Origin of the sequence: Lactobacillus sp. Sy-1 (genome assembly GCF_019303535.1) — a bacterium.
Classification (GTDB): Bacteria; Bacillota; Bacilli; order Lactobacillales; family Lactobacillaceae; genus Nicoliella.
Genome location: NZ_JACCIU010000001.1, coordinates 1,499,462 through 1,557,132, shown reverse-complemented (window position 1 = coordinate 1,557,132; position 57,671 = coordinate 1,499,462). Strand labels below are relative to the sequence as shown.

At 41.2% G+C, this 57,671-nt stretch carries 60 protein-coding genes, 1 other RNA gene and 1 other annotated feature (2 of these 62 running past the window's edge); of the genes, 53 read left to right on the top strand and 8 right to left on the bottom strand.

Annotation, left to right across the window (positions count from 1 at the left end):
* Window positions 1-1,210, top strand: the 3' portion of a protein-coding gene (locus HZL42_RS06620) for a catalase (RefSeq protein WP_219282794.1). Its footprint begins 242 nt before the window's first position; the window shows 1,210 of its 1,452 coding nt (coding positions 243-1,452); its start codon lies beyond the left edge, outside the window; it ends in the stop codon at window positions 1,208-1,210.
* A 50-nt stretch (window positions 1,211-1,260) separates the two neighbouring features.
* On the opposite strand, the gene HZL42_RS06615 is transcribed toward HZL42_RS06620, so the two are convergent.
* Window positions 1,261-2,382, bottom strand: coding sequence for an LCP family protein (locus HZL42_RS06615; protein WP_219282793.1), 1,122 nt, complete (start codon window positions 2,380-2,382; stop codon window positions 1,261-1,263).
* A 210-nt stretch (window positions 2,383-2,592) separates the two neighbouring features.
* On the opposite strand from HZL42_RS06615, the gene HZL42_RS06610 reads away from it, so the two are divergent.
* From HZL42_RS06610 to HZL42_RS06600, 3 genes are read left to right on the top strand one after another with little or no spacing between them, the layout of a single operon-like run.
* Window positions 2,593-3,558 carry an AEC family transporter gene (locus tag HZL42_RS06610; RefSeq protein ID WP_219282792.1) on the top strand — a complete coding sequence of 322 codons (966 nt, stop codon included), beginning with the start codon at window positions 2,593-2,595 and terminating at the stop codon, window positions 3,556-3,558.
* A gap of 34 nt (window positions 3,559-3,592) precedes the next feature.
* On the top strand, window positions 3,593-4,555 hold the full coding sequence (locus tag HZL42_RS06605; protein WP_219282791.1) for a DMT family transporter: 963 nt from the start codon (window positions 3,593-3,595) through the stop codon (window positions 4,553-4,555).
* 23 nt (window positions 4,556-4,578) lie between these two features.
* Entirely contained in the window at window positions 4,579-5,247 is a 669-nt protein-coding gene (locus tag HZL42_RS06600; RefSeq protein WP_219282880.1) for a 2,3-diphosphoglycerate-dependent phosphoglycerate mutase, read from the top strand.
* A gap of 128 nt (window positions 5,248-5,375) precedes the next feature.
* Here HZL42_RS06600 and HZL42_RS06595 read toward each other — a convergent pair whose 3' ends face one another.
* Window positions 5,376-6,710: an aminopeptidase C gene (locus HZL42_RS06595; protein WP_219282790.1), complete on the bottom strand. Its 1,335-nt coding sequence runs from the start codon at window positions 6,708-6,710 to the stop codon at window positions 5,376-5,378.
* A gap of 105 nt (window positions 6,711-6,815) precedes the next feature.
* Complete coding sequence (rpiA, locus tag HZL42_RS06590) at window positions 6,816-7,496, bottom strand: ribose-5-phosphate isomerase RpiA (protein WP_219282789.1); 681 nt, start codon at window positions 7,494-7,496, stop codon at window positions 6,816-6,818.
* Window positions 7,497-7,773: 277 nt separating this feature from the next.
* Here rpiA and HZL42_RS06585 point away from each other — a divergent pair, with 277 nt between their 5' ends.
* The 16 genes from HZL42_RS06585 to mprF all read left to right on the top strand — a co-directional run bounded on the left by HZL42_RS06585 (window position 7,774) and on the right by mprF (window position 21,484).
* Entirely contained in the window at window positions 7,774-8,313 is a 540-nt protein-coding gene (locus HZL42_RS06585; RefSeq protein WP_219282788.1) for a dUTP diphosphatase, read from the top strand.
* A gap of 14 nt (window positions 8,314-8,327) precedes the next feature.
* Window positions 8,328-9,722, top strand: a complete 1,395-nt coding sequence (gene radA / locus HZL42_RS06580) for a DNA repair protein RadA (RefSeq protein WP_219282787.1) — start codon at window positions 8,328-8,330, stop codon at window positions 9,720-9,722.
* A gap of 76 nt (window positions 9,723-9,798) precedes the next feature.
* Window positions 9,799-11,286, top strand: a complete 1,488-nt coding sequence (gene gltX, locus HZL42_RS06575; RefSeq protein WP_219282786.1) for a glutamate--tRNA ligase — start codon at window positions 9,799-9,801, stop codon at window positions 11,284-11,286.
* Window positions 11,287-11,406: 120 nt separating this feature from the next.
* Window positions 11,407-12,816, top strand: coding sequence for a cysteine--tRNA ligase (cysS, locus tag HZL42_RS06570; RefSeq protein WP_219282785.1), 1,410 nt, complete (start codon window positions 11,407-11,409; stop codon window positions 12,814-12,816).
* Window positions 12,816-13,235, top strand: a complete 420-nt coding sequence (locus HZL42_RS06565; protein ID WP_219282784.1) for a Mini-ribonuclease 3 — start codon at window positions 12,816-12,818, stop codon at window positions 13,233-13,235. The genes cysS and HZL42_RS06565 overlap by 1 nt, the downstream gene beginning before the upstream one ends.
* On the top strand, window positions 13,225-13,977 hold the full coding sequence (rlmB, locus tag HZL42_RS06560) for a 23S rRNA (guanosine(2251)-2'-O)-methyltransferase RlmB (RefSeq protein ID WP_219282783.1): 753 nt from the start codon (window positions 13,225-13,227) through the stop codon (window positions 13,975-13,977). The genes HZL42_RS06565 and rlmB overlap by 11 nt, the downstream gene beginning before the upstream one ends.
* Window positions 13,978-13,997: 20 nt before the next feature.
* Entirely contained in the window at window positions 13,998-14,522 is a 525-nt protein-coding gene (locus HZL42_RS06555; RefSeq protein WP_219282782.1) for an NYN domain-containing protein, read from the top strand.
* A gap of 128 nt (window positions 14,523-14,650) precedes the next feature.
* The gene (locus tag HZL42_RS06550; RefSeq protein ID WP_219282781.1) at window positions 14,651-15,244 is read left to right on the top strand and encodes a sigma-70 family RNA polymerase sigma factor; all 594 of its coding nucleotides are present in this window, start codon (window positions 14,651-14,653) and stop codon (window positions 15,242-15,244) included.
* Between the two features lie 62 nt (window positions 15,245-15,306).
* On the top strand, window positions 15,307-15,456 hold the full coding sequence (rpmG, locus tag HZL42_RS06545) for a 50S ribosomal protein L33 (protein ID WP_219282780.1): 150 nt from the start codon (window positions 15,307-15,309) through the stop codon (window positions 15,454-15,456).
* Between the two features lie 12 nt (window positions 15,457-15,468).
* On the top strand, window positions 15,469-15,642 hold the full coding sequence (secE, locus tag HZL42_RS06540) for a preprotein translocase subunit SecE (RefSeq protein WP_219282779.1): 174 nt from the start codon (window positions 15,469-15,471) through the stop codon (window positions 15,640-15,642).
* A 127-nt stretch (window positions 15,643-15,769) separates the two neighbouring features.
* Window positions 15,770-16,318, top strand: coding sequence for a transcription termination/antitermination protein NusG (gene nusG / locus HZL42_RS06535; RefSeq protein WP_219282778.1), 549 nt, complete (start codon window positions 15,770-15,772; stop codon window positions 16,316-16,318).
* Window positions 16,319-16,439: 121 nt separating this feature from the next.
* Window positions 16,440-16,862: a 50S ribosomal protein L11 gene (gene rplK / locus HZL42_RS06530; protein WP_219282777.1), complete on the top strand. Its 423-nt coding sequence runs from the start codon at window positions 16,440-16,442 to the stop codon at window positions 16,860-16,862.
* Between the two features lie 102 nt (window positions 16,863-16,964).
* Complete coding sequence (rplA, locus tag HZL42_RS06525) at window positions 16,965-17,657, top strand: 50S ribosomal protein L1 (protein ID WP_219282776.1); 693 nt, start codon at window positions 16,965-16,967, stop codon at window positions 17,655-17,657.
* 67 nt (window positions 17,658-17,724) lie between these two features.
* Window positions 17,725-17,835 (top strand) — a sequence feature (ribosomal protein L10 leader region).
* 28 nt (window positions 17,836-17,863) lie between these two features.
* On the top strand, window positions 17,864-18,370 hold the full coding sequence (rplJ, locus tag HZL42_RS06520; protein ID WP_219282775.1) for a 50S ribosomal protein L10: 507 nt from the start codon (window positions 17,864-17,866) through the stop codon (window positions 18,368-18,370).
* A gap of 34 nt (window positions 18,371-18,404) precedes the next feature.
* On the top strand, window positions 18,405-18,770 hold the full coding sequence (rplL, locus tag HZL42_RS06515; protein WP_219282774.1) for a 50S ribosomal protein L7/L12: 366 nt from the start codon (window positions 18,405-18,407) through the stop codon (window positions 18,768-18,770).
* A 95-nt stretch (window positions 18,771-18,865) separates the two neighbouring features.
* Window positions 18,866-21,484, top strand: coding sequence for a bifunctional lysylphosphatidylglycerol flippase/synthetase MprF (gene mprF / locus HZL42_RS06510; RefSeq protein WP_219282773.1), 2,619 nt, complete (start codon window positions 18,866-18,868; stop codon window positions 21,482-21,484).
* 83 nt (window positions 21,485-21,567) lie between these two features.
* Here mprF and nrdF read toward each other — a convergent pair whose 3' ends face one another.
* The 3 genes from nrdF to HZL42_RS06495 all read right to left on the bottom strand — a co-directional run bounded on the left by nrdF (window position 21,568) and on the right by HZL42_RS06495 (window position 25,122).
* The gene (gene nrdF, locus HZL42_RS06505; protein WP_219282772.1) at window positions 21,568-22,536 is read right to left on the bottom strand and encodes a class 1b ribonucleoside-diphosphate reductase subunit beta; all 969 of its coding nucleotides are present in this window, start codon (window positions 22,534-22,536) and stop codon (window positions 21,568-21,570) included.
* 95 nt (window positions 22,537-22,631) lie between these two features.
* Entirely contained in the window at window positions 22,632-24,797 is a 2,166-nt protein-coding gene (nrdE, locus tag HZL42_RS06500; RefSeq protein ID WP_219282771.1) for a class 1b ribonucleoside-diphosphate reductase subunit alpha, read from the bottom strand.
* An 88-nt stretch (window positions 24,798-24,885) separates the two neighbouring features.
* Window positions 24,886-25,122, bottom strand: a complete 237-nt coding sequence (locus tag HZL42_RS06495; protein WP_219282770.1) for a redoxin NrdH — start codon at window positions 25,120-25,122, stop codon at window positions 24,886-24,888.
* Window positions 25,123-25,359: 237 nt separating this feature from the next.
* Between HZL42_RS06495 and HZL42_RS06490 the strand changes: the two genes are divergently transcribed.
* From HZL42_RS06490 to tsaD, 16 genes are all read left to right on the top strand, one after another.
* Complete coding sequence (locus HZL42_RS06490) at window positions 25,360-25,965, top strand: class I SAM-dependent methyltransferase (protein ID WP_219282769.1); 606 nt, start codon at window positions 25,360-25,362, stop codon at window positions 25,963-25,965.
* A 15-nt stretch (window positions 25,966-25,980) separates the two neighbouring features.
* Window positions 25,981-26,475: a nucleoside deaminase gene (locus tag HZL42_RS06485; protein ID WP_219282768.1), complete on the top strand. Its 495-nt coding sequence runs from the start codon at window positions 25,981-25,983 to the stop codon at window positions 26,473-26,475.
* A 28-nt stretch (window positions 26,476-26,503) separates the two neighbouring features.
* Window positions 26,504-26,590: signal recognition particle sRNA small type (gene ffs, locus HZL42_RS06480), an RNA gene on the top strand.
* A gap of 140 nt (window positions 26,591-26,730) precedes the next feature.
* Window positions 26,731-28,554, top strand: a complete 1,824-nt coding sequence (gene dnaX / locus HZL42_RS06475) for a DNA polymerase III subunit gamma/tau (RefSeq protein WP_219282767.1) — start codon at window positions 26,731-26,733, stop codon at window positions 28,552-28,554.
* A 19-nt stretch (window positions 28,555-28,573) separates the two neighbouring features.
* Window positions 28,574-28,885: a YbaB/EbfC family nucleoid-associated protein gene (locus tag HZL42_RS06470; protein WP_219282766.1), complete on the top strand. Its 312-nt coding sequence runs from the start codon at window positions 28,574-28,576 to the stop codon at window positions 28,883-28,885.
* A gap of 18 nt (window positions 28,886-28,903) precedes the next feature.
* Complete coding sequence (gene recR / locus HZL42_RS06465) at window positions 28,904-29,503, top strand: recombination mediator RecR (protein ID WP_219282765.1); 600 nt, start codon at window positions 28,904-28,906, stop codon at window positions 29,501-29,503.
* 13 nt (window positions 29,504-29,516) lie between these two features.
* Window positions 29,517-29,765, top strand: a complete 249-nt coding sequence (locus HZL42_RS06460; protein ID WP_219282764.1) for a YaaL family protein — start codon at window positions 29,517-29,519, stop codon at window positions 29,763-29,765.
* A 102-nt stretch (window positions 29,766-29,867) separates the two neighbouring features.
* Window positions 29,868-30,512 carry a dTMP kinase gene (gene tmk, locus HZL42_RS06455; protein WP_219282763.1) on the top strand — a complete coding sequence of 215 codons (645 nt, stop codon included), beginning with the start codon at window positions 29,868-29,870 and terminating at the stop codon, window positions 30,510-30,512.
* On the top strand, window positions 30,512-30,838 hold the full coding sequence (locus HZL42_RS06450) for a cyclic-di-AMP receptor (protein WP_219282762.1): 327 nt from the start codon (window positions 30,512-30,514) through the stop codon (window positions 30,836-30,838). The genes tmk and HZL42_RS06450 overlap by 1 nt, the downstream gene beginning before the upstream one ends.
* Window positions 30,838-31,857, top strand: coding sequence for a DNA polymerase III subunit delta' (holB, locus tag HZL42_RS06445; protein WP_219282761.1), 1,020 nt, complete (start codon window positions 30,838-30,840; stop codon window positions 31,855-31,857). Before HZL42_RS06450 ends, holB begins: the two co-directional genes overlap by 1 nt.
* A gap of 25 nt (window positions 31,858-31,882) precedes the next feature.
* A complete protein-coding gene (locus HZL42_RS06440) occupies window positions 31,883-32,227 on the top strand; it encodes a DNA replication initiation control protein YabA (protein ID WP_219282760.1) in 345 nt (114 codons plus the stop codon).
* A 17-nt stretch (window positions 32,228-32,244) separates the two neighbouring features.
* Window positions 32,245-33,132, top strand: a complete 888-nt coding sequence (gene rsmI, locus HZL42_RS06435) for a 16S rRNA (cytidine(1402)-2'-O)-methyltransferase (protein WP_219282759.1) — start codon at window positions 32,245-32,247, stop codon at window positions 33,130-33,132.
* A gap of 6 nt (window positions 33,133-33,138) precedes the next feature.
* Window positions 33,139-33,891, top strand: a complete 753-nt coding sequence (locus tag HZL42_RS06430) for an acyl-ACP thioesterase domain-containing protein (RefSeq protein ID WP_219282879.1) — start codon at window positions 33,139-33,141, stop codon at window positions 33,889-33,891.
* Window positions 33,892-33,973: 82 nt separating this feature from the next.
* Window positions 33,974-34,687, top strand: a complete 714-nt coding sequence (tsaB, locus tag HZL42_RS06425; protein ID WP_219282758.1) for a tRNA (adenosine(37)-N6)-threonylcarbamoyltransferase complex dimerization subunit type 1 TsaB — start codon at window positions 33,974-33,976, stop codon at window positions 34,685-34,687.
* Complete coding sequence (gene rimI, locus HZL42_RS06420; RefSeq protein WP_219282757.1) at window positions 34,671-35,270, top strand: ribosomal protein S18-alanine N-acetyltransferase; 600 nt, start codon at window positions 34,671-34,673, stop codon at window positions 35,268-35,270. Before tsaB ends, rimI begins: the two co-directional genes overlap by 17 nt.
* A gap of 9 nt (window positions 35,271-35,279) precedes the next feature.
* Window positions 35,280-36,317 (top strand): tRNA (adenosine(37)-N6)-threonylcarbamoyltransferase complex transferase subunit TsaD, encoded by a 1,038-nt coding sequence (gene tsaD, locus HZL42_RS06415; protein ID WP_219282756.1) that lies wholly within the window; start codon window positions 35,280-35,282, stop codon window positions 36,315-36,317.
* A 52-nt stretch (window positions 36,318-36,369) separates the two neighbouring features.
* Here the strand turns inward: tsaD and HZL42_RS06410 are convergent, their stop codons facing one another.
* Window positions 36,370-38,286: an ATP-binding cassette domain-containing protein gene (locus tag HZL42_RS06410; RefSeq protein ID WP_370629302.1), complete on the bottom strand. Its 1,917-nt coding sequence runs from the start codon at window positions 38,284-38,286 to the stop codon at window positions 36,370-36,372.
* Window positions 38,287-38,503: 217 nt separating this feature from the next.
* Between HZL42_RS06410 and HZL42_RS06405 the strand changes: the two genes are divergently transcribed.
* The 5 genes from HZL42_RS06405 (at window position 38,504) to HZL42_RS06385 (ending at window position 44,552) form a co-directional block, all read left to right on the top strand.
* A complete protein-coding gene (locus HZL42_RS06405; protein WP_219282754.1) occupies window positions 38,504-39,136 on the top strand; it encodes a redox-sensing transcriptional repressor Rex in 633 nt (210 codons plus the stop codon).
* 228 nt (window positions 39,137-39,364) lie between these two features.
* Window positions 39,365-39,649 carry a co-chaperone GroES gene (groES, locus tag HZL42_RS06400; RefSeq protein ID WP_219282753.1) on the top strand — a complete coding sequence of 95 codons (285 nt, stop codon included), beginning with the start codon at window positions 39,365-39,367 and terminating at the stop codon, window positions 39,647-39,649.
* Between the two features lie 68 nt (window positions 39,650-39,717).
* The gene (gene groL / locus HZL42_RS06395; protein WP_219282752.1) at window positions 39,718-41,340 is read left to right on the top strand and encodes a chaperonin GroEL; all 1,623 of its coding nucleotides are present in this window, start codon (window positions 39,718-39,720) and stop codon (window positions 41,338-41,340) included.
* Window positions 41,341-41,502: 162 nt separating this feature from the next.
* Window positions 41,503-43,338, top strand: coding sequence for an APC family permease (locus HZL42_RS06390; RefSeq protein ID WP_219282751.1), 1,836 nt, complete (start codon window positions 41,503-41,505; stop codon window positions 43,336-43,338).
* Between the two features lie 155 nt (window positions 43,339-43,493).
* Complete coding sequence (locus HZL42_RS06385; protein WP_370629301.1) at window positions 43,494-44,552, top strand: glycosyltransferase family 4 protein; 1,059 nt, start codon at window positions 43,494-43,496, stop codon at window positions 44,550-44,552.
* A gap of 21 nt (window positions 44,553-44,573) precedes the next feature.
* Here HZL42_RS06385 and HZL42_RS06380 read toward each other — a convergent pair whose 3' ends face one another.
* Window positions 44,574-45,257, bottom strand: a complete 684-nt coding sequence (locus HZL42_RS06380) for a YigZ family protein (protein WP_219282749.1) — start codon at window positions 45,255-45,257, stop codon at window positions 44,574-44,576.
* Between the two features lie 52 nt (window positions 45,258-45,309).
* On the opposite strand from HZL42_RS06380, the gene HZL42_RS06375 reads away from it, so the two are divergent.
* The 12 genes from HZL42_RS06375 to trxB all read left to right on the top strand — a co-directional run.
* The gene (locus HZL42_RS06375; protein WP_219282748.1) at window positions 45,310-46,650 is read left to right on the top strand and encodes a helicase-related protein; all 1,341 of its coding nucleotides are present in this window, start codon (window positions 45,310-45,312) and stop codon (window positions 46,648-46,650) included.
* Window positions 46,651-46,912: 262 nt separating this feature from the next.
* Window positions 46,913-47,326: a ComF family protein gene (locus HZL42_RS06370; RefSeq protein ID WP_219282747.1), complete on the top strand. Its 414-nt coding sequence runs from the start codon at window positions 46,913-46,915 to the stop codon at window positions 47,324-47,326.
* Window positions 47,327-47,468: 142 nt separating this feature from the next.
* On the top strand, window positions 47,469-49,832 hold the full coding sequence (secA, locus tag HZL42_RS06365; protein ID WP_219282746.1) for a preprotein translocase subunit SecA: 2,364 nt from the start codon (window positions 47,469-47,471) through the stop codon (window positions 49,830-49,832).
* A 73-nt stretch (window positions 49,833-49,905) separates the two neighbouring features.
* Window positions 49,906-51,022, top strand: a protein-coding gene (gene prfB / locus HZL42_RS06360) for a peptide chain release factor 2 (protein ID WP_219282745.1) whose coding sequence is annotated in 2 segments (ribosomal slippage) — window positions 49,906-49,965 and window positions 49,967-51,022 — 1,116 coding nt in all. Because the reading frame shifts where the segments join, the coding sequence is not laid out codon by codon here.
* 22 nt (window positions 51,023-51,044) lie between these two features.
* On the top strand, window positions 51,045-52,235 hold the full coding sequence (locus tag HZL42_RS06355; protein WP_219282744.1) for a PDZ domain-containing protein: 1,191 nt from the start codon (window positions 51,045-51,047) through the stop codon (window positions 52,233-52,235).
* 94 nt (window positions 52,236-52,329) lie between these two features.
* Window positions 52,330-52,659, top strand: a complete 330-nt coding sequence (locus tag HZL42_RS06350) for a PspC domain-containing protein (RefSeq protein WP_219282743.1) — start codon at window positions 52,330-52,332, stop codon at window positions 52,657-52,659.
* A gap of 5 nt (window positions 52,660-52,664) precedes the next feature.
* Window positions 52,665-53,030: a phage holin family protein gene (locus tag HZL42_RS06345; protein WP_219282742.1), complete on the top strand. Its 366-nt coding sequence runs from the start codon at window positions 52,665-52,667 to the stop codon at window positions 53,028-53,030.
* Window positions 53,031-53,099: 69 nt separating this feature from the next.
* Window positions 53,100-54,116, top strand: coding sequence for an HPr(Ser) kinase/phosphatase (gene hprK / locus HZL42_RS06340; protein ID WP_219282741.1), 1,017 nt, complete (start codon window positions 53,100-53,102; stop codon window positions 54,114-54,116).
* Between the two features lie 13 nt (window positions 54,117-54,129).
* Window positions 54,130-54,960: a prolipoprotein diacylglyceryl transferase gene (gene lgt / locus HZL42_RS06335; protein ID WP_219282878.1), complete on the top strand. Its 831-nt coding sequence runs from the start codon at window positions 54,130-54,132 to the stop codon at window positions 54,958-54,960.
* A 16-nt stretch (window positions 54,961-54,976) separates the two neighbouring features.
* The gene (locus HZL42_RS06330) at window positions 54,977-55,993 is read left to right on the top strand and encodes an NAD(P)H-dependent glycerol-3-phosphate dehydrogenase (protein WP_219282740.1); all 1,017 of its coding nucleotides are present in this window, start codon (window positions 54,977-54,979) and stop codon (window positions 55,991-55,993) included.
* Window positions 55,994-56,031: 38 nt separating this feature from the next.
* The gene (galU, locus tag HZL42_RS06325; protein WP_219282739.1) at window positions 56,032-56,922 is read left to right on the top strand and encodes a UTP--glucose-1-phosphate uridylyltransferase GalU; all 891 of its coding nucleotides are present in this window, start codon (window positions 56,032-56,034) and stop codon (window positions 56,920-56,922) included.
* An 86-nt stretch (window positions 56,923-57,008) separates the two neighbouring features.
* Window positions 57,009-57,671: the 5' portion of a thioredoxin-disulfide reductase gene (gene trxB, locus HZL42_RS06320; protein WP_219282738.1), read on the top strand. 255 nt of this gene lie beyond the right edge of the window; only the first 663 of its 918 coding nucleotides appear in the window; its start codon is at window positions 57,009-57,011; its stop codon lies beyond the right edge, outside the window.

Here is a 57,671-nt window from a genome sequence, read left to right as displayed (position 1 = left end):
ACCAGGCAAGGAAACCCCAATGATTATTCGGTTTTCACAAGTGGCTGGTGAATCTGGTTACCCTGATACTGAACGGGACGTTCGGGGATTTGCATTAAAATTCTACACGAATGATGGAAATTACGATGTGGTAGGAAATAATACGCCAGTGTTCTTCGTTAACGATCCATTGAAGTTTCCAGACTTTATTCACTCTCAAAAGCGGGAACCAGACACCCACTTAAGAAGCCAAGATATGCAATGGGACTTCTGGGCGCACTCTCCTGAATCAGTTCACCAGGTTACCTACTTAATGGGTGATCGTGGGAATCCAGCTAGTTATCGCGAGATGAATGGTTATGGTAGCCACACTTATAAATGGGTGAACGCTAAGGGCGAAGCATTTTGGGTTAAATATCACTTTATGAGCGAACAAGGGGTAAAAAACATGTCCAACGAAACTGCAGCGAAAACAGCTTCCAAGGATACCGATTTCTTACTCCATGACCTCTACGATGCAATTGATAAGGGTGACTACCCTAAGTGGAAGGTAATGGTTCAAATCATTCCTTACGAAGAAGGGTTGAACTACAAGAAGGATATCTTTGATGTTACCAAAGTAGTAAACCATGCTGACTACCCACTTCAAGAAGTTGGGGAATTCACTTTAAATGAAAACCCAACGAACTACTTCGATGATGTTGAAGAAGCTGCCTTTTCACCTGCTAACTTAGTCCCTGGAATCGAAGCATCACCAGATAAACTACTGCAAGGCCGTTTATTTGCATATAAGGATGCAGAACGATACAGATTAGGGGCTAACTATGAACAACTACCAATTAATCGCCCTAAGAATGGCCGTCCTAAAAACTATGAACGGGATGGATTCATGGCTCAAGGTCAAGACAACGCCGTTAACTATGAACCAAATGGTGAAGGGGGCCCAGTTGAAGATCCCCATGCTAACATTAAGCCATTTAAGGTTGAAGGGGATGCTGGCAACTACAAGACCTATGATGTAGATTACTATTCAGATGCCGGAGCACTTTATCGGGTAATGACACCTGAAGAACAAGACCGTTTGGTTGATACAATTAAGGGGACCCTTGGAACCGTTAAAAGCCATGAAAATAAAGTCTTAGAAACCCGTCAGTTTTATAATGCTGATCATGAATATGGTCAACGAGTTGCTGAAGCGTTAGGCTTAGATATGGATGAAATTACCAAATAATTATTGATAAATAAAATACCGACCAGGGAAATTACCCTGATCGGTATTTTTTAATATCCAGTTGTGGTTGAACTAGAATTATATGTTTGTGAAGTAGTACCGTCTGTACTAGTCGACGTCCCATCCGTAGTCGTTCCCGTGCCGCTTCCATCATCATCGGTTGAACTTTGCGTTGATGATAAACTAGAAATTGAGCTTAGGTTTAAGTTTTTCCGGATGTAGTTTGAAACCCGTAATAGTTCGTTTTCGGGAGCTACTTGGTAATCAATTCCGTCAATAGTAGCATCCTCACCCTGGAGGGTATCTGATTTAATGTGGTGGGTTGCATCCCCGTAACGGGCCCGCATTGATACCATGTCGTTAAATGTAATGTCGGTTTTGAGGTTTCCATTAAGTGATTCTAGAATTTCCTTGTAACGAGGTAATGAAGAAATTTTCATTGCTTTAAGCACTAGCTTTTGAAGAACTTCTCGTTGCCGCTTTTGGCGACCGTAATCACCAGTTGGATCTTCGTGCCGCATTCTGGAATAATCAAGTGCTTGCTTACCATTTAAGGTCACTTTTTGGCCCTTCACCACGTTAGCATTACCATATTTAAACGTTAGTGGCGGGTTCACTTCGACTCCTCCAACTGCATTGACCATTTTTTCTAGACCGCCCATATTAATGATGGCGTAAAAATCAATTGGAACGTTTAGAAGGTTTTGAACCGTTTGAACGGCGGTTGATGGACCCCCAATCGTATAAGCGGCGTTAATCTTTTCGTATGGTTGGGAGTCACCAGGAACGGTAACCTTGGTATCACGAGGGATACTTGTGATTGAAATGTTTTCCTTCTTCGGGTTAACTGTAACAACCATCATCGTATCGGTCCGACCCATGTCATCACGACCCAATGCCCCGGTATCAGTCCCTAACAGGAGGACTGAGAAGGGTTTATCCTTATTAATTACTGAAGATACATTCCGTAGCTTGTGGGTGTCACCAGCTTCGAAAGTCTTATCAAAAGTTTTCTGAGCGCTATTATAAGCGTTATATAGGTAAATTAGCCCAGCTGTTAAGATAATCAATAAGATAATGATAAACGTCCATAATTTTTTATGAGTCCGTTTTTTAAAATGGGTTCGCTCCTCACGCCGTTTATAATCATTATTTTCGTTTGAATTGTTCATATTTTACTTACCCCATTATATATTTTGGTTTCGATTTTAAACAATATGTTTGCATTATAAGAAAAATCGAGTTGAATCACAACCGAGATTGCCATATTTAACATCAATTTAATATTTAACATTCAAGCAGGATAAAAAATATTAGCTAATTTTATGCTATAATTCAAATTATAATTCTAACTTACATTTAAAGATTGGATGTGGTTTTATTTGGCAGTTTTTGAGAATAGTATTTCTGGAATCGTTGTGATTCTACTAATGATTTTGTTGGGATTCTTCCTAGCAAAGCGGGGTTGGTTTGATGATAAATCAACTAAGCTTATTGCTAAGATTGTTACCCAGGTTGCCTTACCAGCTTACATGATCAGTACAATTACTAGTAAGTTTACGGCCAAAACCCTTTTACATACGTTACCGGACTTGAGATTTCCAGTAATCTCAATGTTAATTTTATTTGGAATTTCAGTGGCGGTTGCAAGGGCGTTACGGATTGCTAAGTACCACCGGGGCCTTTTTGAATCAATGTTTTTTAATTCCAACACTGTTTTCGTTGGGCTCCCAGTTAACCTAGCGTTATTTGGGGACCGAAGCCTGCCATACGTGCTAGTTTACTACATGGCTAACACGACGTTCTTTTGGACGCTTGGGGTCTATTTAATTCAACGGGATGGGGACGCTGATAGTAAATTTAATTTAAAGCAAACCCTAAGGAAAGTTTTCTCGCCACCATTGCTTGGCTTTATTGTTGCTGTAATTATGGTTTTATTGGACATTCCGAAAATTCAAATTGTTCACCCCATTTTGAAATCATTCTTAGAGAGTTGTGACTACGTCGGTGGCCTAACTACGCCACTATCGATGCTCTTTATTGGAATCGCTGTTTCAAAGGTCAGCATTCAAGACGTTAAGTTTAACCGGCTTAACTGGGGAATTTTATTAGGTCGGTTCATTATGGCTCCCTTGCTAATGACATTGCTTGTAACGTTTACTTCGATGCCCATTTTAATGAAGCAGGTGTTTATTTTACAATCAGCAATGCCAGTAATGACGAATGCACCGGTAGTTTCTAAACTATACAATGCCGATGATAAGTACGCATCGTTAATGGTAACTGAAACAACGTTGTTGAGCTTAATTGTGATTCCAATTTTAATGACGTTGGTCCAAAAGTTTTAGATTAATCAATATTAGATAAGGAAGCGACTTTGTTTTGCGAAAGACTCTTTTGTATGTTTTAATTTCAACTTTCATGTTTAGTTCGATGGAAATTGCGCTAAAGAGTGTGCAGGGTGTTTTTTCACCAATTCAGTTAAATTTGATTCGATTTTTTATTGGGGGGTTAGTGTTACTCCCGATTGCAATCAAGCATAATCATGATAATGATCAGCAGTTTACCAAGAAGGATTTTTTAGTATTTGCATTAACTGGTTTTCTATGTGTGATCGTAAGTATGACACTTTATCAACTGGCAATTGAGCATGATGAAGCAGCAACGGTTGCCGTATTATTCAGTTGTAATCCGGTATTTGCATTGTTATTTGCGTTTATAATTTTACGAGAACGAATTGGTCGCTTGAATTTGATTTCAATGCTATTATCAATAGTGGGATTATTAGTAATTGTTAACCCCACTAAACTTACGAATCCGTTGGGAATTTCACTAGCGGTGGGCTCTGCAGTTACCTTCGGGCTCTATAGTATCGTATCACGCTGGTCTTCAGTGGTAAGTGGGTTTGATGGACTAACAATGACTTGTTACACGTTTATTGCTGGCTCGATTGAATTGTTTGGGTTAACTTTAATTTCTAAAATTCCATTCGTTTCAAACGGTCTAAAAGCTGCTAGTTTCACAAGACCGTTTGCTGATATTCCAGTGCTACAGAATGTTAGTCCCCATTATTTTTGGATTTTACTATTTATTTGTGTTTGTGTTACCGGAGGCGGATTTGCATTTTACTTTTTAGCCATGGATCGTGGTGGAGTTTCAATGGCGTCACTGGTCTTCTTCATCAAGCCAGGGCTTGCCCCCATCTTAGCGTTATTGATATTACATGAAACGCTGTCCATTAACACAATCATTGGGATTATCATTATTTTGATTAGCTCGGTCATTACCTTTATGGGTAACCAGACTAAAACGAATCGTTCTGAAATGAAGGATGCTATTGAATAACTAACATGGAAAGTGTGGGATTAATGGTGCTTTTAACTTTAATGCGGCATGGGGAAAGTTTAGCCAATGCTAATAATGTTTTTACCGGATGGAATGACGTTCCATTGACCGATAATGGAATTGCTCAAGCCCATGTTGCTGGTCAGAAGATTAGAGCAACTGGGACTTTGTTCAGTGATGTTCACACTTCCTTTTTAATTCGAGCAATTGACACCACCAATATTGTTTTAGATGAGATTGAACAAGCGTTTATTGATGAACACAAGTCATGGCGGCTAAATGAACGGCACTATGGAGCCCTTCGGGGGCAAAATAAGCAGGCTGTTAAGCAACGGGTAGGGGAAGCCCAGTTTGTGCAGTGGCGGCGTAGCTTTGATGCGGTCCCACCACTCTTAAAACAGCGGGACCATGATTACCGTTACGAACGACTAGGGGTGTTAGAACCGCTAGGAGAGAGTCTCAAAATGGCGTATGAACGCATTATGCCTTACTGGGTGGATTCGATTGCGCCCCGATTGTTGGATAACCATAACCAACTGGTGATTGCCCATGGGAGTACACTACGAGCGTTAATTAAGTATCTAGAAAGAATTGACGATCAATCGATTGATAAGGTTGAGGTTCTCAATGGGGCCCCGATTCAATATGAATTGGATGGGCAACTGAACATTGTTAATAAACAAATCCTATAGATAATAAGGGTCACCTACCAGTTTAACTGGCGGGTGGCCCTTTTACCTGTAAATAAAAACTAGGCGGAGCTAACCGAGCAAGTCTCGATTATTTCCGCCTAGCAGGAAAACGATTTTAATTTCAGTTATTAAGCAAGAGTTCCCATTGGATCCCATGGATCTAAGACGATTGGGTCTTTTTCTTGGGCCTTCTTTAATTCATCTGAAAGGTATTTCTTATTGATAACAACTTGGTAAGCGAACTTTCTGAACCATGATTCACTCATTACGAAGTAACCATCAGTTCCAACTTTCTTACCCCAACTGTTTTCAACCTTCCACTTAGTTGGCTTGCCGTCAACTAAATCCACTCCGGTAATAACCATTGCATGGTCCATTACACTTTCACCGTAGTCTAATTGTTCAGCCTTAGTTAAGCTAAGGTCGGTATCAAATAGTTCGGCTCTGGAGTAAAGCTTGTCGTCCATGATTCCTTGTTGACGGTCGGAAGCTTGGCCAACATCACTACCAAACCAAACAGTTTCACCATTCTTAAGTTGCTTAACAGCTAGTTTTTCAAAGTCATCGATTGAAAGGTTTAAATGCTTAACTTGTCTTCCACCAACAACGTTTCCTAACAATTCAACAGTGTATGTTTGCTTGTAAGGCTTGTCGTCAGTAGGGGAGTTAATGATTGAAACGTAGTCTTCCAAATCAAGCTTGATGTATTTTTCGTAGAATTTCTTAGGAGTAAGGTCCTTAGCGATATGGTAGTTGTTATCCTTATCCCGGTATTCAAAATCAAACTTCTTAACTGGTTCACCTAAGGCGTATACTAATACGCGGTAGATTTCGTTAAGCATTTGATCCTTCTTTTCGGCAATTTTATCTTTTGCGGCACCGTCGTTAACGAGGTTTCTCAAAATCATTGCATCTCTTCTAAGCTTTAAGTTTAAAACGCTGTTTAGATCAGCAGAGTTATTACTGTTAAAGGTTTCAGACATTGCTGATTGAGGAACAACCCCGTATTTTTCAACTAAGGCACAAAGCATATCCCATTGGCCACCATCTTGTTGTGGAGCGGCAAGTAAGAAGGATACTTTTCTAGAAGTCCGTTTCTTATCAGCGGTGTTTAGAATGTTTTCTAAGAAGAAGTTTGACTTTTCAAACTTGTCCCAGAAGTTAATGTAGTTTTGGGATAGCTCAAAATTACCCTTTAGGTTGAATTCATTTGCAACCTTGTGACGAAGAGTATTTAAGGCAGCGAACGTCCAACAACGACCACTGCGCTTTTGGTTAGCAACGTCGCCGGTTTCTAGTTCAATTGAGAAAACGGGCTTGTTGGCAACTTCTGAACTGTAGTTAGCGCTGACTGCATTAACCCCTTGGTGTGAAACAGCACGTTCAATAACCTTTGCATCTTTACGTTTTTCTAAATCAGATTGATAGTTTTTGATATCATCTGAATGGATACTTTTACTCATTCGATTCACTCCCTAATTTAATATCAAGCAATATCCATATTGTACAACAAAAAAATGATAAATAAAAAACAAAACCACGCAGCTTTGCTTTTTATTTATCATTTCTTATCTAGCTTGAATCGTTTGGGGACCATCTGGGTGGCCGACAATAATTGTATTTACTAGGTCTAAGAACAATCCATGTTCAACAACCCCGGTCATATCCTTTAGGTTTCTAGCCAGCTTATGAGGATCACCAATTTTACCCAGTCCGAGGTCAATAATATAGTTTTTTGAATGGGTTAAGATAAACCGATTCCCATCCATTCTAAACTTGGGGTTATAGCCGCGCTTTTTAAACTTTTTGAATAGTTGTTGACTTCCATATGGAATTACCTCAACTGGAAGTGGGAATGAACCAAGCTGTTTGGTTAACTTGGATTCATCAACGATCCAAATGTTTTTCCGGGAGTTAATTGCCACGATTTTTTCCCTAAGATGGGCAATGCCACCACCCTTGATTCCCTGGTAGTTTGCATCGATTTGGTCAGCGCCATCAATGGTTAGGTCAATGTGATCAACTTGGTCAATATCCTTAATGATAATGCCCAATTGAGTTGCTCGTTTAGCGGTTCGATTTGAGGTAGGAACTCCAATGATGTTTAGGTGTTCGTTTTTAACACGTTCCCCTAACGCCTCGACCAGATACTTTACAGTTGAACCAGTTCCTAACCCAACGGTCATCCCATCTTCAACGTATTTCACAGCTTCAATCCCAACTATTTTTTTTAAATCGTCTTGGTTCATCTCGTCTGCCCCTCTAGAATTTAATAAGTGCACTGTCAACTTCAAGAACTATATTAATCAATCGATTAAATTCCAACACATTTATTCGTTAACAATAATTGTCTCAAAAAATCATTCAATAAGCAATTTAAGATTTAACATTTATTGATAATTGCCTAAAACTTTTAGCAAAATCTAATTAATTTGAATTATTTTACGTAAATGATTGGTGGGTACTGATTTAAAAATCAGATGATAGTATAATCTGGTTATTAATTCTAATTAGGGACGTGAAATGATGAATCGTGGATTTCAAATTGTAACCAAATATAAGAATCAGGGGCTAAGTTTACCATTTCGGGCTACCAAACAAGCTGCTGGGTATGACTTTGCCAGCGCTGAGGATTTTACGCTGCCATCGATTTGGAAACTCAACTTCTTAAAGGTATTGTGGGCCATCCGGCATTCACAAGCGGTTAGTGATGAACAGTTGGATGATGCTAAGCAGATTTTGAAGCCATACTTAGTACCCACTGGAATCAAGGCCTATATGAATGATAATGAAGTGTTAATCATTGCTAACCGTTCCAGCAATCCGCTTAAGCGGGGAATGTACCTCCCAAATGGGATTGGGGTTATTGATGCCGATTACTATGATAATCCTAATAATGAGGGAGAAATTTTTGTTCAAATGATTAATTTTGGCCTGGTTGATCGTAAAATCAAAAAGGGTGAACGAATCGCCCAGGGAATCTTTATGCCATTCTTAGTGGCTGATAGTGATGACCAAAGTCAAGCTCAGCAACGGGCTGGTGGCTTTGGATCATCTGGTAAATAGGAAGGGATGTTTATGTGGCAAAGGTAAAGACCCAATACGTTTGTGATAACTGCGGCTACATTTCACCGCGCTTTTTAGGTCGGTGCCCGAATTGCGGGAGGTGGAATACGTTAGTGGAAGAGATTGTAAAGCCACAATCAGGGACTACTAGCAGTGCTAAAAAAATTTCGCCAAGCCGGACTGATTTTGACGGTAGTGCCACTAAGCCAGAGTTAGTTGGTCAGATCAAGTCCCACACTGAAATGCGGGTTAAGACTAACTCAGAAGAATTTAATCGTGTTTTAGGGGGCGGCATCGTTCCGGGTTCGCTAATTTTAATTGGTGGGGACCCTGGGATTGGTAAATCAACGTTGTTATTGCAAATTTCAGGCGAACTGAGCAGCACTGGCCATAAGATGCTCTACGTTTCTGGTGAAGAAAGTGCTAATCAGATTAAGCTAAGAGCCGATCGATTGGGCGTAGCTAGTGACCAGCTCTACATTTATCCAGAAACTGATATGGATGCAATTCGGCATTCGATTGAGGAGTTAAAACCAGCTGCGGTTGTGATTGATTCGGTCCAAACGGTTGAAGAACCAGCAATTCAGTCCGCAATTGGTTCGGTGGCTCAGGTGCGCGGCATTACGTCCGACTTAATGAACATTGCTAAGTCCAAGGGAATTACGATCTTTGTTGTCGGCCACGTTACCAAGGGCGGAGCCTTAGCGGGACCGAAGACTTTGGAACACATGGTAGATACGGTGCTTTACTTTGAAGGTGACATGCACCATTCCTACCGGTTATTGCGGGCGGTAAAGAATCGGTTTGGATCAACCAATGAGTTAGGCGTTTTTGAAATGCGTGAAGGTGGTTTAAAGGAAGTTCGGAATCCATCCGAGATTTTTCTAGAGGAACGGTTGCGGGATGCCACTGGATCGGCCATCGTGGTTTCGATGGAGGGGACTCGGCCCATCCTAGTTGAAATTCAGGCACTAATTACCCCGTCCATCTTCGGCAACGCCCAGCGAACGGCATCGGGGCTGGATCGCAATCGGGTGTCGTTAATCATGGCGGTCCTGGAAAAACGGGCTGGATTGATGTTACAAAATCAAGATGCTTACTTGAAAGCTGCTGGTGGTGTAAAATTAAATGAACCAGCCATTGATTTAGCAATGGCAGTGAGCATTGCCTCTAGTTACAAGGATCTCGGGACCGAGCCATCCGAATGCTACATTGGTGAAATTGGATTGACCGGTGAAATTAGACGGGTCACTAGGATTGAACAGCGGGTGGCAGAAGCCCAGAAGTTAGGATTCAAACGGGTGCTAGTGCCTAAAAATAACCTTAGTGGATGGACACCTCCCACTGGGATTCAGGTAGTTGGGGTAGCAACTCTCCGCGAGGCCCTTTCGGTGGCCCTGCAAAAATAAGGGTGAGTAATAGTCAGGCAAAAAGTTAAGAATATGTTATAATTAATAACGATTTTAGTAAAAGAGGGGAATAGAATTGGCTAAGAATTCGATTCGAGTTAGATACGCACCAAGTCCTACTGGACACTTACACATTGGAAATGCTAGAACTGCAATTTTCAATTATCTTTTTGCCCGTCATAATAAGGGTAAGTTCATTATCAGAATTGAAGATACTGATACAAAACGAAACGTTGCTGACGGGGAAATTAGTCAGTTAGATAATTTAAAGTGGTTAGGGTTAGATTGGGATGAAGGTCCTGATAAGCCTGGTGACTTCGGACCATACCGTCAATCAGAACGGCGTTCCATTTACGAACCACTAATTCAAAAATTATTGGATGAAGGCAAGGCCTATGAATCATACCGGACGGAAGAAGAATTAGCTGCTGACCGGGAAGAACAAAAGGCCCGTGGTGTGATGCCCCACTACGAATATGAATTTGAGGGCATGACCGAAGATGAAAAGAACCAAAAGATTGCTGACGCTAAGGCTAAGGGTCTCAAGCCAGTAATTCGGTTTAAGGTGCCAAAGAACCACGACTACAAGTGGGACGATATGGTTAAGGGACCGTTATCATTTAATTCCGACAGTATTGGTGGGGACTTCGTAATTGCTAAGCGGGACGGAATGCCAACCTACAACTTTGCCGTTGTAGTGGATGACCACTTAATGGAAATCAGCCACGTCTTTAGAGGGGATGACCACGTTTCAAACACCCCTAAGCAATTAATGATTTACGATGCTTTTGGTTGGGATGCACCTAAGTTCGGCCACATGAGTTTAATTACCAGCGCTGATTCCGGTAAGAAGTTAAGTAAGCGGGATGAATCCATCATCCAATTTATTGAACAATACCGTGACTTGGGATACCTTCCTGATGCAATGTTTAACTTCATTACCCTATTGGGTTGGTCTCCAGTGGGAGAAGATGAAATCTTCTCCAAACAACAATTCATTAAGATGTACGACTACACGCGGTTGAGTAAGTCACCCGCTAAGTTTGATAACAAAAAGTTGGAATGGATCAATAACCAATACGTTAAATCAAGCGACGAAGATGTTGTGATGGATCTAGCACTGCGCCAATTAATTGCAAAGGGCAACATTCCTGCCAATCCAGATGCTAAGACGGTGGAATGGGCTCGAAAGTTAATTAATGTCTACAAACAACAAATGAGTTACATGGCTCAAATCAACGAAATGGCTGATGTCTTTTTCCACGAACCAGATCAAGTATCTGGAGACGCGCTTGAAGAAATTAGTAACGATACCGCTCCAGTGGTATTAGAGGAATTTGCTAAGCGGGCCAAGGAATTAGATATCTTTGACAAGGTTGAAATTCTAAAAACAATCAAGGCGGTTCAAAAGGACACTAAGATTAAGGGTCGGAAGCTATGGATGCCAATCCGAATTGCCGTTACCCATGAAATGAGTGGTCCTGAATTACCAGAATCAATTGAATTAATTGGTCGGGACAAGGCACTTGAACACATTGAACAAACATTAAAGCAAATTAATTAATTAAAAAAGGGTTTCATTAACGGTAAATTATCGTTAACGAACCCTTTTTTATTGTTAATTATTGATTAGTTTATGCTAAAATGAAAATACTATTAAATATGTTAGATTGGGGTGTAGGGTGTGTTAAAAATTTACAATACATTAACTCAAGCAAAAGAAACATTTGAACCAATTCATCCAGGAGTAGTGAATATGTACGTCTGTGGACCCACCGTCTATAACTACATCCACATTGGTAACGCACGCAGTGTCGTTGCCTTTGATACAATTCGGCGTTACCTAGAATACTGTGGCTATCAAGTAAATTACGTTTCTAATTTTACCGATGTTGACGATAAGATGATTAACGTTGCCAAAAAAGAGGGGATTACGGTTCCTGAGCTAGCTGATAAGTTCATTGCTGCTTTTATGGAGGATACCAGGGCATTAAACGTTGAACCAGCAACTAAGCATCCCCGTGCAACCGAAAACATTCCAGAAATTATTGAATTCGTTAAGGCCCTAGTCGATAAGGGTTATGCATACGTTGTTGATGGGAACGTTTACTATCGAGCTCGGAAGTTTAAAAGCTATGGACTATTGGCTCACGAAAGTATTGATGAATTAGAGGCTGGTGCTAGCCAACACGTTAGTGACGAAGAGACCGCCCAAAAGGAAGATCCAATTGATTTTGCCCTTTGGAAGATCCAAAAAGGTGATGAAATTGCATGGGACTCACCATGGGGAAAGGGACGTCCGGGTTGGCATATTGAATGTTCAGTAATGTCCACTAAGTACCTGGGTGAAACAATCGATATCCATGGTGGTGGAATTGATTTGGAATTTCCCCACCACGAAAATGAACGAGCCCAAAGTCAAGCTAAGACTGGCAAGCAGTTTGTTAACTACTGGATGCACAATGGGTTTGTAACCGTTGGTGATGATAACGAAAAGATGAGTAAGTCATTAGGGAATTTCGTTACCGTTCATGACTTAGTTAAGACTACTGATCCCAAGGTAGTGCGTTTCTTGATGTCAACAACTCAATACCGGCGGCCAATTAATTACAACCCAACGAACTTAAATACGGCGGCTGCTAATCTAAAGAAGATTCAAACGGCGTATACAAACCTAACCTACCGTTTGAAGGATGCTGATGAATATAATGATCCTAAGGTTGATCAAGAAATTAGACAAATTCAAGCCGACTTTCAAGATGCGATGGACGATGATTTCAACGCTCAAAATGGAATTGACAAGGTCTATGAACTTGCTAAGCTGGGGAACGTTTATTCAGAACGACCATTAGTCTTTAAGGATACCGTCAAGTTAATTTTACAACGTCTCCGTCAGTTAGCCGGAATCTTTGGAATTCAATTTGAAGTGGCTAAATTAGACGATCAAAAGGTCGAAGCATTAATTCAAGAACGAAATCAAGCGCGTAAGGATCGTAACTTTGAACGGAGCGATCAAATTAGAGAAGAACTCAAAGCGCAGGGAATTGTGCTAGAAGATACAGCACAGGGAACCCGATTTAGAAGGGAATCATAATGACAGATAATAACGTCGATTATAATCAATTAAATGGAATTGTACTTGCTTATCTAGGGGACTCCGTTTATGAGGTTTATATTCGCAAGCACCTCCTAACACTAGGGATTACTAAACCGAATCGCCTTCAAAAAGTGGCAACAAAGTACGTTTCTGCAAAGGCCCAGGCAGCGTTGATTAATCTAATGGAAGCCGATGGAATCCTTTCTGATGAAGAACAGGCCGTGTTTAAGCGAGGCCGGAATGCGAAAAGCTACACCCATGCCAAAAACACTAGTGTTGTTACCTATCGAATTTCAACTGGATTTGAAGCGTTAATGGGCTACCTATCATTAAGTAACCAGTTGGATCGACTGAATTACTTAGCGAATTGGTGTATAGAACAGGTTGATAACGGGAGAATTGTTCATGAAAAGTAATGATGATTTTGTAATTGGTCGCCACCCTGCAGTTGCGGCATTAAGAAGTAAGCAGGAAATTAACAAGGTGTTTCTTCAAGATGGCATTAAAAAAACAGATTCAGTTGTTAGCGAAATTATTAAACTGGCTAAGGGTCGTCATCTGATCGTCTCAATGGTGCCAAAGGCCAAGCTGGATTTACTTTCAGATCACCAGAACCACCAAGGAGTGATTCTAGCAATTGCTTCTTATAAATACGCAACAATTGACGATTTGTTTGAAAATGCAGCTAAAAAGGGAACGGATCCGTTTTTTGTGATTTTGGATAGTATTGAGGATCCTCATAATCTGGGCTCAATTATGAGAACTGCTGACGCTGCTGGGGTTTCTGGAATTATCATTCCAAAGCACCGGGCGGTTGGCTTAACTTCAACGGTTGCCAAAACATCTGCTGGAGCAATCGAACGGGTTCCAGTGGCACGGGTAACTAATTTAGTACAAACTGTAAATGAATTGAAGGACCGCAACGTTTGGATTTTTGGAACCGATGTTAATGGCACAGACTATCGGAAGTGGAATGGAAATGGCGCGGTTGCTTTGATTATTGGAAACGAGGGAAAGGGAATTGCACCCCTTTTGAAGAAACAGGTTGATGAAATGTTGACCATTCCAATGGTTGGGCAATTGCAAAGTTTAAACGCCAGTGTAGCTGCTGGACTACTAATGTATCAATGTTTTAACTCCAGAAATCCATTATCATAAAGTAATGGAGTTGAATGTATATGAAAGAGGAGTTGTTATTGGTTGATGCTTATAATGTTATTGGGAGTTGGCCAGAATTAAACGAACTGAAGTTGGATAATCGATTACCAGAAGCACGTGATGAATTATTACGAATTTTATCAGAATACAAGAAGTATCGAAAAATTAATATGGTAATAATTTTTGATGCGATGTACGTGCCGGGAATGGCCAAAAAAGATAAGCATTATAACCTAGATGTGGTTTGGACCAGTAAGGATGAAACCGCAGATAGCTATATTGAATCCTTAGCCCGTAAAAAGCAATCCCGATTTACACAGGTAATTGTAGTAACCAGTGATCAAGCTGAACAGTGGACTGTCTTTTCAGCTGGGGCGTTAAGACTATCATCTCGCGACTTGTTACAAGATGTGAAGCGGGCAAAAAAGGAAATCACGCGCCATGTTCATAGTTATAAGAACCTCGGTAGTGGTCGCAATTCACCGTTTTCAGACCAGCAGTTAAACAAACTGGCACGGCTTCGGGATCACCTTTCTGGTAAATAATGGGATTAAGTAAATATTAATCTATTAATATTTTAAAATTGGTCCATTTGTTAAGAATAAACGTTCGCTTGTTGACAACCAACCTTTTTGCTAAATTGATCTTAAGTTTAGAAAAGGAGTTGTCCGAAGTGACTATTAATCACGAAATGATTACCCAAGAAACGAATTTAATTCGTGCGATTCAATCCGGGGATGAGAGCGCTATTGCGGTTCTTTTTAAGAAGTATACCCCCGTTGTTAATAAGATTTGGCGTCAGTATTTCATTAATGGAATGGAACGGGAAGATTGGCACCAAGAGGCAATGATTGTGTTAATAAGAATTATTGAACAATACGATTGTGATCGAGGGGTCAGCTTCGGAAGCTTCTATCGACAGGCCTTAAAAAATCGCTTTTTTGATTTGATTCGGCGTAAAAATGCTAAAAAACGCTTACCCGATAGTGCAGTTAGTTCATTCGATGCGTTTGAGAATTTCTATTCCGATACTGTAATGGATTTGAGTGCTGTTTGTCCTGAAAAAATCATCTTGCAAAACGAGCAAATTGAGGTGGTTTTAGGGCGGCTATCGATTCTAGAGCGCGGAATTTTACTGGAAATGTTTAAAACCACTACGATTCGTGAAATTGCAATTAAATATAATTGTTCAGAAAGTAAAATTGTAAATGCGTTTGAACGTTGCAAGCGCAAATTTAACCAATACCGCGACGAAATGAATGGTTAGCGATGTTTGACTAGCAAAGTTTAACATGCTAATATTTAAATGATTACGTAGGGGGTATTCCTATGTCAAAAAACAAATTAGTATTAGCATGTTCAGTGTGTGGGGCTCGGAACTACGTTACCGATGATAACCCAAACCGAACTGAAAGATTAGAAGTTAAGAAATTCTGCAAGCATTGCGGAAAGCATACTTTGCATCGAGAGACACGCTAGTAGGAGGATCTTATGCGATTCATTAATTTTTTAAAGAGCGTTGTACAAGAAATGAAAATTGTTGTTTGGCCTAATGCTAAACAAACCCGGGAAGATACTTCAACTGTTTTAGGGGTTGCGGTTCTTTTCTCGATTTTCTTTGCGGTTGTTGATAGTTTAGTTCAGATACTATTAAAACTCTTATAAAATATGAAAAACCTACAATGTGAGGTTTTTTTATTTTGGAATTTTTTTGCATAATTAAGTCTGATTAGTTATTATGATATAATATTCTTGATATATTGTCGGATTAAAGATAAAGGAGCAATCTGGAATGGTAGAATCAGCAGAAAAGCAATGGTATGTTCTACATACTTACTCTGGTTATGAAAACCGTGTTAAAGCTAACATTGAATCACGTAAGGAATCAATGGGGATGTCTAATTATATTTTTAGAGTTGTCGTTCCCGAACAAGAAGAACACGAAGTTAAAAATGGAAAAGATAAGATTAAAATGGATAAGACGTTCCCTGGATACGTTTTAATTCAAATGGTTATGACTGACGAATCTTGGTACGTTGTTCGAAACACTCCAGGAGTAACTGGTTTTATCGGTTCTCACGGACAAGGGAGTAAGCCTACGCCACTACTTCCAGAAGAAGTAGAATTAATCTTAAGCCGCTTGGATCAAGCTCCTGAAACCAAGGAAATTGATGCTAAGGTTGGGGATACCGTTACGATTATTGATGGTGCTTTTTCAGGATTATCTGGAAAAATCATTGAAATTGATAATGAAAAAGCCAAGCTCAAGGTTGATATTGATATGTTTGGTCGAGAAACTAGTGCTGAATTAGACTTTAATCAAGTTAAACCAATTGAATAAAAGTTTGAAACAGAATTAGTTTTGTGTTATATTTACTTTTGTATGTTTTTGCATATGTTGAAAGTGGGAGGAGAAATTTCTATCTCCATTTACCACACACGGACTTAAGGAGGTATGTCTCGTGGCTAAAAAAGTAGCTAATGTAGTTAAATTACAAATTCCTGCGGGTAAAGCAACACCCGCTCCTCCAGTTGGACCTGCTTTAGGTCAAGCTGGAATTAACATCATGGGATTCACTAAGGACTTTAATGCCCGTACCGCTGATCAAGCTGGTACTATCATCCCAGTTGTTATTACTGTTTTCGATGACCGTTCATTTGAATTCATCACTAAGACTCCACCAGCTTCTGTATTATTAAAGAAGGCTGCTGGAATTCAAAAGGGTTCTGGTGAACCTAACACTAACAAGGTAGCAGAAGTTACCAAGGATCAAGTGAAGGAAATCGCCGAAACTAAGATGAAAGATCTTAACGCAGCTGATGTAGAAGCCGCAATGCGTATGGTCGAAGGTACTGCACGCAGTATGGGGATCACTGTTAAGTAATTTCATTCATACTGTGGGTAGGCCCCGATACTCTAATCAATGTTAGGGTGTCAAGTGGGAGGTTTATCCGTTATAACCACAATTGCAAGGAGGAAAATACACATGGCTCGTAATAGAGGTAAAAAATACCAAGATGCACTTAAGCAAGTAGACCGCGAAAAGGCTTACTCTGTTGAAGATGCAGTTAACTTGGTTAAGAAAATTGATTTTGCAAACTTTGACGCAAGTGTCGAAGTTGCATTTAACTTAAATGTTGATACTAAGCAAGCTGACCAACAATTGCGTGGTGCTACTGTGCTACCAAATGGTACTGGTAAGGATCAAACGGTTGTTGTATTTGCTAAGGGTGACAAGGCTGCTGCTGCTAAGGAAGCTGGCGCTGACTTTGTTGGTGATGCTGATTTAGCTGAAAAGATTCAAGACGGTTGGTTAGACTTTGACGTCGCAATCGCTACTCCTGATATGATGGCTCAAGTTGGTCGTCTTGGTCGGGTTCTTGGACCTAAAGGTTTAATGCCAAACCCTAAGACTGGTACTGTTACGATGGACGTTGCTAAGGCTGTTAATGATGCCAAAGCAGGTCAAGTTACTTACCGTACTGACCGTGACGGAAACGTTGCTGTTTTAGTTGGTAAAGTATCATTCGATGCTGACAAGCTAGTTGGTAACTTAAAAGAAATTGAGAACATTATTGCTAAGAACCGCCCTGCTTCAGTGCGTGGAACTTACATTAAGAACATTTCAATCGCTTCAACATTTGGCCCTGGGGTTAAGGTTGACGTTGAATCATTCTAGATTATTAATTTAGGATCAAAATAAAAAATCCTCATATTGACTGCGATTATCACTTGTGGTATAGTTAGTCTGTTATATAAATCTACCTAAGACTCAGGTGGCATTTGCCTTAAACATCCTGCCGAGGAATTCGATTCTCTCTATGTCTGGGTAGGCGTGGGGATTTTTTTATTTAAATCCCAAAAAACTTTGGGAGGTGAAAATGGATGCGTAAAGATGTTTTAGCTGCTAAGGAAGAATTAGTAGCAGAATTTACAAAGAAATTGCAAGATGCTAACTCTGCGATCGTTGTTAACTATCGTGGGTTAGACGTTGCTGACGTTACCGATTTACGTAAGCAATTACGTGATGCTGACGTTTCATTTAACGTTATTAAAAACAACGTTATCAGCCGTGCTGCTGAAAAGGCAGGTTATGACGAATTAAAGGATATCTTTAAGGGACCTACTGCAGTTGCCTTCTCTAACGAAGATCCAATTGCTCCCGCAAAGATTTTGAAGAACTTTGCTGACAATAATGACGCACTTGTTATCAAGGGTGGTATGATTGAAAAGAAGGTTGCTTCATTAGATGAAATTAATGAATTCGCTTCATTACCAAGTCGTGACGAATTACTTGCTACTCTTGCTAACGTATTGCAAGCTCCTATTCGGAACGTTGCTTACGGTGTTAAGGCAATTGCTGACAGTAAAGACGACGATAGTGCCGCTTAAAAATTAAAATTTATCCAAAATGGAGGAAAATAAAATGGCTTTTGATAAAGAAAATATTATTGCTCAACTTAAAGATGCTTCAATTACTGACTTAAACGACTTAGTTAAGTCAATCGAAGATGAATTTGGTGTTTCAGCTGCTGCTCCAGTTGCAGCTGCTGGTGCTGCTGGTGGCGCTGGTGCCGCTAAGGATTCATTCGACGTTGAATTAACTTCAGCTGGTAGTGCTAAGATCAAGGTTATCAAGGCAGTTCGTGAAATCACTGGTGCTGGCTTGAAGGACGCTAAGGACATGGTTGATGGCGCTCCTGCAGTTGTTAAGGAAGGCGCTTCAGAAGAAGAAGCTAACAAGCTCAAGGAACAACTTGAAGCTGCTGGTGCTACTGTTACCCTTAAGTAATTTTAGTATTAAGCTTAAAGCGTGTGGCATTTATGATGCCATGCGCTTTTTTGCTTTTTTGTTGGAATGAAATTTAGATATGGAGGGCACTTCCGTTGAAATCTTTATATCAAGGAACCAAAGACTTCTTTTTTAAGCACCTAAAGGTTATCCGGATTCTATTTATTTTCTCAGTTTTGATTTTTTCAATTCGTGAATTTGGTAAAATTATTTCTGAAGTTAACGGTAGTCAAGTCAAGGCTAGTTTTGAAAGTCAGTCGCCCGTAGCATTGATCATTATGCTAGTGTTGGGATTAGTCGCAGTGCTACCCATGTTAATTTATGATTTCACGATTGTAAAATTCCTACCTGGAAAGTTTAATCCATTCTACATTCTAAAAACAGGTTGGATTACGAATTCATTTACCAACATTTTAGGGCTAGGTGGTTTAATTGGGGCTAGTCTGCGAGCAAACTTCTATAATGAAAATGCCAAACCAAAGGAAATTTTATATGCAATTTCTAAGATTGCCCTATTCCTATTAGCTGGACTTTCCACTTATTGTTGGATCTCGTTAATCATGATATTTGGGTTCGATATGGATGGAATCTTATCGAATTACTGGCCCTTCCTATTTGCTGGTGCTTTGTACTTTCCAATTGTTTTCATTATTACACGGGTAAATAACTCCGCCTTTTTTGAAGATTTAACCCTAAGGCGAGAAGTAACCCTGATCTTAGGATCTTGCTTAGAGTGGGGGAGCTGTGCCGGATTATTCATCATTATCGGTTCTTTAATGCACGTGGATGTTAATATGGCATCTGTATTCCCGCTATTTATTATTGCTAATGTAATGGGAGTAATTGGAATGACCCCCGGTGGACTAGGTGGGTTTGACTTAACCATTACCACCGGATTGATTCTATTAGGGGTTGATAAGCCGCAAACGTTAGTATGGCTAGCACTATACAGAATCTTCTATTATGTAATTCCGTTTATTATCGCACTGATTCTTTTTATTCATGATTACGGAAAACGCATCAATGAATTTTTAGATGATATTCCAAAAACGGTTTTCCAAAGAACCGCACAATTATTAATGACGTGTTTCCTTTACTTTTCAGGAATTATGTTGTTACTTTCGATTACGTTGCCGAACGTGGTACTAGTAAATAGTTTTTACCTCTCATTTGAGCCGTATACATTTTACTTCCTAAACCAACTCTCCACGATTATCGTTGCTTTTATCCTAATCGGATTGGCCCGTGGTTATGGATCACGGGTTTACCGCGCTTTTTGGCCAACGTTAGTGGTATTACTAATTGCAATCTGTAATACCCTTTGGAAGGAAAGTTTTCCAGTTAACATGTCGATTCTATCGATTGTCTTATTGCTATTACTATGGGCTTCCAAGGGTTCGCTATACCGCTCCCGTTTATCATATTCATGGGGTCAAAGAATCATGGATGTAATTATCTTTACATTCACGTTCACTGCTTATACGTTTCTTGGGGTATACAATCGATTCCATCATAACTTCCGGCACGGTCCGTTTAAGGGCTTCTTCCAACAGCCCAATGCATACCTATTCCCATCGCAACAGGTTTGGTTTGCTGGTTTCTTAGGGCTGCTAGCTGCTTCGTTGATTCTAGTAATTATCTATCGTTACTTCTCAACGAAGGAGAATGACTGGTTAGACCAGCCATTTAATGCTGAACGGATTCGAAGCATCATTGATGAGTTTGGGGGCAACGAAGTTAGCCACCTGGCATTTGTTCGTGATAAACAAATTTACTTTTATTCTGAAGATGATCAAGACCAAGTCTTCTTCATGTTCAAACGAAAAGCAAATAAACTAGTAATCATGGGTGAACCAGTGGGAAATAAGACTAAGTTTTCTAACGCAATCGATCAGTTCATGATTGATGCCGATAAGATTGGTCTTTCACTGGTATTCTATGAAGTTGGTGAGAAGTTCACCATGATTCTGCATGAAAAGGGATTTGACTTCACCAAGGCCGGTGAAGAGGGAATGGTTGAACTCAGCAAGTTTACGCTAGTTGGGAAAAAGCACCGTGGTGAACGGGCGTTAATGCATAAATTTGAACGGGATGGGTATGAATTTTCAATTGTGAACCCACCTTTCGATGATCAATTTATGGATGAATTAAAAACCATCTCTGATCAATGGCTAAATGGTAATTCTGAAAAGGGCTTTTCACTTGGTTACTTTGATCCATATTACTTAAACCAGGCCCCAATTGCGATTATGAAGAATAAAGACGGGCGGGTGGTAGCATTTGCTAACATTATGCCGACTGGTGAACATGAAGTGACATCAATTGATTTGATGCGTTCTAGTGATGATGCACCTTCCGGAATCATGGATGGAATCTTCATTAACCTTTTCCAATATTCACTGGAAAATAAGTACCAATACTTTAATTTAGGAATGGCACCACTTTCAAATGTGGGCCGCTCACGATTTAGTTTTATTGACGAAAAGATTGCAAACTTAGTTTATAAGTATGGCCAATCTTTCTATAGTTTCCAAGGGTTAAGATCCTATAAGGAAAAATACGTTAACGTTTGGGTTCCCCGTTACATTGTTTATCGGCGAAAGAGTTCGCTGATCTTTACAATGCTTCAAATTCTGTTACTAGTTAACGAACGGGTGGGCGATGAACGGCCCCGGGGACCATTTAAGATTATTTCACAGTTCTCATCTAAATAAACCAAAACGACGGAGTTAAATTTTAATTCCGCCGTTTTTTTATGCAATAAAAAAATGCTCCCCAGAGGGAACACTTTTAGCAACTATTTTTTAGGCCGCCCAATGTTATAATCATCATTATTCATTGCTTCTACTTGTCCTAAGCGGTATCCATTTCCAACTTGGGAGAAGAAGTCATGGTTAGCAGTTGAAGTGGAAATTCCATTCATTACGATTGGATTAACGTCATCTGCAGTATCTGGGAACATTGGATCTTGTCCCAGGTTCATGAGGGCTTTATTAGCATTGTAACGGGTGAATGTAAGGACTTCATCAGACCAACCAACTTGGTCGTAAAGAACGTGAACATACTTTTCTTCGTTTGCGTATAGCTCATAAAGAAAATCGTACATCCAGCTCTTGATAGATTCCTTTTCAGCATCAGGAAGTTGGTTAAATGCTAATTGGAACTTGTAACCAATGTAGGTACCGTGAACTGATTCATCCCGTAAAATTAACTTGATAATTTCAGCCACGTTCGGTAACTTGTTATTACCAAGGTACCAAAGGGGAGTGAAGAATCCAGAATAGAATAGGAACGTTTCGAGAAACACGCTTGAAACCTTTTTCTTTAGTGGATGGCTATCATCATGGTAAAGGGTGTAAATCTGCTTCGTCTTATTTTGCAAGAATTCTTCACTGTCACTCCATTCAAAGATCTCCTTAATTTCTTCATTGGTGTTTAAAGTGGAAAAAATGGATGAGTAACTTTTCGCATGAACTGATTCCATAAATTGAATGTTATTCAAAACTGCGGTTTCGTGAGGGGTCCGAACGTCCTGGCGTAGGGCGGCCATTCCGTCTTGGGACTGCAATGTATCTAGTAGTGTAAGCCCACCAAAAACGTGGCTAACGACCCACTTATGATCTTCATCTAGACTTCGCCAGTCATGAAGATCATTTGAAAGGGGGATTCTGGTGTCTAACCAAAATTGTTCGGTTAGTTTTTCCCAGGTCGCCTTATCGATTTCATCGTTAATGGCGTTCCAATTAATTGCTTTATAATTTTCCATGAAGCTCTCCTATCAATTTAAGAATATTTTCAGATTGTAAACTATTAATAATATAACTAATAAATAGTAATTAAACAACCATCTATTAAATAATCTTAAATAACACAGCTTTCACATTGACTAGCACCAACTTCTTGTTGGTCGTCAGTGAAGGTTCTAACGTAGTATAGCGACTTGATACCCTTGTAGTAGGCGTAGTTTCTCAAGATGTTTAGGTCCCGAGTAGACATTTTATCGGTCCGGCCGTTCTTCCATTCGTATAGTCCTTCTGGAATGGTGGAACGCATGAATAGGGTTAAACTCATGCTTTGATCGATATGTTCTTGGGCCGCTGCATATACGTCGATTACTTTACGCATGTCAATGTCATAAGCTGATTTGTAGTACTTAATCGTATCGTTGGAAAGGTATGGTGCAGGATAGTAAATCTTACCAATTTTTGATTCATACCGTTCTTCGATTCTACTGATAATTGGGTGTAAACTGGCGGTCGTATCATTAATGTATGAAATCGAACCATTTGGAGCAACCGCTAGTCTGTTTTGGTGGTAAAGGCCATCCTTCATGATGGCGGCTTTTAGTGCTGCCCAGTCATCAGTTCCTGGAACAAAGATTCCATCAAACAGGTTCTTTACCTTATCGGATTTTGGTCCCCAATCCTTTGTAACGTACTTATCAAAGTAAGTCCCGTCAGCGTACTTACTCTTTTCAAAGTTATGGAATGTGTGGTTGCGTTCCTTTGCAATTTGGTTAGAAACCTTTAGGGTCCAGTAGTTTAAGAGCATAAAGTAAACGCTGGTAAATTCAATTGATTCGGGAGCACCGTATTCAATGTGGTTCTTAGCTAGGAAGCTGTGGAGTCCCATAGCTCCTAATCCAATCGTATGGGCAAGCTTATTACCGTTTTGAATTGAAGGGACTACGTCAATGTCTGAATGGTCGGTAACGAATGTTAATGCTCTTACCATTGCTTCGATGGACTTACCAAAGTCTGGGCTTTCCATCATGTTGACCATGTTAGTGGAACCTAAGTTACATGAAATGTCGGTTCCTAGTTTAACGTATTCCTGCTTGTTGTTAACGGTGGATGGTTCTTGCACCTGCATAATTTCTGAACAGAGGTTACTCATAACGATCTTACCGTCAATTGGGTTAGCCCGGTTGGCAGTGTCGATGTTAATAATGTATGGGTAACCGGATTCTTGTTGGAGCTTACTGATTTCAGTTTCTAACTCCCGAGCCTTGATCTTAGTCTTCTTGATTTCAGGATTATTAACCATATTGTCATATTCCTTAGAAAGGTCAACGTATGAGAATGGTTCACCATAAATTCTTTCAACGTCGTATGGACTGAATAGGTACATATCTTCGTCGTTGCGAACTAGTTCATAGAACTTATCAGGAACCGTTACCCCTAGTGAAAGGGTCTTAACCCGAATTTTTTCATCTGCATTTTCCTTTTTAGCGGATAGAAATGAGATAATGTCGGGATGGAAAACACTTAAATAAACCACTCCGGCACCTTGTCTTTGGCCTAATTGGTTGGAGTATGAAAAACTATCTTCCAAGAGTTTCATAACTGGAACCACTCCACTAGCGGCCCCTTCAATATGCTTGATTGGGTCACCAGCAGCTCTAAGGTTGGAAAGGTTAATTCCCACTCCACCACCGATTCTAGAGAGTTGGAGGGCGGAATTAATGGTTCTTCCGATGGTATTCATGTCATCGGTGGTTTGAATTAGGAAACAAGAAACCAATTCACCACGCCGCTTCCGCCCGGCATTCAAGAAGCTAGGGGTGGCTGGTTGGTAACGTTGATTGATAATTTCGTTAGCAAGGCTCATTGCTAGTTCTTCATTTCCGTCAGCAAAGTAAAGGGCGTTTACGGCTGCGCGATCAATGAAGTTTTCTAAGTAGTATTCATTATCGTCAGTCTTGAGAGCGTATTGGGCATAGAATTTATATGCAGCCATAAAGGTCTTGAAATGAAAATCTTGGGCTTTTAAGTAGTCGTATAGCTTTTCAATAAAGCTGAAGTGATACTTCTTAATAAAGCCTTCTTCAATGTAATCATTGTCAATTAGATATTGGTAACGCTCCTTTAGTGAAGCAAATTGCTTAGTGTTGGGTTGGACGTTTTCCGATAGAAAGGCAGCCAGTGCCTCCTTATCCTTATCTAATTGTATTTGGCCATTTACAGGGATGTTAATTTCATTATTTAAATCGTAGTAAGTAACATCCTTTAAATTTGATAGTCCCATTATTTCTCCACTCTTCCTCTCAAAGTTTGCTAAAATAAAAGTGGCGAAGTCTTTACAGACATCGCCATTGTAGTAGAATTATTTAAGCTTATGCTAGCACTGATAATTTGTTTAATTGATCAGGTCTAAAACCGCTAAAGGCATCAATTCCATCCGCCTTAACAACAGGCATTGCCATAAATCCTTCTGATTTTAATGTGTCAATGTATTCTGGTTGCTCATTAATGTTAATTTCATTAAACTCAATATCGTGTTCTTGTAAGAATCGTTTTGTCATCTTGCATTGCATGCAGTTATTTTTTGAGTATAGGGTAATTTGTGCCATAAGCGTGACCTCCAACAGATAATTTTGATTTCGATATATCAATTAAGCACTTGCTTAATTGATAATTAACATGATTTAATTCTACACGCTTAGAAAATAAATTCAATGAAAAATACCACACATAGTGTTTGTTAATTCGTGTAACACTATATGTGGTATCATGATAATGTGTGAAACAATTTTTTTAATGGCATTTTAACTTGCAAATCGATTAAAAGATAGAAACGGATGATAAAAATGACTGAATATTATTATACACCAAATCCCGACGTGAAACACCAAGAACAGAGTTGGAATTTTGATTTACTCGGGAATCAATTTACATTCACTACCGATAACGGAGTGTTTTCTAAGCGAACCGTAGACTATGGTTCACGGGTCCTGATTAGTAACGTGGCAATTAGCGAGCTTCCTGCTGGACCAGTCCTAGATTTAGGGTGTGGTTATGGCCCCATTGGCCTAGCGTTAGCTAAAAAACATCCGGACCGTCAGTTTACGATGGTTGATGTAAATAATTTGGCCCTGCATTTGGCTGATTTAAACGCCCGTCAAAACCACGTGGATAACGTAACGATCCAAAATTCAGACGGTTATCAATCCATTACAGATCATTTTGCAGCAATCATTACCAATCCGCCAGTTCGCGCTGGTAAGGAGGTAGTTGATAACATGATTACTGGCGCGTATGAGCACTTAATTGATTTAGGGCGACTGACCGTCGTGCTACAAAAAAAGCAGGGGGCGCCTTCCGCAAAGAAGTTAATGACGACCACCTTTGGCAACTGTAAAGTTTTAAAGCGTGATAAGGGCTACTACATCTTGGAAAGTACAAAAAGGGCATAGTAAAGGAGCGTTCAAATGGATAGTCAACAAATTGATGATGGAATGCGCCAGGCGCTATTTCAGGCTCAGATTGCCTATCGCATCCACGAAGTTCCCATAGGAGCGGTCGTGATTCAAAACGGCAGGGTAATTGGGACCGGCTACAACCTCCGGGAGCTATCGGAAGACGCAACTGGCCACGCTGAGATATTTGCGATTCAAGAGGCTTGTCGAGCGATTGGCAGCTGGCGGTTAGAAGATTGCGATCTCTATGTCACCGTTGAACCGTGCCTAATGTGTGCTGGGGCGATTCTAAATGCCCGGATTAAAAACCTTTATTATGGATCGGTCAATCAAAAGGGAGGGGTCGTTAATAGCCTCTACCAAGTATTAAATGATCAACGATTTAACCACCAGGTAAACGTAACGGGTGGGGTGTTGGCTGCTGAATCCAAACAGATAATGCAGTCCTTCTTTAAAGCGGCACGCCGCCGTAAGAAATTAGCGCGTCGGTCTGGACAAGCTAAGTAAAATAAGTTAAGATAGTATCTGCCGTTAGGCCTTGAAGCAAGGATGTGCTAACGAACCGTGTCAGATCCGGAAGGAAGCAGCACTAAGTTTCCTACGTTCTGTGCTTCTCGTACATAGAATACAATCTCTTAGTCTTTATTAGGCTAGGAGCTTTTTTATTTTTAACTGTCGTTGATGATAGAAATTAGGGTGGTTTCCATCTATAATTAATACTAGTTGATTTTTGAGTGCAATCGTTATTAGGAGGAAGAGCAGATGAGCTATCAAGCATTGTACCGGGTTTGGCGGCCCCAAAAGTTTGCGGACTTAGTTGGCCAGCCGGTTATTACTGAAACGTTAAAGAACACCATTATTACCGATCAAATTAGCCATGCGTACCTCTTTGCTGGTCCCCGGGGGACCGGGAAGACATCTGCTGCTAAAATCTTTGCGAAGGCGGTTAACTGTCCAAATGTAAAAGATGGGGAACCGTGTAATGAATGCAAAATCTGTCAGGCGATTACTAACGGGACTTTAAACGACGTAATTGAAATTGATGCTGCTTCTAATAATGGGGTGGATGAAATTCGAGACATCCGGGATAAGGCCAAGTATGCTCCAACGGAAGCAACCTATAAGGTGTACATTATTGATGAAGTGCACATGCTCTCGACAGGAGCGTTTAACGCCCTCCTAAAGACATTGGAAGAACCACCAGCAAACGTTATTTTTATTTTAGCAACGACTGAGCCCCACAAGTTACCAGCGACCATTATTTCACGAACCCAGCGGTTTGATTTTAGACGCATTCAACCCAGAGACATTTTAGAACGCATGGAGTACATTCTAAACCAAAAGGACGTGCAGTACGATGACCGGGCGTTACGGGTAATTGCGAAGGCGGCTGAAGGGGGAATGCGGGATGCTTTGAGCATTCTGGATCAGACGATGTCGTATGGTGATGACGTTGTTACCTATGAAAATGCACTGCAAGTTACGGGGAGTGTTACGACTTCGTTACTATTTGAGTACGTCAGTCAGGTCTTTAATCAGGATGTGAAGGCTGCATTGGTCTCCGTTCGCAAAATTATGGATGCAGGGAAAGACGCTAGTCAATTTATCGAGGATTTAATTAGTTACTACCAAAACATCTTATTGTATAAACAAGCACCGGAAATGGTACTAGAACAAGAATTAGGGATTGTTGATGACCAGTTCAAACAGTTATCAACCGATGCTAATGCTGATGTAATCTATCAAATCATCGAAACCCTAAATAATATCCAACAACAAATGCGTTATACACTCCATCCGGATGTTTATTTGGAGGTACTAACGGTTAAAATTGCAACGATTGGGAACCACCAGGGAATTAGTGAGGGTGCTGATAGTCAGGTGATTCAGAACTTGGCGAGTCAAATTGACGATCTAAAGCAACAAATTAACTCCCTTAAGCAGGGGCGGGCTCAATCGGTCCAATCCACTCCGGTTGCCGAACGACCATCGGATGTAAAACCAGCTTCACCAGTAAGCAGACCGGCTGCTAAACAAGCCCAGCCAACGAACCGTTCGGAACGGGTCAACCTCAGCAAGATTTACCCGATCTTGGATCACGCCACTAGAAAGGACCTCAACCGCATTCAAGGAGCTTGGGATGAGCTGGTCCAAAATTTAGATGTTGTTCACAGATCTTTAATGAATATTACGAAACCAGTTGCTGCCAGCGATAGTGGGGTTGTGGTATCATTTAGTTACAACATTTTTTACCAAAAGGCAATTAATGACCGTGAGTTGATTGATGCTGTTGGCAATGGATTAGACCGCATTATTGGCTACACCCCGGACCTGACGTTCGTGCCAGAGGAGCAGTGGCAAAAGATTCGCAATGACTATCTGATTCATAAACGGACGCACCGTCAATCAGATAGTGATCAAAACACCGCGCCCCAAAGTGCTGACCAAGGTCCCAAGACTGACCATGGTGATACACCAGATTCGATGGCTGACGACCACGCGGTAGCTAAAAGTGCCGCTCCAGAGGTTGTGACTAAGGCCACTGAATTATTTGGAAATGATATTGTAGATGTTAAAAACGATTAGATAAAGGAAGTTGATAATAATGATGAACGGAATGAACATGAACAAGATGCTTAAGCAAGTTAAAAAGATGCAAAAACAAATGGGCGAAGAACAAGCCGAATTAAACAAGCAAGAATTTATGGGTGCCGCTCCAGATGACATGGTCAAGGTTACCTTTACTGGTGATCGTAAGATGGTTGACATGCAAATTAACCACGAAGTAATCGACCCAGAAGATCCAGACATGCTATCGGATTTAGTTTTAGCTGCCGTTAACGACGCCCTTGCTAAGATTGATGAAGCTACTCAAAGCACCCTTGGTAAGTACACCAATGGGATGCCAGGAATGTAAAATAAAGAAGGAATTTAAATGCAGTACCCAGAACCAATTGCAAAGTTGATCGATAGCTATATGCACCTACCAGGAATTGGCCGGAAAACAGCCGTTAGATTGGCTTACTTTACGGTGAATATGGATAAGAACGATATTGCTAACTTTGCTGAAGCGTTGACCGAAACTAAGGATAAGCTACGTTATTGCTCGATCTGTGGGAACTTAACTGATGAAGACCCGTGTGAAATATGCCAAGACCCCACTAGGAATCAGTCAGAAATTTTGGTGGTTGAACAGCCGAAGGACATTATGGTAATGGAACGAATGAAGGATTATCACGGTCTATACCACGTACTGGGGGGTGTTTTATCCCCAATGGATGGGAAGGGCCCGGATGAATTAAACGTTCGTTCATTAATTAAACGGTTGCAGGCTAATGAAGCGGTTAATGAAGTTATCATTGCCACTAATGCGACGCCGGAAGGAGAAGCCACTGCGATGTATCTATCCAAGTTAATTAAGCCGGCTGGCATTAAGGTAACTAGGCTGGCACATGGCTTATCTGTCGGTAGTGATATTGAATATGCTGATGAAATGACTTTATTTAAAGCCGTTCAAGGTCGAACTGAGATTTAGGAGCGAAGGATTTATGTTTGGTAGAAAGACGAATGCCCAAAAGAATAAGGCCCTCTACGATCAGGAACTACTAGATTCCATCGATGATGCCAAGTCCGAATGGGACCGAGCACAAGAAACACAAAATGCAATTTCGGAAGTGGACGGCGAGATTATTGCTCAAACCCAACTTGCCCGTTGCAAGTATCTATATTTATATCGAGAAGCTAGATTCCGGAAGGTGCACAACAATCGGATTCAGTCATCGGTTTTTGACTATTAATGGGATTTTAAAATCATGATGGTGGTTTTAAATCCCTTTTATTTTGCGAATAAACTTTGAATACAGTACAATTATAGTAGAAAATAAAAAGGATATTTACCAATGAATAAAAATTTTATTACGTTTGAGGGCTCTGATGGAGCTGGAAAGACCACTGTATTAAAGCGGGTTTTTGAAACATTGAATGGTTCATTAGAAACGCCAGTGATCCTCACTCGTGAACCTGGAGGGAACCGCATTTCTGAAATGATTAGAAATGTGATTTTAGACCGTAATAATGAGGAAATGGATCCTAAAACAGAGGCGCTTTTATATGCTGCTGCTAGGCGTCAGCACCTAGTGGAGACCGTTTTACCAGCCCTCAATGCTGGAAAATTGGTGCTGAGTGATCGGTATTTAGATAGTTCAATTGCCTATCAGGGTGGTGGCCGTCAAATCGGTTACCAAGCGGTTTATGACATGAATCAATTTGCGACTGCTGGTTTGATGCCGGGCCTTACAATTTACTTTGACGTGCCAGTTGAAGTGGGATTGGAACGGATTGCTAAGCACAGAAGCGTTGATGAAGTGGACCGATTGGACGTCGAAACCAAGGCGTTTCATAATCGGGTCCATGCTGCTTACCAGCAATTAGTCCATGATAATCCGGATCGGATTGTAAGCGTTGATGCAACTAAGTCGATTGATGAAGTTTGCACAAAGGTACTAACAATTTTAGATGATTACCTAAATAGGAGTGTTAAATAATGAAATTATTGATTGCAGTTATTCAGGATAAGGATACTAGTGAATTACAAGATGCGTTTATTAAGAACAACATTCGAGCAACTAAGTTATCAACTACCGGTGGGTTTTTGAAGTCTGGAAACACCACTTACATGATTGGAATTGATGACGAAAAGGTGCAAAAGACCCTTGATATTATCAAGAATATTTCCCGGACGCGAAAGAAGTACATGACCCCACCAGTTAATTTGGATGGTGGTGCTAATGAAGGTTCATATCCAGTTAAGATTCAAGTCGGTGGTGCAACCGTCATGATCTTACCAATGGATGCATTCCATCAATTCTAATGCCAAAGTTAGTTGCGAACCCCGTTATTCATGATGCAGATGCTAAGCAACCACAATTAGTTGACCATTTTGCCCACGTGATTAGCAATCATGATCTGACCCACGCCTACCTGTTTAGTGGGGAGCCCGGTGCGGGTAAGCTCGCGGTTGCACTTCAGGTAACCATGGCGTTATTTTGTGTTAATCCGCATGCCGGAAAGCCTTGTGGCCAATGCAATGAGTGTGTGCGAATTGCGAATCGGCAACATCCAGACGTGGTGATTGTCGAACCAGATGGTGCTAGCATTAAAATTGACCAGGTTCGAATGTTAAAGGCTGAATTTTCGAAGAGTGCAGTGGAGGGCAATCAAAAGGCATTCATCATTGATGGGGCTGACTTGATGACTACTGAAGCTGCAAATAGCCTGTTAAAATTCATTGAGGAACCGGTTGGAAACGTGGTTTCGTTCCTGCTAACGAGTAATAAGACGCAGGTGCTCCCAACCATTGTTTCCAGAACTCAGTTAGTTGAATTTCCTGCGCTTGCACCAGCGATTTTTGCAAAGGAATTAGCTGCAAATGGAATTGAACAATCCTACTTTAATCTGATTATGAAAATGACGAATAACATTGATACCGTTAAGGAATGGTTTGAAAATGATTGGTTTGTGAAGCTACAAACTGCAGTTAGTCAATGGTTTATTGAATTGAATAAGCGGACCCCAATCGCATTTACGATGGTGCAAACTGATATTATGCCATTGGTTAACAATCAAGCTGCTAAGCGGGTTGTCCTCGATATGTTGATTGAAGTCTGGCGGGATGTTTTGGATGTTAAATTCAACGCAGTTGATGATCACGAGCTAAACTTCCCCCAAATCACGAACCAGATTCACCAGATTGCATTTCAGATTCCAAAATTAAAATTACTCAATATAATTGAATTGATGCTTAAGAATAATAGTGATTTAGCGGCCAACATCAACTTCCAAAGCCTATTGGAAGCATCAACGCTAATGGCACTTGATGAGTTGGAATAAACAATTAATAAGGGTGAAATTAACATTGAATAATAAAGAATTATATACTGGTTTTAAAAATATGGAGTCACAGACGAAGTTAATGTTGACCCGTTTTTCTGAACTTCGTGAGGCAATGAACGAGGTTTTAGAGAAAAATTCAGAACTAGAAATTGAAAACCAACATTTAAGAGAACTTTTGGAATCCCGCTCAAAGGAAGATCACAATCCAAAAACGCAGCCCCAAAAGACCCAAAAGCATAGTGAATCCCGCAAAACATTAGAAAAACTATTTAATGCTGGATTTCATGTTTGTAACCAATTTTATGGGAAACCCCGTGAAAATGGTGAAGGGTGCATGTTCTGTGATGAAATTATCAATCGAAAATAAGAAAGTTAGGGATTAAATTGCAAGTTCAACACAGTTTTGCTAAGCATGACACCGGAACCCTGTATTTAGTTCCGACGCCAATTGGCAATTTAGAAGATATGACATTTAGAGCGGTGAAGGTACTTCGTGAAGTGGACTTAATTGCTGCCGAAGACACCCGGAACACCCAAAAGTTATTGAACCATTTTGAAATTGATACTAAGGAAATTAGCTTTCATGAGCATAATACCCAGGAACGGATTCCAGAACTAATTCAAAAGTTGCAATCAGGATTAACGATTGCCCAAGCTAGTGATGCGGGGATGCCGTCCATCAGCGATCCTGGGCACGAACTAGTGGTTGCATGTATTGAGGCCAACATTCCGGTGGTTCCCCTCCCAGGAGCGAATGCGGGACTAACCGGGTTGATTGCGTCTGGTTTAGCCCCCCAACCGTTTTATTTTTACGGATTTTTGGATCGGAAGCCTAGCGAACAAATGGCTGAATTAGCTGAATTAAATCGCCATCAAGAAACCATTATTCTATATGAAGCGCCCCATCGGTTGAAAAAAACGCTTAAGAACATGGTGAAAGCGTTTGGTGAAAATCGGAAAGCGGTTTTATGTCGCGAAATTACAAAACGATACGAAGACTTCCACCGGGGAACCCTAGCCGAGCTTTTGAACTGGGCTGAGACGAACCGGATTTTAGGTGAATTTGTAATTATCGTGGAGGGCAACGCTCATTTTGAACCTGAAAACGATGCTAACGATGAACTGGCGGGGCTGACCATTCCTGAACAAGTCGAGTACTTCATTGGCCAAGGTGATAAACCAAATGCTGCAATTAAACAGGTTGCAAAGCTGCATAAAATAAAGAAACAAGTAGTCTATAACCTCTATCATCACATTGAAAAGGAGGATTGATGACCTATCACAGATAAATATAGTGAGCGCCATCGGGTCACCTATTACGAAACGGATAACCAAAATCGGGTTACGATTCCAATGTTGATCAATATGGCAATCATGGTTTCTCAAGATCAAAATAATGCCCTTGCATTAACCGACGAGTTTATTTTATCGTTCGGAGTGACCTGGGTGGTGATTCAATACGACCTCGATATTGACCACCTTCCAAAGACTGATGAACACATTACGCTCCAGACTCAATCCACTTCATATAATAAATTCTTCGCATTTCGTGAATTTTGGATTTTAGATGAAGCCGGCCGGCAATGTGCATACATTAAGAGCTTATGGGTGGCAATGAACGTAGAACAACGGCGACTGGCACCCATTCCCCACGAAATTGTTGATCCGTACCAATCTAAAGCGGTGAAAATGACGCCGCACTTAAAGAGGCCCAAAAAGATTGATACGGTAACCACCAGTCATCAATACCGAACGCGGTATAGCGATATTGATACTAATATCCACGTTAATAATACTCGGTATTTAGATTGGATGATTGATTTATTACCATACGAATTTTTGGTTAGTCACTTTCCGGCCCACATTAATCTAAAGTATGATAACGAAGTCCGTTACGGAACGATGATTGAAAGTAACTACGAACGAACGACCGTTGATGATCAAATTGTTACGAAACATGAAATTCATAACAACGGAAAGATAGCGGCAGTTGCTAATTTTACGTGGCAGAATGATAGCGAGGTAGATTAAAATCTAGTTCGCTTTTTTTATTATCATTAGATGGTATATAATTGAGTTCATAAACATTAATGACAAATAGGGAGATTATTATATGAAGGTTTTAGCATTAGATGCTTCCAATCGCCCCCTAAGCATTGCCGTCTTAGAGGATCGACAAATTCTAGCAACCACGACCACGACGACCCACCAAAAACACGCGCAGTTTCTGCTCCCCATTATTGATGGGCTGATGAAGGACTGTGGACTGAAACCAGCTGATTTAGACCGGGTGGTAGTCGCATATGGTCCCGGTTCATACACTGGAATCCGAATTGCAACGGCGACGGCGAAGGTCCTAGCTTTTACGCTGGGCATTCAGTTAGTGGGCGTTTCAAGTTTACAAACCCTCGCATTAAACTTCACCCGCGAAAGGCAATTAATTAGCCCAATGTTCGATGCGCGGAATCAAAATTTATTTGCGGGATTATACCGAATTAAGGATGGGAAACCAACGGTTGTCATTCCTGATCAACACGTTGAACTATCCCGGTGGTTGACCAAACTCGCAAGCTATAAGGATGAATCGATTATTGGGGTGGGGGATGCTGACCACTTTCCAGACCAGCTCCCCGCTAACTTTACAATGGCTGAAAACTTGAATAAGTTGCCCCAAGCAGCTAATCTCGGGTTATTTGGGCAAACCTTACCTGCCGTTCAAGACATTGATTCATTCGTTCCCAACTACCTAAGATTGACCAAAGCAGAAGCCGACTGGCAAAAATTACACCCGGAAGAGGATTCAAGTTCATATGTTGAAAAAGTTTAAGAGATGGTACCGCAATTTATTTTTGAAGAGTGATCAGGTATTTCGTGAGCAGCAAATTGCGGTTAAAAATCACATTATTGAAATTAAAGATGTTAAATACTTTATTGGGAAGGCCATGGTTACTGATATTCCAGAACTACTAAAGATTGAAAAATCAGTTTATGATGGGAAAACGCCTTGGAACTATACCGCCATGCTGCGTGAACTTAAGCGGGACCAAGATCGGCTATATTTAGTAATTAGGTATCAAGATCAACTAGTGGCGTTTATTGGTTGTGCCATGTTTGAAAAAAATAAGGAGTGCCATATCACCAATTTAGCGGTGCAAAAGGAATTTCAACACCGGGGATTGGCGTACTACCTGTTGACCGTTATTATTAAAAAGGCCCGGCGAATTGAATATTCTAAGATCACCCTAGAGGTACGGAGCAGTAATTATAGTGCGCAACACCTTTACTCAGACTTAGGGTTTAAACGAACTGGAATCAAGAATAACTACTATGTAGACAACCAAGAAGATGCAATCGACATGACACTAGACATTAGTGAAATCGATGATAGCCCAAATAACTACGGATTATAAAGCGGGGGAATGATTTTGAAACGAAATTTAATGATGGCGTTTGAATCCAGCTGTGATGAAACCAGTGTGGCAATTATTGAAAATGGCGCAAAGATTCTTTCCAACGTTGTGGCAACTCAAATTAAAAGCCATAAACGGTTTGGCGGCGTGGTGCCAGAAGTGGCCAGCCGGCACCATATTGAAGAAATTACGATTTGTATTCGGGATGCAATGCAAGAAGCTAACGTAACGTATGATGATTTAGATGCGGTAGCGGTTACCTATGGTCCTGGCTTAGTGGGAGCCCTGTTGATTGGGGTCACGGCAGCCAAGATGGTGGCCTGGGCCCACCAATTACCGCTAATTCCAGTCAACCACTTGGCTGGGCATATCTATGCAGCGCGGTTTGTGGAACCAATTGAGTTCCCCGCCCTTGCGCTGGTCGTTTCCGGTGGGCATACCGAATTGGTTTACATGCCCAAGGAGGGTGAATTTCAAATTATTGGGGAAACCCGTGATGACGCTGCCGGTGAAGCCTACGATAAGGTGGGCCGGGTGATGGGGATTAATTATCCCGCTGGGCCAACGGTCGATGCCATGGCTGCAAAGGGAAATGATACCTTTGATTTTCCCCGGGCAATGGATAAGGATGCCAATTACGACTTCAGCTTTAGCGGGTTGAAGAGTGCGTTCATTAACACCTACCACCATGCTGAACAGGTTGGCAATAAGTTAAACCATGACGACCTTGCGACTAGTTTTCAAAATGCGGTGGTGGACGTATTAGTGGATAAGACGTTACGGGCACTTAAAAACTACCCGGTAAAGCAGTTGATCCTAGCAGGGGGAGTTGCTGCTAATAATGGCCTTCGAACTAGGTTATCTGCTGCAATCGATCAATTACCAGCGACGCAGCTAATCATGGCCCCCCGCAAACTATGTGGGGACAACGCTGCAATGATTGGTGCCGCTGGGTACGTCTTATTTAAGGAGGGTCACTTTGCGGGGCTCGATTTAAATGCCGATCCGAGCCTCGAATTTGACTGGGCCCCGGATGTGATTCAATAAAAAAGAAGCTAACCCAACTAGCGTATCAATTACGCCCGTGGGGTTAGCTTCTTTATTTAGCTTGGAGGGTTTCTAATTCTAGACTGAGGTTCGTCCATTGGTTAGACAACTCATCATTTTGCTGATTAATGGTGTCTAGTTCCTTTTGCAAATCACTCAATTCACCAATTTTTTGTTCAACGGCTAATTGGGCCATTTCAGCCTCAATTTCGGAGTGCCGCTTACTAATCGAAGCCATTTTGGTTTCGATTTCACTAATTTGGCGTTCCAATTTCCGCTTTTGTTTTTGGGTTTCCTTACTCTTTTGGTAGTCAACCTTACCTTGTGAACGGACTGGTTGAACTGTTTCGGGATGCTCAGCGGCTTGCTTTTGAGCCTCGTGTTGTTCCTGGGCAAGCTGATCTTCCTTTTTTTCTACATAGTAATCGTAGTTCCCCAGGTATTTTTCTGAACCGGTCGGGGTGATTTCGATAATTTCACTCGCGACCTGGTTAATAAAGTACCGGTCATGGGAAACAAATAGGATCGTGCCTTCAAATAACTTTAGGGCGTTTTCCAACACTTCCCGGCTTTCAATATCCAAGTGGTTAGTGGGTTCGTCTAGCATTAAGAAGTTATCGTGTTCCATTGCTAGCTTGGTCAGCATCAACCGGGCCTTTTCCCCACCGGAGAGGTTGCCAACAATCTTTTCAACGTCGGTTCCAGAGAATAAGAAACTCCCTAAAATGGTTCTGATGCGCCCCTCAGAAGTGGTTGGGTATTCATCCCAAATCTCATTTAAGACGGTTTTATCACCGTGCAATGAAGCTTGCTTTTGGTCGTAGTAACCAATGGTAACGCCCGTTCCAAACGAAACCGTTCCGGCTAACTTGGGGAGGCGGCCTAGAATTGTTTTCAACAGGGTGGATTTACCAACCCCGTTCGGACCAATAATTGCAATTGACTGGTGCTTTTTTTCATCAATATTAATGTGATCGGCTAACACCTGACCATCGTATCCAACGGCTAGGTCGCGAACCGTCAATACGATGTTACCACTTGGTTTATCCTCAGAGAATCTAAACTGGGCAACCTTATTATTATCGATTGGCTTGGCTAGCTTTTGCATCTTATCTAACTGTTTGCGCCGCGCTTGGGCGCGATTAGTGGTGGATGCACGAACGATGTTTTTATCAATGAATTCCTGCATCTTCTTGATTTCTGCTTGTTGTTTTTCGTAGGCATGCATTCGTTCGGCATAGCGCGCTTGCTTTTGCTTCACAAAGCTAGAATAATCCCCCTTGTAATAGGTCAACGTTCCGTTATCAAGGTCGTAGATTTCATTAACCAGCTTATCCATGAAATAGCGGTCATGGGAGATGATTAATAGGGAGCCCGGGTAGTTCTGTACGTAACCTTCAAGCCAGGTAATCGTCTCAACGTCCAAGTGGTTAGTGGGTTCGTCTAGGATTAAAAGGTCTCGTTTTTCCAGCAATAACTTTGCCAGGGCCAGTTGGGTTTGTTGGCCTCCAGAAAGTGAATTAACCGCTTGGTCATAGTAGTCAGGACCAAACCCAAACCCGTTTAGCACGGCTTTAATTTCCGCCTTATAGCTGTACCCGTGGTTAGCGGTAAAGTTAGCTTGAATCGTATCGTATGACTTTGTCACTTCCGCTAGTTTATCAGGATCACGATTGATGCGTTCGTCGCTCATCTGAAGTTCAAGGGCGTGCATTTTGTGTTCAGTTTTGATTAATTCTGCAAAAACACTCAGCATTTCATCCCAAACGTTCTTATCAGAATGAAGTCCGGTATTTTGAGAAAGGTAGCCGATGGTAAGGCCGTTTTTTTCGGTAATCGTGCCTTCATCAACACTTTCTTCACCAATGATCATTTTAACCAGGGTGGATTTACCAGCTCCGTTGCGTCCAACTAGACCAATCCGCGCATGATTTTCCACGTTCATACTAACATTTGTGAAAATTGGCACACCATCGAATCTTTTTGTAACGTTATTTACTTGTAAAATTTGCAAGTCCTCACCCCTTTACATTATAGTAGTTTAAGGGTTATTTTATCATAATTTAAATCTAATATAAAATTATGAAACTCAATATAATTGATTAATATTTCACAAAGTCTAATTTTGTGATAGAATAATCTGTAAACGAATTTTTAATGATTAACTTTCCGGAAGGAGAAGCTCTATGGCAGAAAATAAGATTCCACGAGCAACCGCGAAAAGATTGCCAATTTATTATCGCTATCTCACAATACTACATGATTCCAACGTTGAACGAATTTCTTCAAATAAATTTGCGGATGCAATCCAGGTTGATTCTGCTACGATTAGAAGGGACTTTTCTTATTTTGGTGCGTTAGGAAAGCGGGGGTATGGATACGACGTTGAAAACCTCCTTAATTTCTTTAAGCGGATTTTAAACGAAGATCGTTTAACTAACGTTGCATTGGTTGGGGTCGGGAATTTTGGGCAGGCCCTCTTGAACTTCAACTTTCACCGCGACAGCAATGTTAGAATTTCAGCTGCTTTTGATACCAAGGAGCGGATGATTAATACGATTCAAAACGGGGTGCCAGTCTATTCATATGAAGAGTTAATCCAGCAACTAAAGGATCAACAAATTAAGGTTGTAATTTTAACCGTGCCTTCGAAAGTTGCTCAAGAGGTTTGTGAAAATGCCATTAAGGGTGGGGCGGAAGGGTTCCTTAATTTTACCCAGGTGCGACTATCGACTCCAGAAAACGTAACCGTGCAAAATGTTGACTTAACCAATGAATTGCAAACCTTAATCTATTTTATTGAGCACTATGTTAAATAACTTTTTAAGATTATGGTAATCAATTCGAATCACAACGCAAAATAATCGATTTATTAAATTAAATCCATTAAAATGTTTATGCAAGCTAATTGCATGGGCATTTTTTTATTTGCCGACAATGAGCAAAATGGTTGCAATTGAAATTAAAAGAATATATATTAAAGATAACAATTAGCACTAGCTTAGTGCAAGTGCTAAAATTATGGAAACTTAATTGGAGGGATTCATGTGTTAAAGCCATTAGGTGATCGTGTTATCGTTGAAGTCGAGGAAGAAAAAGAAAAAACGGTTGGTGGAATTGTCCTAGCAAGTAATGCTAAGGAAAAGCCCCAGACTGGAAAGGTAGTCGCAGTGGGAGCAGGTCGTGTTCTTGATAACGGAACGACCGTTGCACCAGAAGTTAAGGAAGGCGACACCGTTTTATTTGATAAATATTCCGGAACTTCAGTTGACTATGCTGGCCAATCCTACCTAGTTTTACATGAAAAGGATTTAGTTGCAGTGGTTGACTAATTTATAAATTAAAACATTAAATTGAATCATTAAAAAATATAAAATAAAATTTTATGAGGTGATAATTGATGGCTAAGGAAGTTAAATTTTCAGAAGACGCTAGAAAATCATTGCTTAACGGGGTTGATAAGCTAGCTAATACAGTTAAGACTACTTTAGGACCAAAGGGACGCAACGTTGTGCTTGAAGAAGGCGCCGGCAACCCTAATATTACGAACGATGGGGTAACAATTGCGAAGGCAATTGAATTACCAGACCACTTTGAAAACATGGGAGCTAAGTTAGTTGCCGAAGTTGCTTCAAAGACTAATGACATTGCTGGTGATGGGACGACCACTGCCACTGTTTTGACTCAAGCAATCGTTAACGAAGGATTAAAGAACGTTACCGCTGGTGCCAATCCAGTTGGTGTTCGGCGCGGAATTGAACTAGCTACAAAGGTTGCAGTAGAAGCGCTTCACAAGATGTCACACGAAGTTAAGAACAAGAATGACATTGCACAAATTGCTTCTATTTCATCCGCTAACAAGCAAGTTGGTTCATTGATTGCTGATGCAATGGAAAAGGTTGGTAATGATGGAGTAATTACCATTGAAGACTCTAGAGGAGTTGATACTAGCCTAGACGTTGTTGAAGGGATGCAATTTGATCGTGGTTACATGTCACAATACATGGTGACTGATAACGACAAGATGGAAGCTAACTTAGACAACCCATACATCTTAATTACTGATAAGAAGATTAACAACATTCAAGATATTCTCCCGGTTCTGCAATCAGTTGTTGAACAAGGCCGTTCACTATTGATCATTGCTGATGATATTGGTGGTGAAGCACTTCCTACATTGGTATTGAACAAGATGCGGGGCACATTCAACGTCGTTGCTGTTAAGGCCCCTGGTTTTGGTGATCGTCGTAAGGATCAACTACAAGACATCGCTACCTTAACTGGCGCAACCTTAATTACTGATGACTTAGGATTGAACCTAAAGGATGCTACGCTGGATCAACTAGGACAATCCGCTAAGGTTAACGTTACTAAGGATAGCACCACCATCGTTCAAGGTGCCGGTGACAAGGCTAAGATTGCTGATCGCGTTAGTGAAATTAAGACGCAAATCGAAAAGACTTCATCTGACTTTGACCGTGACAAGTTAAAGGAACGCCTTGCTAAGTTAGCTGGTGGAGTTGCTGTAGTTCGGGTTGGTGCTGCTACCGAAACCGAATTAAAGGAACGCAAGTACAGAATTGAAGATGCCTTGAACGCTACCCGGGCTGCCGTTGAAGAAGGATACGTTCCTGGTGGTGGAACTGCTTACATTAATATTCTTAAGGATATTGATGCCATCGAAGCTGAAGGGGACGAAAACACCGGAGTTCAAATCGTTCGGCGCGCCCTAGAAGCACCAGTAAGACAAATCGCTCACAATGCCGGGGTTGATGGCTCTGTGATTGTTGATCACTTAAGAGACCAAAAGCCAGGAATTGGTTACAACGCAGCTGATGGCACTTACGAAGACATGATTAAGGCTGGGGTTATTGACCCAACCAAGGTTAGTCGTTCAGCCCTCCAAAACGCTGCTTCCGTTTCAGCATTACTATTAACCACTGAAGCAGTGGTTGCTAACGAACCAAAAGATGATAATAATACCCCAATGCCTCCACAACCAGGCATGGGCGGCATGATGTAATTTGAGCTAACGCTTGCCAAAAAAGAACCGCTTTTTAGCGGCTCTTTTTTTATATCGTCAATTCAGTATGAAATATTTAACAAATTGTAGTAAAATTAAGAATTGCATAAACAAATTTATATTATCTTAAAAAATGAAGATTTAAAAAGTGAGGTCATTTTCATGTGGCGTTATCTAAAACGATTAATAATTGGAAAGCCATTGAAATCAACCGATGAAGGTGGTCAATCCCTAAATAAGTTTAAGGGGCTGGCGCTACTATCTTCAGATGCGCTTTCATCAGTTGCTTATGGAACCGAACAAATTACAGCGGTATTGCTTACGCTTTCGGTTGCAGCATTGGTTTATCAAATTTGGATTGCAGCATTGGTATTAGTCCTATTGTTTGCAATTACGTTATCGTACCAACAAATTATCTATGCCTACCCATCTGGGGGTGGGGCGTACCTAGTTGCTAGTGAAAACTGGGGGCGCACGGCTGGATTAGTAGCCGGGGGTTCCCTGTTAGTTGACTATATGTTAACCGTGGCGGTTTCCACTACGTCTGGGACGGAGGCGATTGTTTCCGCAATTCCGGGCCTTTATAATTATCGCGTCTTAATTTCATGCTTGATCGTAGTCTTCATTATGTTGTTGAATCTACGGGGAATGCGGGAATCAGCGTCGATTCTAACCGTTCCGGTTTATTTATTTATCCTAATGATTTTTATAATGATCATTTGGGGTGGCTATAACATTTTAACTGGTCAGATTACATACCATGCTGCAAGCGCAGTTGGTGCTCCCGTGCAGGGAATGACATTGTTACTATTCTTTAAGGCCTTTTCTTCTGGATCATCTTCGTTAACCGGAGTGGAAGCGATTAGTAATTCGGTTCCGAACTTCAAGAAACCAAAGGAAAAGATGGCCTCCCATACGCTTGCAATCATGGCCATTATCCTGGGAGTCTTCTTCGGCGGAATTACCCTCTTGAGTTATTACATGGGGATTCAGCCGAACGCCCACGTGACCGTGCTTTCCCAAATTGGGGCCGGCGTGTTTGGTCATGGCGGATTTATGTTCTATGTCCTTCAGCTGTCTACCGCAATGATTTTGGCGGTGGCTGCTAATACTGGATTTTCAGCCTTTCCAATCTTGGCCTATAATTTGGCGCGGGATAAGTTCTTACCACATGCGTACCTGGACAAGGGTGATCGGCTTGGTTATTCAAATGGAATTATTTCGTTAGCAATCGGGGCGTTGATTCTAATTATCATGTTCAAGGGAGAAACCAACCTCCTGGTACCACTGTATTCAATTGGGGTCTTCATTCCGTTTACCCTTTCCCAATCTGGAATGATTATTCACTGGCGGAAGCACCGGGAAGGGGCCTGGGTTTTCAAGGCCACGATCAACTTTATCGGGGCGCTGATTTCCGCAATCCTGGTCTTCTTCTTGCTAGTCCTTCACTTTGTGAACGTTTGGCCATACTTCATCGTGATGCCACTCTTAATTTTGTTATTCTACAGAATTAATGAACATTACCGGAAGGTGAGCACCCAGCTAGAAGTGAGCCATGAGGCAGAGGCAATTCCTGAATCATTTAGCGGGGCAACGGTGGTGGTATTGATTAGTGATGTTACCACCATGACGACGAATGCAATTGCATATGCAAAATCAATTAGTGATGACATTATTGCAATGCACGTGTCCTTTGATTCTAATCCGAAACGGGAAGAAAAGGTTGGCAATGACTTTAAGAAGGCGTTTCCAGAAATTCGCTTTGTTAACATTCACTCGTCATACCGTTCGATCGTGAATCCGACCCTGCGGTTCTGTGATGTCATTGCTAAACGCGCTGAACACGAGGGCAATACCACGACCGTGTTAGTTCCGCAGTTCGTACCGAAGCACCATTGGCAACAAATTCTGCACAACCAGAGTGGATTGCGGTTGCGGGCTGCTTTAAACTCACGTCAAAACATCATTGTTAGTACCTATAATTACCATTTAGAATAAAACTAATTAAAGAGTTATTGCATATTACAATTGTGATAACTCTTTTTGATTGGGTTGTTTTTGGATTGTGAGATTTGTATAATTAAATTTAATATGTTTTTTATAAGGGAGGTGTGGCATTGAAGCTAAAAATAATTGTTTGCTTATTTGCAACGATGTTACTATCCGCAATTCTAACGCCGTTCGTGCGCAAGCTAGCGTTTAAATTAGGCGCCGAAGATGATCCAAATAAACGGCGGGTCAACAAGATTCCAATGCCAACACTGGGCGGGCTATCCATTTTTGCGTCTTACACGTTTGCGACGGTTGGATTAATGCGTAATTTAATTCCAGGCCCCCAGTTATGGGGGATTTTAGGTGGCGAAATTCTAATTATTTTAACTGGGATGTTAGATGATATTTATACCTTAAGGCCCCGCCAAAAGGTACTGGGGATTACGATGGCATCGTTATTTGTTTATTTCTTTGGGCATGTCCGGATGACCATGTTAACGATTCCAATTTTAGGCTCCTTTCACCTAGGGTGGTTGAGCCTGCCAATTACTTGGATTTGGATCTTAGCAATCACGAACGCTGTTAATTTAATTGACGGATTAGATGGGTTAGCCACTGGAGTGGCAATTATTGCATTATCAACAATGGGAATTACTGGAATGTTCTTTTTGAACGTCGGAAATACATACGTATCGATTATGATATTTACCTTGGTGGTCGCATGTATTGGGTTTCTTCCGTATAATTTCTTTCCAGCCAGAATTTACCTGGGGGATACGGGATCGCTGTTTATTGGGTTTATGATTGCGGTATTCTCACTTAACGGGTTAAAGAATGCAACCTTCATTACCGTGATTATTCCGGTAATTATCCTCGGGGTGCCGATTACCGATACGGTCTACGCAATCCTCAGACGATTGTTAAACCGGCAACCAATTTCACATGCTGATAAGCATCATTTGCACCACCGGCTGATGCAAATGGGATTAACCCATCGGCAAACGGTTTTAGTAATCTATGGAATCGCAATGATTTTTTCATTTATTTCCTTGTTATACCCAATTTCTAATTTGTGGGGCATTGTGTTGCTCACAATTGCGACGTTGATTGGACTAGAGTTGTTTGTGGAATCAATCGGGCTGGTTGGTAAGAACCGCCAACCACTCTTAAAATGGATTAAACAGGTGGTCAAGAGTACCACGAGTAAAAATAATCACTAAAAAAAGGATCTACCGCCCTCATTATTTGAGTTCGATGGATCCTTTTTTATAACGATCTTTTCCTTGGTGGTAATCAACTTCAAAGTATTCTTGGTCACCGGGAGTAATCTTGGCGCGGTCGTTTAAGAGTTCCACGATTTGTTTTTCAAAGTGGTCCACTTCATCGGCCGGAACGGCTACGATAACGTCAACATCGGCACCGTATTGAATATCATCAATGTAAACTGCTTCTAGGTTTAAAAAGTATTTTAACTGCTCTAGTAATGAATATTCAATTTGAATGCTAATCTTAGTTTGTAGGATTCGTTCCACCACTCCGATATGGTTAATTGCCTCCGTGGTTGCATTACTGTAAGCCCGAATTAAACCACCAGCACCGAGTTTAATGCCCCCAAAATAACGGGTAACGACAACCGCAACGTCGTGAAGTTGCTTTAACTTGATTGCATCCAAAATGGGCAATCCAGCGGTACCCGATGGTTCACCATTGTCGCTTTTTCTTTGAATGTGGTCATCTTGGCCGACCATGTATGCGTAACAATTATGGGTGGCTGATTTATTCTCTTCGGTAATCTGGTCAACGAAGGCCTTGGCCTCTTCTTCGGTTTTAACCCGCTTCACACTACCGATAAATCGGGATTTCTTAATGATGATTTCATTAGCACCACTACTTTTAACGGTTAAATAGGTTTGTTCTTTTTCCATTTGTGACACTCCTTTGCATGTTTTTTACGTAATTAATCACTAGGTGATAATTATGATTACGAAATTAAATGAACTTTATGGACGGCAAATTAATTTATCTGAGATTGATACTGCGCTTTTGACAGACCCGAGGTTAAAGCACCGTCCCGCAATTAAGCGGGGGCATAACCAGATTGAATGTCAAAGATGTGGTCTAAAGACCAGCATTCAAAGGGCGCAACTACCGAATGATCAATTTTATTGTCCCGAGTGTATTAATCTAGGGCGGATGGTTAGTAATTGTGAATTGGGGTTTGTGGATGAGCCGAATGATTTTAGCCCATTGGAGCAACCACTTACTTGGACGGGGCAGCTAACTGCTGATCAGCTGGCTTGCTCTAATTCAATTATTGACCACTTTAAAAAGCGGCAACCCCACTTACTATGGGCGGTTACGGGGGCTGGGAAAACGGAGATGCTATTTCCGGGAATTGAGTGGGCGTTACAAAATAACCTCCGGGTTGCAATTGCTTCACCACGAGTGGATGTGTGCATCGAACTGTTCCCCAGAATTCAAGCAGCATTTTCGCATACACCTATGATTTTATTACATGGACGCCAAACTGAAAAGTATCAATACTCACAATTAACGATTTGTACGACCCACCAACTGCTTCGCTTTTACAGGGCCTTTGATATTTTGATTATTGATGAAGTTGATTCATTTCCATACGCCCAAGACGAAGGACTCCACTATGCAGCAATGAATGCAACTAAGAAATCGGGAACCCAGTTGTATCTAACGGCAACGCCTAGCGAAGACTTATTAAGGCGGGTTAATAACCATCAACTATCGATTAGTTACCTGCCCCTGCGGTTTCATCGCCACCTATTACCGCAAATTAAGTTACACTTTGCACCGTTTTGGCGGAATAAACTAGCCAAGCATAAGCTCCCGAACCGCTTAATTCAAATGGTTCGGGATAAGGTTGCAAAACAGCAACGGTTCTTACTTTTCGTGCCCCACGTTCGTGATTTAAAACCAATTAGTGAAATTGTGGCCATGAGATTAGATCAGCACGTGAAGCTAATGACAGTCCATTCAGAGGATGAACACCGGTTGGAAAAGGTGGCGGCCATGCGAGCGGGGGAGCTAGATTTCTTAGTCACTACCACTATTTTAGAACGTGGAGTTACGTTTCCCGGAATCGATGTAATTGTTTTAGGGGCAGATGAGGAAATTTTTTCAACGGCTGCGTTGGTCCAAATTGCGGGGCGGGTTGGCAGAAAGCAGGATCGGCCGTTTGGGGACGTTGATTTTGTGATTCATAGTAACGCTAAAAACGTGGCGGGGGCAATCGGCCAGATCGCCCACATGAATCGGTTAGGAGCGGTGAAAATTAAAAATGGCTAAGTGCTTACTATGTCAAAATTTTTTGAATGATCAGGTAACCATCGGGTGGTTGATTAACTTTAAACCAGCCCCTAGACCGGTAATATGCAATCAGTGCCAGCAGCGGTTTGTACCAATTGGGTTCGAACGGAGTTGTAAGAGTTGCGGAAAGCCGCATCAAGACCAGAAATACTGTCATGACTGCCTGGATTGGCAAGCTAAATCAAGCTTAATATTTGAGAATCACCCCCTATATGAATATAATTTAGCAATGAAGGATTTTATGCATCGCTATAAGTTTGTTGGCGACTATCAACTCAGAAACGTTTTTTTAGAGCAGATGAGCAACTACGCACTCGCAACTAAGCGATTAGTGGTCCCAATTCCGTTGACCCCGGGAACGCTTCAGAAACGGGCTTTTAATCAGACCCTGGGTTTGTTGTCAGTTCCGACTTTCCAGTGTTTAGAAACCAAGGGACTGCACAAGCAAACTGATCAATCTAAACGGGGCCGGGAGCAACGAAAGGCGATGAAGCAGCCGTTTAAGCTGGTTGCAGAATTGGCTGACCAGGTTGTTGGTCAGGATGTTTTAATTGTTGATGATGTTTATACGACTGGCACTACGATTCGCTTTGCCGCCCAGTTACTAGTTGAAAGCGGTGCAAAATCGGTGCGGGGGCTCACGTTAGCACGATAATTGAATCGATTTGGTGTTTATCGTTTTAAAAAGCGTCCGAAAATGTTAGAATGGATAAGATAAATAAATAATGGATAAAATTGGGGTAAAATTCCCCACTTAAATAAAACCGAGAAAGATTTTAAGAAAGGAAATTGATTTAATGCCTAATATTGTTAAAAAATGGGTAGAAAGCGACAAACGTGATATTAAGCGCCTTAGTAAAATTGCCGATAAAGTCGGTGAATGGTCTAGAAAATATCGTAAGTTAACTGATGAAGAATTAAAAGCTAAAACCCCGGAATTTAAAAAACGTTACCAAAATGGTGAAACGCTAGATGAATTATTGCCAGAAGGATTCGGAGTTGCTAGAGAAGCAGCTCGTCGGGTACTTGGCCTTAATCCATTCCACGTTCAAATCATGGGGGGGATTGTACTTCACGAAGGAAATATTTCTGAAATGAAGACCGGTGAAGGGAAGACCCTTACTTGTACGATGCCCGTTTATTTAAATGCCATTTCTGGAGATGGGGTTCACGTTATTACCGTTAATGAATACCTTTCAGAACGGGATGCTACTGAAATGGGTGAGCTTTATAACTGGTTAGGATTAACCGTTGGGGTTAATTCATCAGACAAGTCACCTGAAGAAAAGCGGGAAGCCTATGCTGCCGATATCACTTATTCTACTAATGGTGAAATTGGATTCGATTACCTCCGTGATAACATGGTGGTTTATAAAGAAGACATGGTTCAACGGCCACTAAACTTCGCCGTTGTCGATGAAGTGGACTCCATCCTAATTGATGAAGCAAGAACACCATTGATTATTTCTGGTCAAGCAACCGCTTCCTCCGAACTCTATAACTCCGCTGACCAATTTGTGAAGACCTTGACTAAGGACAAGGATTACAAAATTGACCTTGAAAGTAAGACGATTGCATTAACTGATCAAGGGATTGGTAAGGCTGATAAGTTCTTTAATTTGAAGAACTTATTTGATACTGAAAATACCGCCCTTACCCACCATATTGATGAAGCATTACGGGCTAATTACATTATGTTAGTGGACAAGGATTATGTGGTTCAAGATGGGACCGTTCAAATCGTTGATTCATTTACAGGACGGATCATGGAAGGCCGGCGTTTCTCCGATGGATTGCATCAAGCAATCGAAGCTAAGGAAGGCGTTGAAATTCAACAGGAAAGTAAGACGATGGCCAATATCACTTACCAAAACCTTTTCCGGATGTACAAAAAGCTTTCAGGAATGACTGGGACCGCCAGAACTGAAATTGAAGAATTCCGTGAAATTTATAATATGGAAGTTATTTCAATTCCAACTAATAAGCCGGTTGTCCGGTTAGACGAACCCGACGTTTTATATCCTGATTTAAACTCCAAGTTTGAAGCCGTAATTCAAAGAATTAAGAAGTTGCATAAGGCTGGTCAACCAGTATTGGTCGGGACCGTTGCCGTTGAAACTTCTGAATACCTTTCTAAGCGCCTTGACGACGAAAAAATCCCACACGTGGTTTTGAATGCTAAAAACCATGCTAAGGAAGCTGAAATCGTTAAGAACGCTGGTCAAAAGGGTGCTGTTACGATTGCGACCAATATGGCTGGACGGGGAACTGATATTAAATTAGGGCCTGGTGTCGTTAAGTTAGGTGGACTTGCGGTTATTGGGACCGAACGACATGAATCACGGCGGATTGATAACCAACTTCGTGGACGTTCTGGACGGCAAGGGGACCCTGGTTTATCACAATTCTACCTTTCACTTGAAGATGACTTGATGCGGCGGTTTGGTTCTGATCGAATCAAGAACTTACTACAACACCTTAAAATTGATGGTGATAGCGCTGCAATTAAGAGTCGGATGATTTCTAAGCAAGTTGAATCAGCTCAAAAACGGGTTGAAGGAAATAACTACGATTCCCGGAAGAACGTGCTTCAATACGATGATGTTATGAGACAACAACGGGATGTTATGTATAAAGAACGTTACGAAATCATTGAAGAAGATAAGTCACTAGGCTGGGTTCTACTTCCAATGTTCGAAAGAACCATTAACCACGTGGTTGACCTGCATACACAAGGTAACGAGGACAACTGGGACTTACAAACAATTCTTGATTTCGCAATTAGTGCCTTGATTAATCCTGATAAGATTAGCTTATCTGACTTAAAGAACAAGTCGAGTGAGGAAATTAAGAACTACTTGAATAACATTGCTAAACAGAACTACAAGGAAAAGGAATCGGAACTTTCAGATCCTTCCCAACTACTTGAATTTGAAAAGGTTGTGCTACTACGGGTGGTTGATTCACACTGGACCGACCATATTGATGCGATGGACCAATTAAGACAATCAATTGGGCTTCGTGGTTACGGTCAGTTAAATCCATTGGTTGAATACCAACGTGAAGGGTACCGGATGTTTGAAGAAATGATTGCGGATATCGATTACGATACCACTAGATTATTTATGAAGGCAGAAATTAGACAAAACCTTGAAAGATAATTCCAATTAAGTGCGAAGTGGCTGAAAACGTCCTTCGCCTTTTTTGTATTTAAAGCCAAAGGAGTCAAATTAAATGGAACTAAACGAAGCAAAGAATAAAGTTGAAGCGATTCAAAAAGCCATTACTGGCTTTAGGGGGTCCCTTTGACTTAGATGCATTAAATGAAAGCATCCAACTCAACGAGCATAAAATGGCGGAACCTGACTTTTGGAATGACCAAGCACAGGCCAAAAAAATCATTGATGAAACCAATCAAATGAAACAAAAGTACGACCGCTACCATAACTTAGCAGAGGCAGCTGCAGATTTAGCTGTTAACTTAGAGTTACTAGAAGAAGAAAATGATCCTGAATTAATGGCTGAGTTTGAAGCTAATTTGGACCAGGTAGATAAACAGTTAAAGGATTACCGATTGAACCTCTTACTATCGGGACCCTACGACCATAATAACGCCATCGTTGAAATTCATCCTGGAGCGGGGGGCACAGAATCACAGGATTGGGGTTCAATGCTGTTTAGAATGTACACCCGCTGGGCTGATCAACACCACTTTAAGGTTGAAGTATTGAACTATCAAGCCGGGGATGTTGCCGGAATTGATACGGTGACCTTCATGGTGATTGGAACCAACGCGTACGGCCTCCTTCGTTCTGAAAAGGGTGTTCACCGACTCGTCCGCATCTCACCATTCGATTCAGCTGGGCGGCGGCATACATCGTTTGCATCGGTGGATGTAATGCCAGAATTAGATGATAGTGTTAATATTGAAATTAATCCAGCTGACCTGCGGATTGACTACTTCAGAGCCAGTGGAGCTGGGGGTCAACACGTTAATAAAACTTCATCTGCGGTGCGAATTACCCACGAACCGACTGGAATCGTGGTTTCTAGTCAGGCACAACGTTCCCAATTGCAGAATCGTGAAACAGCGATGAATATGTTAAAATCAAAGTTGTATGAACGTGAAGAAGAGAAGAAAGCTGAAAAGAAGGCCCAAATCGAAGGGGAACAAATGGATATTGGTTGGGGCTCACAGATTCGTTCCTACGTCTTCCATCCATACACGATGGTGAAGGACCACCGCACTAATTATGAGACAGGAAATGGCCAAGCGGTGATGGATGGGGATTTAGATCCGTTCATTAACGCCTATCTTCAGTGGAAGTTAAGCCAGAAAAACCCTGATTAATTAATAAAGGACGAATGATATTATGCAAACTAAAATATTGATTGCGTTAGTAATCTTAATTCTCCAACCAGTTCTATGGGTCGGGGTGCTTCGAACCTATTTGATTTCAAAAAATCGGATTCAAGAAACGCGGAGTCAATTTCGCAACGCTATTTATCCTCGGCATTTTGAAATTTGGCAGTTCGTTATTAATTTCATCATTCTAGGCATTTTGGGCTCTGTGGTAACTGTAATTGTGGGACCAGTAGTTTCTGTATTATGGCTACTAATTTACCAAGTGCTACTACTAATTAACTTAGCAGTGGTGCCAGGAGCGTTGTTCTCCGTTGAAATCATGGTGATTTCGGCCATTGGTGCAATGCTAATTAGCTTGGATGGCTTTATTAATCAATTTTTGAATCCTAAGCTATTATCTGACTATGGAATTAATTTAACTGCTCCACATGAATTTAATTACGTCTTATTGGTGAGTTTATTTCTATTTGGGTTGGCAGTCATCGTTGCCAAAGATGGTGGAAAGTTTAATGTGCCAATCATTGAACGAAACGAACGGCAAACGCGAATTGCGGGGTACCCGTTTAGAAGCATTAACGTGGCTCCATTGTTGCTGTTTGTTCCTGGTGATTGGATTCACAGTCTTTTCCAATACTGGCCAGTGTTTACATTGAATGGTCATTCATTGGCGTTCCTACTGGTTCCAATTGGATTTGGATTTCGAATGACCGTCTTTAAGAGGCAGCCTCGGGAAGTGTTTAAACAACTAGCGAGCCAGTTAACAAAGCTAGCAATTTTGGGACTAGCACTAGCGGTGGCTAGTTACTTCTTCCCAGTTGCTGCAATACCATCCATTGCTGGACTATTACTAGTCTTTTGGTGGCTATTAATGCATGCAAAATCTGTCGATAAAGCAGCTGGCGACTGGTACTCTGAGGTGATTAATGGGGTCCGGGTAATTGGGGTTGAGCCTGATACACCGGCAGATAAAATGAATCTGGTAATTGGTGACGTTATCTTAGAGGTTAATAATACCGCAGTCACGAATGAAGATGAATTTTATCAGGCGCTCCTTAAGCAGTCTACTTACTGTCGCCTAAAGCTAAAAACCAGAAAGGGCCAGTTAGCAATTGCTGAAACCGCAATCTTTAGTAATGCGCCCCATGAGATTGGAGTAATCTTGTTCAAGGGTGAGAGGGAAAGCGAAAGCGAAAGTTAAAGATATTATTAGTGTCTATGCTTAAATATAGACACTTTTTTTGGATATGATAATATTGGTTTAAAAGGAATCAAAGTCGAGAGGAACCTATTACATGAAAGTAAAAAAACTAACTAAATCTAGAAATAATCGAATTTTAACTGGGGTACTGGGAGGAGTTGCTGAGTACTTTGGGCTGAATGCGCGCTACCTAAGAATCGGTTACTTTATCTTTACACTGATTTTCATTCACTCCTTAATCCCCATTTTATTGTACGTTGCAATGACGGTCTTCATTCCTAATGACTATGGGAATAAAAGTTCAGCTAATGGAATGTTTAGTGGCCGCTTTAATCATTATGGTTCTAATCCTGATGACCGTAGTCGACATGACCGTAAAATTCTGCACGACGTTGAGGAAAAAGATGATTCTAAGAGGGGCTAAACTAAATGAGTTTTTTTAAGCAAATTCTGTTAAACATGCTAGTTTTCATCGCACTGGCTGGGTTTTTACAAACCTCAGGCGTATTTTACGTTTCAGGGGTAATGTCAGCGCTAGGAGCAGCATTGGTGCTTTCGATATTAAATGCACTGGTTAAGCCGTTCATCACAATTTTATCTTTGCCAATTAATATCTTGACCCTGGGTTTATTCAGCATTGTGATTAACGGGTTGATGCTAGAATTTACTTCGCTGCTAGTTGGTAACGAAAGCTTTCACTTTTCATCCTTTGGTAGTGCAATGTTAGTTGCTTTAATTTTATCCATCTGTAATGCCGTTTTCGCTGACCACTATTCGCGTAAAAACAATAAATAAAGTGTATCGAAAGTGCATATCGTGATAAAATTAATGTGTTATTTGCTAATAATGATCGGGGGAATTTAATTGGCTGAACTGGTAACTGTCAAGGACCTTGTTGATAATACACGGTTAAGCGTTGCATACGGAGAAAAATACTTAGATCGGTTGATTACAACCAGCGATATTTCACGGCCTGGTTTGGAATTGACTGGCTATTTTAATTACTATCCTGCAAAACGAATTCAGCTTTTGGGGATTACTGAGACCTCCTTTGCAAAGGGAATGGCTAGTGATGACCTCTATGATGTTATGAAAAAAATGTGTCAACCCGAGACCCCTGCATTTGTCATTTCGACCCAGTTGGATCCGCCTGAAGAATTATTGGAAGCTGCTGAAGGGGAGCACATTCCAGTCCTATGTTCTAAGCTAACCACTTCACGGGTGCTTAGTAACATGACCAACTATCTGGAAGCCAAGCTAGCTGAACGGATGTCAATTCACGGGGAGTTAGTTGATATCTACGGACTGGGGGTTTTAATTACCGGTGATTCAGGGGTTGGAAAGAGTGAAACTGCCTTAGAATTAATTAAACGGGGTCATCGGCTAATCGCTGATGATCGAGTAGAAGTTTACCAACAAGATGAACAAACCTTAATTGGTCAGGCTCCACGGATTTTACGCCATTTGCTAGAAATTCGGGGGATTGGGATTATCGATGCGATGAACCTATTTGGAGCCGGAGCGGTTAGAAGTGATACCAGGGTTGATTTAATCGTGCATCTATCCAACTGGTCAAGGGATACCCCGTTTGATCGATTGGGAAATGATAATGAAACCCAGCGCTTCTTCGATGTTGATGTTCCGAAAATTAAAATTCCAGTTAAAATCGGGCGAAACTTAGCGGTATTGATTGAAGCAGCGGCCATGAATTTTCGGGCGCGCTCGATGGGATATGACGCTACGAAGGTTTTTGATGATAATCTGAAGAGTTTGATTAAGGAAAACTCAATCCGCGATTCAAAAGAACAATCTCGTAAAAAGGAAATTGAATCAGCAAATCAACGGGCCATTCATAACCCTGCTGACGATAAGGATAAATAGTTGAAGGGAATGAATTATAATCAAATTAGCATTGAACCCAATCGCAATTAAACTGGGTGGTCTACAGGTCCATTGGTACGGGATTTTTATTGCTAGTGCTGTGATATTGGCCGTATACCTATCGGTTCGCGAAGGGAAGAAACGGGGCATTAAGCCAGATGATATTTACGACATGTTGCTCTGGGCGTTGCCATTTTCAATTATTAGTGCGCGGCTGTACTACGTGATTTTTCAGTGGGGTTACTATCAAAATCACATTGATGAAATCATCCGAATTTGGGATGGGGGGATCGCTATTTACGGTTCCTTAATTGGTGCAGCAATTGTAATTATTATCTTTTGTCGAAGCCGCATGATTCCGGTGTGGTTGATGTTGGACGTAATTTCGCCAACCGTTTTACTGAGCCAGGGAATTGGTCGGTGGGGGAACTTCATGAACCAAGAGGCGTTTGGCCAGGTTACTAGCCTCGCGTTTTTACAACATCTACACCTGCCACAGTTCATTATCAATCAAATGTACATTAGTGGAATGTATCGTCAACCAACCTTCCTGTATGAGTCGCTTTGGAGCTTCTTAGGGGTGGCGGTATTATTATCACTACGTCACGTTCCACATTTCTTCAAGCGTGGCGAGGTCTTCCTCAGCTATGTAATGTGGTATTCATTTGGCCGGTTCTTTATCGAGGGCATGCGGACGGATAGTTTGATGATTGGGAGCGTTCGGGTCTCACAGTGGCTTTCAATCGTGCTATTCGTTGCAGCACTGGGAATAATGATTTATCGGCGCCGCAAGATTCCAGATGCTAGTTGGTATTTGGATGGCTCTAAAAAACTACTAAAATAAAGGATAAGTGAAAATAATGACAGAAAAAATTGCAGTGTTAGGTGCCGGTTCATGGGGGAGCATGCTGGCTAATATTTTAGCTCAAAACGGAAATGACGTTAGACTATGGTCATACAAACCCAGTCAAGTCGAAGAATTAAACACCCAACACACCAATTCAAAGTACTTAAAGAACTTTACATTCTCAGATTCACTAGTCGCATATTCAGATATGAAGGCGGCCTTAGCTGGGGTCGATGACGTTTTATTTGTGGTTCCGGCCCAAGTAACCCGCTCGGTTGCAAAGCAGGTAAATCCACTATTGAGTGAATTGGGCATTAAACCAAATTTAATTCACGCCAGCAAGGGAATTGAAGAGAAAACATATAAGCGAATGTCAGAGGTACTATCTGAGGAAATTGCCCCAGAAAATCGTCACTCCATTTCCGTTATCTCAGGGCCTAGTCAGGCCGAAGACGTTGCCCGGGGTGATATTACCCTGGTAACGGTCGCTAGCGAAAACCTTCAGGATGCTGAACACATTCAATCACTATTCATGAACGACACCTTCCGGGTTTATACCAATGACGATATCATTGGGGTTGAAATTGGCGCCGCCTTGAAAAACATTATCGCCCTAGGGGCAGGAGCACTAGTTGGTCTGGGCTACGGTGATAACGCAAAGGCGTCCTTAATTACCCGGGGCTTAGCTGAAATCTCTCGGCTGGGGACTTCATTTGGTGCAAACCCACTTACGTTCATTGGGTTATCCGGGGTGGGTGATCTAATCGTTACCGCAACTAGTTCTGATTCCAGAAATTGGCGGGCTGGAAACCAGCTAGGGAAGGGTCAATCACTTCCTGAAATCGTAGAAAATATGGGAATGGTAATTGAAGGGGTTGCAACAACCCGGGCTGCTTACGAGCTAGCTAAGCAACGGGGCGTTGAAATGCCAATTACATCTGCTATCTACCACGTTTTATATGATAACGCCGATATTAAAGAATCAATTGCCAAGTTGATGCAAAGACAGGGTCGTTCAGAATTATCATAATACTAAATTAGACGTAATAATTACTAGGAGTTTTGAAAATGAAAAAAATTAGAAAAGCAATCATTCCCGCAGCGGGATTGGGAACTAGATTCTTACCTGAAACTAAAGCCGTACCAAAGGAAATGCTACCAGTAGTCGATACCCCAACGATTCAATTAATCGTGGAAGAAGCAATGGCTTCTGGAATTACCGATATTTTGATTATTATTGGGCGGAACAAGCGAAACATCGAAGACCATTTTGATTCCAATCCTGAATTGGAATCTAACCTAATTAAAAAGCATAAGGATAAGATGCTAAAGGCGGTTCAAGAAACGAACGGCTTAAACATCTACTTCATTCGCCAAAATCACCCAGATGGTTTAGGGGATGCGGTTTCCACTGCTAAGAGTTTCGTAGGCGACGAACCATTCGTAATTATGCTAGGTGATGACATTGCCAAGGCCGACGAACCACTAACGAAGCAATTAATCAATTGCTACGAAGAAACTGGAGAATCAACCCTAGCCGTTATGCGGGTGCCCCACGAAGACACTGCTAAATACGGTGTGATTGCTCCAACTAAGGAAATTAAGCCTGGTCTATACGACGTTGATAGCTTTGTTGAAAAACCAGATCCAAAGGACGCCCCAAGTGACCTTGCAATTATTGGTCGGTACCTCTTAACACCAAACATCTTTGATATTTTGGAGGATACTAAGCCTGGTAAGGGTGGCGAAATCCAATTAACTGATGCAATTGATACCTTGAATAAGTCCCATAAAGTTTACGCACATGAATTAGTTGGTTCTCGATACGATACCGGAAACAAGTTTGGTTGGTTAAAGACAAACATCGAATACGGACTTGAACATCCAGAAGTAAAGGATGAACTTCGGGAATACATTAAGCAACTAGGTCAAAAACTAACTGAAGAAGACCAAAAATAATTCTTTGGGTACAAACTATTAGACAAAGATACTTATTAATAGTAAGCTATGTACATTGATTATTTTAAGTGAGGAGTGTTCAACCGATGGAAAGTTACGATGTAATTGTAATTGGTGCTGGACCAAGTGGAATGACTAGTGCCCTATATGCTTCTAGAGCAAACTTATCAGTGCTAATGATTGATCGGGGGATTTATGGTGGTCAAATGAACAACACCGCCGAAATTGAAAATTACCCCGGATTCAAGTCAATTCTTGGCCCAGATTTAGCCAAGAACATGTACGAAGGTTCAATTAACTTTGGGGCTAAGTATGGCTATGGAACCGTAGAATCAATTGAAGAACAGGGTGATGTTAAGATCGTCCACACTGATAACGGTGACTATGAAGCAAAAGCCGTGATCATCGGAACTGGTTCTCAATACCGGAAATTAGGGGTGCCAGGTGAAGATGAATACGGTGGCCGTGGGGTTTCTTACTGTGCTGTCTGTGACGGTGCGTTCTTCAAGAATAAGGAAGTTGTAGTTGTTGGTGGGGGCGATTCTGCAATTCAAGAAGCCCTTTACCTAGCTCAGTTAGTATCTAAGATTACGATTGTTCACCGTCGGGACCAATTAAGAGCCCAAAAGGTGCTGCAAGACCAAGCGTTTGCTAACGACAAGATTAACTTCGTTTGGAATACTAACGCTACTGAAATCGTTGGCGATGGTGGGAAGGTAACCGGTGTGAAGACGGTTAATAACCAAACC

Excerpts from the sequence above, each read along its gene's own strand:
- HZL42_RS06585 (WP_219282788.1), top strand. The coding sequence starts at position 7,774 with ATGAATCGTGGATTTCAAATTGTAACCAAATATAAGAATCAGGGGCTA.
- tmk (WP_219282763.1), top strand. The coding sequence starts at position 29,868 with ATGAATAAAAATTTTATTACGTTTGAGGGCTCTGATGGAGCTGGAAAG.
- rlmB (WP_219282783.1), top strand. The coding sequence starts at position 13,225 with ATGAAAAGTAATGATGATTTTGTAATTGGTCGCCACCCTGCAGTTGCG.
- HZL42_RS06385 (WP_370629301.1), top strand. The coding sequence starts at position 43,494 with ATGTTACTATCCGCAATTCTAACGCCGTTCGTGCGCAAGCTAGCGTTT.
- HZL42_RS06370 (WP_219282747.1), top strand. The coding sequence starts at position 46,913 with ATGCATCGCTATAAGTTTGTTGGCGACTATCAACTCAGAAACGTTTTT.
- HZL42_RS06495 (WP_219282770.1), bottom strand. The coding sequence starts at position 25,122 with ATGGCACAAATTACCCTATACTCAAAAAATAACTGCATGCAATGCAAG.
- HZL42_RS06565 (WP_219282784.1), top strand. The coding sequence starts at position 12,816 with ATGACAGATAATAACGTCGATTATAATCAATTAAATGGAATTGTACTT.
- HZL42_RS06470 (WP_219282766.1), top strand. The coding sequence starts at position 28,574 with ATGATGAACGGAATGAACATGAACAAGATGCTTAAGCAAGTTAAAAAG.
- galU (WP_219282739.1), top strand. The coding sequence starts at position 56,032 with ATGAAAAAAATTAGAAAAGCAATCATTCCCGCAGCGGGATTGGGAACT.
- rplJ (WP_219282775.1), top strand. The coding sequence starts at position 17,864 with ATGCGTAAAGATGTTTTAGCTGCTAAGGAAGAATTAGTAGCAGAATTT.
- tsaB (WP_219282758.1), top strand. The coding sequence starts at position 33,974 with ATGAAGGTTTTAGCATTAGATGCTTCCAATCGCCCCCTAAGCATTGCC.
- HZL42_RS06600 (WP_219282880.1), top strand. The coding sequence starts at position 4,579 with ATGGTGCTTTTAACTTTAATGCGGCATGGGGAAAGTTTAGCCAATGCT.
- groL (WP_219282752.1), top strand. The coding sequence starts at position 39,718 with ATGGCTAAGGAAGTTAAATTTTCAGAAGACGCTAGAAAATCATTGCTT.
- HZL42_RS06595 (WP_219282790.1), bottom strand. The coding sequence starts at position 6,710 with ATGAGTAAAAGTATCCATTCAGATGATATCAAAAACTATCAATCTGAT.
- HZL42_RS06345 (WP_219282742.1), top strand. The coding sequence starts at position 52,665 with ATGAGTTTTTTTAAGCAAATTCTGTTAAACATGCTAGTTTTCATCGCA.
- HZL42_RS06390 (WP_219282751.1), top strand. The coding sequence starts at position 41,503 with ATGTGGCGTTATCTAAAACGATTAATAATTGGAAAGCCATTGAAATCA.
- secA (WP_219282746.1), top strand. The coding sequence starts at position 47,469 with ATGCCTAATATTGTTAAAAAATGGGTAGAAAGCGACAAACGTGATATT.
- HZL42_RS06450 (WP_219282762.1), top strand. The coding sequence starts at position 30,512 with ATGAAATTATTGATTGCAGTTATTCAGGATAAGGATACTAGTGAATTA.
- HZL42_RS06485 (WP_219282768.1), top strand. The coding sequence starts at position 25,981 with ATGGATAGTCAACAAATTGATGATGGAATGCGCCAGGCGCTATTTCAG.
- nrdF (WP_219282772.1), bottom strand. The coding sequence starts at position 22,536 with ATGGAAAATTATAAAGCAATTAATTGGAACGCCATTAACGATGAAATC.
- HZL42_RS06350 (WP_219282743.1), top strand. The coding sequence starts at position 52,330 with ATGAAAGTAAAAAAACTAACTAAATCTAGAAATAATCGAATTTTAACT.
- HZL42_RS06555 (WP_219282782.1), top strand. The coding sequence starts at position 13,998 with ATGAAAGAGGAGTTGTTATTGGTTGATGCTTATAATGTTATTGGGAGT.
- HZL42_RS06380 (WP_219282749.1), bottom strand. The coding sequence starts at position 45,257 with ATGGAAAAAGAACAAACCTATTTAACCGTTAAAAGTAGTGGTGCTAAT.
- rplA (WP_219282776.1), top strand. The coding sequence starts at position 16,965 with ATGGCTCGTAATAGAGGTAAAAAATACCAAGATGCACTTAAGCAAGTA.
- rplL (WP_219282774.1), top strand. The coding sequence starts at position 18,405 with ATGGCTTTTGATAAAGAAAATATTATTGCTCAACTTAAAGATGCTTCA.
- HZL42_RS06615 (WP_219282793.1), bottom strand. The coding sequence starts at position 2,382 with ATGAACAATTCAAACGAAAATAATGATTATAAACGGCGTGAGGAGCGA.
- tsaD (WP_219282756.1), top strand. The coding sequence starts at position 35,280 with ATGATTTTGAAACGAAATTTAATGATGGCGTTTGAATCCAGCTGTGAT.
- HZL42_RS06330 (WP_219282740.1), top strand. The coding sequence starts at position 54,977 with ATGACAGAAAAAATTGCAGTGTTAGGTGCCGGTTCATGGGGGAGCATG.
- HZL42_RS06375 (WP_219282748.1), top strand. The coding sequence starts at position 45,310 with ATGATTACGAAATTAAATGAACTTTATGGACGGCAAATTAATTTATCT.
- HZL42_RS06490 (WP_219282769.1), top strand. The coding sequence starts at position 25,360 with ATGACTGAATATTATTATACACCAAATCCCGACGTGAAACACCAAGAA.
- recR (WP_219282765.1), top strand. The coding sequence starts at position 28,904 with ATGCAGTACCCAGAACCAATTGCAAAGTTGATCGATAGCTATATGCAC.
- HZL42_RS06405 (WP_219282754.1), top strand. The coding sequence starts at position 38,504 with ATGGCAGAAAATAAGATTCCACGAGCAACCGCGAAAAGATTGCCAATT.
- secE (WP_219282779.1), top strand. The coding sequence starts at position 15,469 with ATGCGATTCATTAATTTTTTAAAGAGCGTTGTACAAGAAATGAAAATT.
- rpiA (WP_219282789.1), bottom strand. The coding sequence starts at position 7,496 with ATGAACCAAGACGATTTAAAAAAAATAGTTGGGATTGAAGCTGTGAAA.
- dnaX (WP_219282767.1), top strand. The coding sequence starts at position 26,731 with ATGAGCTATCAAGCATTGTACCGGGTTTGGCGGCCCCAAAAGTTTGCG.
- rpmG (WP_219282780.1), top strand. The coding sequence starts at position 15,307 with ATGTCAAAAAACAAATTAGTATTAGCATGTTCAGTGTGTGGGGCTCGG.
- HZL42_RS06460 (WP_219282764.1), top strand. The coding sequence starts at position 29,517 with ATGTTTGGTAGAAAGACGAATGCCCAAAAGAATAAGGCCCTCTACGAT.
- nusG (WP_219282778.1), top strand. The coding sequence starts at position 15,770 with ATGGTAGAATCAGCAGAAAAGCAATGGTATGTTCTACATACTTACTCT.
- holB (WP_219282761.1), top strand. The coding sequence starts at position 30,838 with ATGCCAAAGTTAGTTGCGAACCCCGTTATTCATGATGCAGATGCTAAG.
- HZL42_RS06355 (WP_219282744.1), top strand. The coding sequence starts at position 51,045 with ATGCAAACTAAAATATTGATTGCGTTAGTAATCTTAATTCTCCAACCA.
- rimI (WP_219282757.1), top strand. The coding sequence starts at position 34,671 with ATGTTGAAAAAGTTTAAGAGATGGTACCGCAATTTATTTTTGAAGAGT.
- nrdE (WP_219282771.1), bottom strand. The coding sequence starts at position 24,797 with ATGGGACTATCAAATTTAAAGGATGTTACTTACTACGATTTAAATAAT.